59 protein-coding genes (2 of these 59 running past the window's edge) are annotated in these 54,972 nt (G+C 63.1%); 32 read left to right on the forward strand and 27 right to left on the reverse strand.

Annotation, left to right across the window (positions count from 1 at the left end; all coding sequences use genetic code 11):
* The 4 genes from NKI96_RS01700 to purC form a co-directional block, all read right to left on the reverse strand.
* Window positions 1-14, reverse strand: partial view of a hypothetical protein gene (locus NKI96_RS01700; protein ID WP_023669094.1) — the 5' portion only. Its footprint begins 397 nt before the window's first position; 14 of the gene's 411 nt are visible here — the first part of the coding sequence; the start codon lies at window positions 12-14; its stop codon lies off the left edge, out of view.
* Window positions 15-55: 41 nt separating this feature from the next.
* A complete protein-coding gene (purQ, locus tag NKI96_RS01705) occupies window positions 56-724 on the reverse strand; it encodes a phosphoribosylformylglycinamidine synthase subunit PurQ (RefSeq protein WP_023684888.1) in 669 nt (222 codons plus the stop codon).
* A gap of 1 nt (window position 725) precedes the next feature.
* Entirely contained in the window at window positions 726-968 is a 243-nt protein-coding gene (gene purS / locus NKI96_RS01710) for a phosphoribosylformylglycinamidine synthase subunit PurS (RefSeq protein WP_023669092.1), read from the reverse strand.
* Window positions 969-1,056: 88 nt separating this feature from the next.
* Window positions 1,057-1,851, reverse strand: a complete 795-nt coding sequence (gene purC, locus NKI96_RS01715; protein WP_013532127.1) for a phosphoribosylaminoimidazolesuccinocarboxamide synthase — start codon at window positions 1,849-1,851, stop codon at window positions 1,057-1,059.
* Between the two features lie 275 nt (window positions 1,852-2,126).
* On the opposite strand from purC, the gene NKI96_RS01720 reads away from it, so the two are divergent.
* Together NKI96_RS01720 and NKI96_RS01725 are read left to right on the forward strand one after the other, a co-directional pair.
* A complete protein-coding gene (locus tag NKI96_RS01720) occupies window positions 2,127-2,447 on the forward strand; it encodes a DUF1476 domain-containing protein (RefSeq protein ID WP_023669091.1) in 321 nt (106 codons plus the stop codon).
* Window positions 2,448-2,574: 127 nt separating this feature from the next.
* On the forward strand, window positions 2,575-3,348 hold the full coding sequence (locus NKI96_RS01725) for an HpcH/HpaI aldolase family protein (RefSeq protein WP_023669090.1): 774 nt from the start codon (window positions 2,575-2,577) through the stop codon (window positions 3,346-3,348).
* Window positions 3,349-3,367: 19 nt separating this feature from the next.
* On the opposite strand, the gene NKI96_RS01730 is transcribed toward NKI96_RS01725, so the two are convergent.
* Window positions 3,368-3,922 carry an RBBP9/YdeN family alpha/beta hydrolase gene (locus NKI96_RS01730; protein ID WP_023708637.1) on the reverse strand — a complete coding sequence of 185 codons (555 nt, stop codon included), beginning with the start codon at window positions 3,920-3,922 and terminating at the stop codon, window positions 3,368-3,370.
* Between the two features lie 194 nt (window positions 3,923-4,116).
* On the opposite strand from NKI96_RS01730, the gene NKI96_RS01735 reads away from it, so the two are divergent.
* The gene (locus tag NKI96_RS01735) at window positions 4,117-4,932 is read left to right on the forward strand and encodes a VOC family protein (RefSeq protein WP_352802665.1); all 816 of its coding nucleotides are present in this window, start codon (window positions 4,117-4,119) and stop codon (window positions 4,930-4,932) included.
* Window positions 4,933-4,947: 15 nt separating this feature from the next.
* Here the strand turns inward: NKI96_RS01735 and NKI96_RS01740 are convergent, their stop codons facing one another.
* The 4 genes from NKI96_RS01740 to NKI96_RS01755 are packed head-to-tail and all read right to left on the reverse strand — an operon-like array spanning window position 4,948 to window position 8,292.
* On the reverse strand, window positions 4,948-5,676 hold the full coding sequence (locus tag NKI96_RS01740; protein ID WP_352802667.1) for a metallophosphoesterase family protein: 729 nt from the start codon (window positions 5,674-5,676) through the stop codon (window positions 4,948-4,950).
* 8 nt (window positions 5,677-5,684) lie between these two features.
* Window positions 5,685-6,986 carry an adenylosuccinate lyase gene (purB, locus tag NKI96_RS01745; RefSeq protein WP_023734535.1) on the reverse strand — a complete coding sequence of 434 codons (1,302 nt, stop codon included), beginning with the start codon at window positions 6,984-6,986 and terminating at the stop codon, window positions 5,685-5,687.
* A 59-nt stretch (window positions 6,987-7,045) separates the two neighbouring features.
* Window positions 7,046-7,510: a hypothetical protein gene (locus tag NKI96_RS01750; protein ID WP_023726917.1), complete on the reverse strand. Its 465-nt coding sequence runs from the start codon at window positions 7,508-7,510 to the stop codon at window positions 7,046-7,048.
* Between the two features lie 56 nt (window positions 7,511-7,566).
* Entirely contained in the window at window positions 7,567-8,292 is a 726-nt protein-coding gene (locus tag NKI96_RS01755) for a DUF2259 domain-containing protein (RefSeq protein ID WP_023734536.1), read from the reverse strand.
* 137 nt (window positions 8,293-8,429) lie between these two features.
* Between NKI96_RS01755 and NKI96_RS01760 the strand changes: the two genes are divergently transcribed.
* Entirely contained in the window at window positions 8,430-8,684 is a 255-nt protein-coding gene (locus NKI96_RS01760; RefSeq protein ID WP_023684896.1) for a DUF2171 domain-containing protein, read from the forward strand.
* A gap of 7 nt (window positions 8,685-8,691) precedes the next feature.
* On the opposite strand, the gene NKI96_RS01765 is transcribed toward NKI96_RS01760, so the two are convergent.
* Window positions 8,692-9,711 carry a P1 family peptidase gene (locus tag NKI96_RS01765; RefSeq protein WP_352802668.1) on the reverse strand — a complete coding sequence of 340 codons (1,020 nt, stop codon included), beginning with the start codon at window positions 9,709-9,711 and terminating at the stop codon, window positions 8,692-8,694.
* On the reverse strand, window positions 9,711-10,781 hold the full coding sequence (locus NKI96_RS01770) for a branched-chain amino acid ABC transporter substrate-binding protein (protein ID WP_023743126.1): 1,071 nt from the start codon (window positions 10,779-10,781) through the stop codon (window positions 9,711-9,713). Before NKI96_RS01770 ends, NKI96_RS01765 begins: the two co-directional genes overlap by 1 nt.
* A 180-nt stretch (window positions 10,782-10,961) precedes the next feature.
* Here NKI96_RS01770 and NKI96_RS01775 point away from each other — a divergent pair, with 180 nt between their 5' ends.
* The 8 genes from NKI96_RS01775 (at window position 10,962) to NKI96_RS01810 (ending at window position 18,753) form a co-directional block, all read left to right on the forward strand.
* On the forward strand, window positions 10,962-11,489 hold the full coding sequence (locus NKI96_RS01775) for a flavin reductase (RefSeq protein ID WP_023711481.1): 528 nt from the start codon (window positions 10,962-10,964) through the stop codon (window positions 11,487-11,489).
* The gene (locus tag NKI96_RS01780; RefSeq protein ID WP_352545828.1) at window positions 11,486-12,415 is read left to right on the forward strand and encodes an AAA family ATPase; all 930 of its coding nucleotides are present in this window, start codon (window positions 11,486-11,488) and stop codon (window positions 12,413-12,415) included. The genes NKI96_RS01775 and NKI96_RS01780 overlap by 4 nt, the downstream gene beginning before the upstream one ends.
* Window positions 12,416-12,420: 5 nt before the next feature.
* Window positions 12,421-13,665, forward strand: a complete 1,245-nt coding sequence (locus NKI96_RS01785; protein WP_352802670.1) for a vWA domain-containing protein — start codon at window positions 12,421-12,423, stop codon at window positions 13,663-13,665.
* 58 nt (window positions 13,666-13,723) lie between these two features.
* Window positions 13,724-14,062, forward strand: a complete 339-nt coding sequence (locus NKI96_RS01790; protein WP_023669077.1) for an XdhC family protein — start codon at window positions 13,724-13,726, stop codon at window positions 14,060-14,062.
* A 2-nt stretch (window positions 14,063-14,064) separates the two neighbouring features.
* Complete coding sequence (locus NKI96_RS01795) at window positions 14,065-14,769, forward strand: XdhC family protein (protein WP_023748573.1); 705 nt, start codon at window positions 14,065-14,067, stop codon at window positions 14,767-14,769.
* Window positions 14,766-16,376, forward strand: coding sequence for an NTP transferase domain-containing protein (locus tag NKI96_RS01800; RefSeq protein ID WP_023700843.1), 1,611 nt, complete (start codon window positions 14,766-14,768; stop codon window positions 16,374-16,376). Before NKI96_RS01795 ends, NKI96_RS01800 begins: the two co-directional genes overlap by 4 nt.
* 185 nt (window positions 16,377-16,561) lie before the next feature.
* On the forward strand, window positions 16,562-17,473 hold the full coding sequence (locus NKI96_RS01805) for an alpha/beta hydrolase family protein (RefSeq protein ID WP_245271384.1): 912 nt from the start codon (window positions 16,562-16,564) through the stop codon (window positions 17,471-17,473).
* 74 nt (window positions 17,474-17,547) lie between these two features.
* Window positions 17,548-18,753, forward strand: a complete 1,206-nt coding sequence (locus NKI96_RS01810) for an epoxide hydrolase family protein (protein ID WP_352802674.1) — start codon at window positions 17,548-17,550, stop codon at window positions 18,751-18,753.
* Between the two features lie 36 nt (window positions 18,754-18,789).
* Here the strand turns inward: NKI96_RS01810 and NKI96_RS01815 are convergent, their stop codons facing one another.
* Window positions 18,790-19,848: a DUF1176 domain-containing protein gene (locus NKI96_RS01815; protein ID WP_352802676.1), complete on the reverse strand. Its 1,059-nt coding sequence runs from the start codon at window positions 19,846-19,848 to the stop codon at window positions 18,790-18,792.
* A 124-nt stretch (window positions 19,849-19,972) separates the two neighbouring features.
* On the opposite strand from NKI96_RS01815, the gene NKI96_RS01820 reads away from it, so the two are divergent.
* On the forward strand, window positions 19,973-20,479 hold the full coding sequence (locus NKI96_RS01820) for a DUF1993 domain-containing protein (RefSeq protein ID WP_023669071.1): 507 nt from the start codon (window positions 19,973-19,975) through the stop codon (window positions 20,477-20,479).
* Window positions 20,480-20,554: 75 nt separating this feature from the next.
* On the opposite strand, the gene NKI96_RS01825 is transcribed toward NKI96_RS01820, so the two are convergent.
* The gene (locus tag NKI96_RS01825; protein ID WP_023690170.1) at window positions 20,555-20,719 is read right to left on the reverse strand and encodes a hypothetical protein; all 165 of its coding nucleotides are present in this window, start codon (window positions 20,717-20,719) and stop codon (window positions 20,555-20,557) included.
* Between the two features lie 330 nt (window positions 20,720-21,049).
* Here NKI96_RS01825 and NKI96_RS01830 point away from each other — a divergent pair, with 330 nt between their 5' ends.
* The 3 genes from NKI96_RS01830 (at window position 21,050) to NKI96_RS01840 (ending at window position 24,094) form a co-directional block, all read left to right on the forward strand.
* On the forward strand, window positions 21,050-21,592 hold the full coding sequence (locus NKI96_RS01830; RefSeq protein ID WP_023706484.1) for a hypothetical protein: 543 nt from the start codon (window positions 21,050-21,052) through the stop codon (window positions 21,590-21,592).
* A 119-nt stretch (window positions 21,593-21,711) separates the two neighbouring features.
* On the forward strand, window positions 21,712-22,779 hold the full coding sequence (locus tag NKI96_RS01835; RefSeq protein WP_023745986.1) for an aldo/keto reductase: 1,068 nt from the start codon (window positions 21,712-21,714) through the stop codon (window positions 22,777-22,779).
* 52 nt (window positions 22,780-22,831) lie between these two features.
* Window positions 22,832-24,094 (forward strand): cysteine desulfurase-like protein, encoded by a 1,263-nt coding sequence (locus NKI96_RS01840; RefSeq protein WP_352759319.1) that lies wholly within the window; start codon window positions 22,832-22,834, stop codon window positions 24,092-24,094.
* Window positions 24,095-24,098: 4 nt separating this feature from the next.
* Here the strand turns inward: NKI96_RS01840 and NKI96_RS01845 are convergent, their stop codons facing one another.
* The 5 genes from NKI96_RS01845 to NKI96_RS01865 form a co-directional block, all read right to left on the reverse strand.
* The gene (locus tag NKI96_RS01845; RefSeq protein ID WP_352802679.1) at window positions 24,099-25,127 is read right to left on the reverse strand and encodes a histone deacetylase family protein; all 1,029 of its coding nucleotides are present in this window, start codon (window positions 25,125-25,127) and stop codon (window positions 24,099-24,101) included.
* Complete coding sequence (locus NKI96_RS01850; RefSeq protein ID WP_352802682.1) at window positions 25,124-25,627, reverse strand: GNAT family N-acetyltransferase; 504 nt, start codon at window positions 25,625-25,627, stop codon at window positions 25,124-25,126. Before NKI96_RS01850 ends, NKI96_RS01845 begins: the two co-directional genes overlap by 4 nt.
* A 209-nt stretch (window positions 25,628-25,836) precedes the next feature.
* The gene (gene kce / locus NKI96_RS01855; RefSeq protein ID WP_352802685.1) at window positions 25,837-26,766 is read right to left on the reverse strand and encodes a 3,5-dioxohexanoate:acetyl-CoA acetone transferase; all 930 of its coding nucleotides are present in this window, start codon (window positions 26,764-26,766) and stop codon (window positions 25,837-25,839) included.
* A 10-nt stretch (window positions 26,767-26,776) separates the two neighbouring features.
* Window positions 26,777-28,150: an aminotransferase family protein gene (locus tag NKI96_RS01860; protein WP_352802688.1), complete on the reverse strand. Its 1,374-nt coding sequence runs from the start codon at window positions 28,148-28,150 to the stop codon at window positions 26,777-26,779.
* 1 nt (window position 28,151) lies between these two features.
* The gene (locus tag NKI96_RS01865) at window positions 28,152-29,795 is read right to left on the reverse strand and encodes a N,N-dimethylformamidase beta subunit family domain-containing protein (RefSeq protein ID WP_352802691.1); all 1,644 of its coding nucleotides are present in this window, start codon (window positions 29,793-29,795) and stop codon (window positions 28,152-28,154) included.
* Window positions 29,796-29,964: 169 nt separating this feature from the next.
* On the opposite strand from NKI96_RS01865, the gene NKI96_RS01870 reads away from it, so the two are divergent.
* The 6 genes from NKI96_RS01870 to NKI96_RS01895 all read left to right on the forward strand — a co-directional run bounded on the left by NKI96_RS01870 (window position 29,965) and on the right by NKI96_RS01895 (window position 34,263).
* Window positions 29,965-30,213 (forward strand): ParB N-terminal domain-containing protein, encoded by a 249-nt coding sequence (locus tag NKI96_RS01870; protein WP_352802693.1) that lies wholly within the window; start codon window positions 29,965-29,967, stop codon window positions 30,211-30,213.
* 114 nt (window positions 30,214-30,327) lie between these two features.
* Window positions 30,328-31,284, forward strand: a complete 957-nt coding sequence (locus tag NKI96_RS01875; protein WP_023756447.1) for an alpha/beta fold hydrolase — start codon at window positions 30,328-30,330, stop codon at window positions 31,282-31,284.
* A 187-nt stretch (window positions 31,285-31,471) separates the two neighbouring features.
* Window positions 31,472-31,870, forward strand: coding sequence for a GFA family protein (locus NKI96_RS01880; RefSeq protein WP_023754395.1), 399 nt, complete (start codon window positions 31,472-31,474; stop codon window positions 31,868-31,870).
* 116 nt (window positions 31,871-31,986) lie between these two features.
* Window positions 31,987-32,184, forward strand: a complete 198-nt coding sequence (locus tag NKI96_RS01885) for a hypothetical protein (RefSeq protein ID WP_023711466.1) — start codon at window positions 31,987-31,989, stop codon at window positions 32,182-32,184.
* A gap of 355 nt (window positions 32,185-32,539) precedes the next feature.
* On the forward strand, window positions 32,540-33,604 hold the full coding sequence (locus NKI96_RS01890) for a glycoside hydrolase family 25 protein (RefSeq protein WP_023669057.1): 1,065 nt from the start codon (window positions 32,540-32,542) through the stop codon (window positions 33,602-33,604).
* Between the two features lie 152 nt (window positions 33,605-33,756).
* Window positions 33,757-34,263 carry a DUF2314 domain-containing protein gene (locus NKI96_RS01895; RefSeq protein ID WP_023669056.1) on the forward strand — a complete coding sequence of 169 codons (507 nt, stop codon included), beginning with the start codon at window positions 33,757-33,759 and terminating at the stop codon, window positions 34,261-34,263.
* On the opposite strand, the gene NKI96_RS01900 is transcribed toward NKI96_RS01895, so the two are convergent.
* Window positions 34,253-35,212 (reverse strand): LysR family transcriptional regulator, encoded by a 960-nt coding sequence (locus NKI96_RS01900; RefSeq protein ID WP_023669055.1) that lies wholly within the window; start codon window positions 35,210-35,212, stop codon window positions 34,253-34,255. The two genes, NKI96_RS01895 and NKI96_RS01900, sit on opposite strands and share 11 nt — an antisense overlap.
* Window positions 35,213-35,316: 104 nt before the next feature.
* Between NKI96_RS01900 and NKI96_RS01905 the strand changes: the two genes are divergently transcribed.
* From NKI96_RS01905 to NKI96_RS01915, 3 genes are read left to right on the forward strand one after another with little or no spacing between them, the layout of a single operon-like run.
* Entirely contained in the window at window positions 35,317-35,490 is a 174-nt protein-coding gene (locus NKI96_RS01905) for a hypothetical protein (RefSeq protein ID WP_196813891.1), read from the forward strand.
* 28 nt (window positions 35,491-35,518) lie between these two features.
* Window positions 35,519-36,127, forward strand: coding sequence for a class I SAM-dependent DNA methyltransferase (locus tag NKI96_RS01910; protein WP_352802697.1), 609 nt, complete (start codon window positions 35,519-35,521; stop codon window positions 36,125-36,127).
* The gene (locus NKI96_RS01915; protein WP_023697600.1) at window positions 36,124-37,008 is read left to right on the forward strand and encodes a DMT family transporter; all 885 of its coding nucleotides are present in this window, start codon (window positions 36,124-36,126) and stop codon (window positions 37,006-37,008) included. Before NKI96_RS01910 ends, NKI96_RS01915 begins: the two co-directional genes overlap by 4 nt.
* 20 nt (window positions 37,009-37,028) lie before the next feature.
* Here the strand turns inward: NKI96_RS01915 and NKI96_RS01920 are convergent, their stop codons facing one another.
* Window positions 37,029-37,970 (reverse strand): phosphoribosylaminoimidazolesuccinocarboxamide synthase, encoded by a 942-nt coding sequence (locus NKI96_RS01920; protein WP_023739359.1) that lies wholly within the window; start codon window positions 37,968-37,970, stop codon window positions 37,029-37,031.
* Between the two features lie 163 nt (window positions 37,971-38,133).
* Here NKI96_RS01920 and NKI96_RS01925 point away from each other — a divergent pair, with 163 nt between their 5' ends.
* The 3 genes from NKI96_RS01925 to NKI96_RS01935 are packed head-to-tail and all read left to right on the forward strand — an operon-like array spanning window position 38,134 to window position 40,265.
* Window positions 38,134-39,105, forward strand: coding sequence for a DUF3592 domain-containing protein (locus tag NKI96_RS01925; protein WP_352802700.1), 972 nt, complete (start codon window positions 38,134-38,136; stop codon window positions 39,103-39,105).
* A gap of 13 nt (window positions 39,106-39,118) precedes the next feature.
* Window positions 39,119-39,655, forward strand: coding sequence for a hypothetical protein (locus tag NKI96_RS01930; RefSeq protein ID WP_352802702.1), 537 nt, complete (start codon window positions 39,119-39,121; stop codon window positions 39,653-39,655).
* A gap of 4 nt (window positions 39,656-39,659) precedes the next feature.
* Entirely contained in the window at window positions 39,660-40,265 is a 606-nt protein-coding gene (locus tag NKI96_RS01935) for a hypothetical protein (protein ID WP_352802705.1), read from the forward strand.
* Between the two features lie 23 nt (window positions 40,266-40,288).
* Here NKI96_RS01935 and NKI96_RS01940 read toward each other — a convergent pair whose 3' ends face one another.
* Genes NKI96_RS01940 through NKI96_RS01950 form a run of 3 tightly spaced genes read right to left on the reverse strand, consistent with a single transcriptional unit; the run spans window position 40,289 to window position 44,471 of the window.
* Entirely contained in the window at window positions 40,289-40,495 is a 207-nt protein-coding gene (locus tag NKI96_RS01940) for a type II toxin-antitoxin system HicB family antitoxin (protein WP_023669048.1), read from the reverse strand.
* A gap of 4 nt (window positions 40,496-40,499) precedes the next feature.
* The gene (locus NKI96_RS01945; RefSeq protein ID WP_023669047.1) at window positions 40,500-40,700 is read right to left on the reverse strand and encodes a type II toxin-antitoxin system HicA family toxin; all 201 of its coding nucleotides are present in this window, start codon (window positions 40,698-40,700) and stop codon (window positions 40,500-40,502) included.
* 6 nt (window positions 40,701-40,706) lie between these two features.
* Window positions 40,707-44,471 (reverse strand): vitamin B12-dependent ribonucleotide reductase, encoded by a 3,765-nt coding sequence (locus NKI96_RS01950; RefSeq protein WP_352802708.1) that lies wholly within the window; start codon window positions 44,469-44,471, stop codon window positions 40,707-40,709.
* Window positions 44,472-45,201: 730 nt separating this feature from the next.
* Here NKI96_RS01950 and gltX point away from each other — a divergent pair.
* Entirely contained in the window at window positions 45,202-46,575 is a 1,374-nt protein-coding gene (gltX, locus tag NKI96_RS01955) for a glutamate--tRNA ligase (RefSeq protein WP_352802711.1), read from the forward strand.
* On the opposite strand, the gene NKI96_RS01960 is transcribed toward gltX, so the two are convergent.
* Window positions 46,493-47,689: a DUF2865 domain-containing protein gene (locus NKI96_RS01960; RefSeq protein WP_352802714.1), complete on the reverse strand. Its 1,197-nt coding sequence runs from the start codon at window positions 47,687-47,689 to the stop codon at window positions 46,493-46,495. The genes gltX and NKI96_RS01960 overlap by 83 nt on opposite strands.
* Window positions 47,690-47,891: 202 nt before the next feature.
* Here NKI96_RS01960 and NKI96_RS01965 point away from each other — a divergent pair, with 202 nt between their 5' ends.
* Complete coding sequence (locus NKI96_RS01965) at window positions 47,892-48,512, forward strand: DUF1287 domain-containing protein (RefSeq protein WP_352802717.1); 621 nt, start codon at window positions 47,892-47,894, stop codon at window positions 48,510-48,512.
* Window positions 48,513-48,517: 5 nt separating this feature from the next.
* Here the strand turns inward: NKI96_RS01965 and NKI96_RS01970 are convergent, their stop codons facing one another.
* Complete coding sequence (locus NKI96_RS01970) at window positions 48,518-50,842, reverse strand: NADP-dependent malic enzyme (protein WP_023694169.1); 2,325 nt, start codon at window positions 50,840-50,842, stop codon at window positions 48,518-48,520.
* 159 nt (window positions 50,843-51,001) lie between these two features.
* A complete protein-coding gene (locus NKI96_RS01975; protein ID WP_023699356.1) occupies window positions 51,002-51,781 on the reverse strand; it encodes an SDR family oxidoreductase in 780 nt (259 codons plus the stop codon).
* Between the two features lie 120 nt (window positions 51,782-51,901).
* Between NKI96_RS01975 and NKI96_RS01980 the strand changes: the two genes are divergently transcribed.
* Together NKI96_RS01980 and NKI96_RS01985 are read left to right on the forward strand one after the other, a co-directional pair.
* Complete coding sequence (locus tag NKI96_RS01980) at window positions 51,902-52,717, forward strand: UDP-2,3-diacylglucosamine diphosphatase (RefSeq protein WP_352802719.1); 816 nt, start codon at window positions 51,902-51,904, stop codon at window positions 52,715-52,717.
* Window positions 52,718-52,820: 103 nt separating this feature from the next.
* Window positions 52,821-54,035, forward strand: a complete 1,215-nt coding sequence (locus tag NKI96_RS01985; RefSeq protein ID WP_023726894.1) for an MFS transporter — start codon at window positions 52,821-52,823, stop codon at window positions 54,033-54,035.
* Here the strand turns inward: NKI96_RS01985 and dgcA are convergent.
* A protein-coding gene (gene dgcA, locus NKI96_RS01990) for an N-acetyl-D-Glu racemase DgcA (protein WP_023690143.1) crosses the window boundary here: on the reverse strand, window positions 54,006-54,972 show its 3' portion. Its footprint extends 17 nt past the window's final position; only the last 967 of its 984 coding nucleotides appear in the window; its start codon lies off the right edge, out of view; the stop codon is at window positions 54,006-54,008. The two genes, NKI96_RS01985 and dgcA, sit on opposite strands and share 30 nt — an antisense overlap.

The raw sequence follows: 54,972 nt of genomic DNA on the forward strand, positions 1-54,972 counted from the left end.
ATCGTCAGTCTCATGGTCAACCGCCCCCGTGTTTTGAAAGGAATTCGAAGAGATATCAGGCGGCGATGCCGAGTGCGCCTTCGAACAGCGCCCGGCCGTCACTGCCGCCATGCGCGGCCTCGATCAGGTTTTCCGGATGCGGCATCAGGCCGAGCACATTGCCCTTCTCGCTGATGATGCCGGCAATGTCGTTGATCGAGCCATTGGGATTGGTGCCTTCGGCATAGCGGAACACAACCTGTCCTTCGCCCTCGAGGCGCGCAAGCGTGTCGGCATCGGCGAAATAATTGCCGTCATGATGCGCAACCGGCGTGCGGATGATTTGGCCCGGCTGATAGCGGCGGGTGAACATGGTGTTGGCGTTGGCGATCTGCAGCTTCACCTCACGGCAAACGAATTTCAGCGAAGCATTGCGCATCAGCGCGCCGGGCAGCAGGCCGGCCTCGACCAGAATCTGGAACCCGTTGCAGACGCCAATGACCATGACGCCCTTGGCGGCCTTTTCAGCGACTGCCCGCATCACCGGCATCCGCGCGGCAATCGCGCCGCAGCGCAGATAATCGCCGAAGGAGAAGCCGCCGGGAATGGCGATCAGGTCGACATCGGGGATTTCGGTGTCGGTCTGCCAGACGGTCGCCGGCGCCTGCCCGGAGATCTTGGTCAGCGCCGCAATCATGTCGCGGTCGCGGTTGAGGCCGGGGAGAAGAACGACAGCTGATTTCATATCAAGCGATCTCCACCGCGTAATTCTCGATCACCGTGTTCGCCAGCAGCTTGTCGCACATGGCTTTCAGATCGGCTTCAGCCTTGGCCTTGTCGGTCTCCGAGAGCTCGAGGTCGAAGACCTTGCCCTGCCGCACCTGGCCGACGCCGCCGAACCCCAGTCCGGACAGAGCGTGCTCTATGGCTTTTCCCTGCGGGTCGAGCACGCCGTTCTTGAGGGTGACGGTGATGCGGGCCTTGATCATGCTGGACAGGTTCCTGTTCGAAGACTTAGCAATTCCAGGAAAAGTCTGAAGCGGTTTTCCGTCCGGAATTGCGTCAAGAAATGAAGACTTAGTGCGGCTTGCCTTTGAGGCCGTCGGTCGAGGCGACGAGCACCGGGCCGGTCGGGCGCGGCGGCTCGTTCTCGTTCATGATGCCAAGGCGGCGGGCAACTTCCTGATAGGCTTCGACGAGGCCGCCCATATCGCGGCGGAAACGGTCCTTGTCGAGCTTGTCCTGCGTTGCCACGTCCCACAGCCGGCACGAATCCGGCGAGATCTCGTCGGCAACGACGATGCGCATCATGTCGCCCTCGAACAGGCGGCCGCATTCGATCTTGAAATCCACGAGTTGGATGCCGACACCCATGAACAGGCCGGAGAGGAAGTCGTTGACGCGGATGGCCAGCGCCATGACGTCGTCGATCTCCTGCGGGCTTGCCCAGCCGAAAGCGGTGATGTGCTCTTCCGACACCATCGGATCGTCGAGCGCATCGGCCTTATAATAGAATTCGATGATCGAGCGCGGCAGAACGGTGCCTTCCTCGATGCCGAGGCGCTTGGACAGCGAGCCGGCGGCGACATTGCGCACCACCACTTCGAGCGGAATGATCTCGACTTCCTTGATCAACTGCTCGCGCATGTTGAGCCGGCGGATGAAGTGGGTCGGAATGCCCATGCGGTTCAGATGGTTGAAAATATATTCGGAGATGCGGTTGTTGAGCACCCCCTTGCCGTCGATGACCTCGTGCTTCTTCTTGTTGAATGCGGTCGCATCATCCTTGAAGAACTGGATAAGTGTGCCCGGTTCCGGTCCCTCATAGAGGATCTTGGCCTTGCCTTCATAAATGCGGCGGCGATTTTTCATCTGATTTTTCTCTGGATTTGCGGGCAGGCGGCAAGCGACCAGTTCCTGTCCGTCTGCCTAAATTGGTGCGGCGACGGGTGGGGTTCAATGCCGGGTCTATCCCAATCACAGCGTTTGCTCAATCGGCAAATCCTTTCCATCGACCGCTTTCAGGAATGAAATGCCGCAGCGCAGCAAGCGATGTAGCATATTGACCGGCCCGCGCCCTTTTGGTTTGTGCTGCGGCAGCACACATATCCATCGCCAACGCGAATCGATTTCATCGGAGGGAAGCCATGAGCAGCATGAAAGACCGCGAAGAGGGTTTTGAGCGCAAATTCGCCTTCGACGAAGAACTTCGCTTCAAGGCTTCGGCACGCCGCAACAAGGCGCTTGGCCTGTGGGCAGCCGAAAAGCTGGGCAAGTCCGGCACTGACGCCGACGCCTATGCCAAGGAAGTTGTGGTTTCCGACATCGAGGAAGCTGGCGATCACGACGTATTCCGCAAGATCCGCAAGGATTTCGACGCCGCCGGCGTCGACCAGTCGGATCACCAGATCCGCCGCACCATGGACGAACTGATGGCGCAGGCGATCGAGCAGATCAAGAACACCTAGAGCGAGTAGCGCTGGACCAATCGACCGCCCGGTCCAGCCGGGCGGTTTTTCTTTGCCTTTTCAGCCTTTTCCGGCTGAAACTGTGCGTAGGCCTGTTACAAGGCTCTACCCAACGAGGAAAGCACCCATGTCCCTGAAGTCACGCCTGGCGGCGGATGAAACGCTGTTCACCGCCTGGTCCGGCGTTCCGGACGCTTTGACGGTCGAAATCATCGCCAAGCAGGGTTTTGACGCCGTCACCCTCGATATGCAGCATGGCGGACACCACGAAGACTCGGTCTTGCGCGGCCTGGTGCCGGTGCTGGCCGCCAACAAGCCGGCGCTGGTGCGCATTCCGGTCGGCCGCTTCGACATGGCCAGCCGCGCCCTCGATTTCGGTGCCGAGGCGGTGATTGCACCGATGGTGAATTCGGTGGCCGATGCAAAACTCTTTGCCGCGGCGATGAAATATCCGCCGATGGGCGAGCGCTCCTGGGGCCCGACCTATGCTTTTCCGCGCCATGGCAAAGGCGACCACGCCGAATGGCTGCGCGACACCAATCAACGCACCATGGCCTTTGCCATGGTCGAAACGCGCGCCGCACTCGATGCGCTGGACGGCATCCTCGACACGCCGGGCATTGACGGCATCTTCCTCGGCCCATCGGATTTCTCCATCGCCTGGTCGAATGGCGCCACCGTCAATTCGACGCTGGAAAGCATGATGGAAACCGTCGCCTCCATCGCCGAGCGGACGCGCAAGGCGGGCAAGCATGCGGCGATCTACGTCGTTGAGCCGGCGATTGCCGGCCGCGTCGTGGCGATGGGCTACCGGCTGCTGGCGATGGGCTCGGACCATGCGCTGATTTCGCTCGGCGCAAAGATACTCATCAAAAGCATGAACGATTCGATAAAGGGCTGAGGCGTGGTGCCTTGCCCGGTCAGGCCTTGAGGTCGGTCAGGAACTTGGCGAAGGTCATCGACCCTTCCGGCCACGGGCCGAAGCCGGCATCCTCATTGAGGTGACCGGTTTCGCCGGCATCGATGAACAGCGAACCCCAGGCAGCGGCAATGTCCTCGGCAACCTCGAAGGCGCAGAACGGATCGTTGCGGCTGGCGATAACGATGGACGGGAAGGGCAGCGGTTCGCGCGCATAGGGGCCAAAGGTCATCAGGTGACGCGGCCTTATCTCCGGGTTGGCGACGTCGGGCGGCGCGACAAAAAACGCGCCGGCGACCGGCTTCCTGAACTGCGGAATGGCCTGCACCGCGGCCGCCACGCCCAGGGAATGGGCAACGATCACCACCGGCCGCTCGGCCTCGTTGACAGCGTTCGCCACGCTCGCCGTCCAGTCTTCGCGCACCGGCTTCGACCACTCCGCCTGTTCGACCCGGCGCGCGGTCGACAGTTTCGATTGCCAGCGTGTCTGCCAGTGTTCAGGGCCGGAATTGGTGTAGCCCGGCACGATCAGAATATCTGCGTCTTTGACTTTCATGGCGCTGAGATAGCGAGCGGCCGTGTCTCGTGCAACCCGCGCTGACGCATGCGGTGCATCACAGTTGTGAACAACCTGTTCGATTCTTTCCATCTTGTGTGAACGATCAGGATCGACGATTTGAGGCAGGAAGAGATGGACGACAGAATAGACTGGTGGCGCGGCCTGGGATAATGCGCTGAACGGAGAGTTTTATGAGCGAACTGCCTTTTGCCGCGACGACCGCCGTCAGCGTGTCACGCGTGGGCCTGAAGGCGCGCGACGCCGAAGGACTTGCCGATTACTACCGGGCTGTTGTCGGCCTGCAGGAATTGAGCCGCGCCGATGGCGCCATCACGCTGGGCGCTGCCGAGCGCCCGCTGCTGGTGATCGAGCCTGATGCAGCGGCCAAGCCCGACGATCCGCGCAGCGCCGGCCTGTTCCACACCGCTTTCCTGCTGCCCAGCCGCGCCGATCTCGGCCGCTGGATAAACCACGCCGCCGCCAACAAGATCCGCATCGAGGGCGCCTCCGACCATCTGGTCAGCGAGGCTCTCTACCTGACCGACCCCGAAGGCAACGGCATTGAAATCTATAGGGACCGTCTGCCGCAGGAGTGGAAGTGGAACGGCGACAAGATCGCCATGGCGACCGAGCGGCTGAACCTGGCTGCCGTGGTTGGCAGCGTGCCGGCCGGTGACGCCGGCTGGCAGGGCGCGCCGCAAAACAGCATTGTCGGCCATGTCCATCTGCGCGTCGGCCGGCCGGAAGATGCCGAGGCCTGGTGGCACGACGAATTTGGCTTCGACACGGTCGCTAAGTATGGAGGGCAGGCGGTGTTCCTGTCGTCGGGAGGCTACCACCATCATATCGGTGGCAATTCGTGGCACAGCGCCGGCGCCGGGCGCCGCGATCCGTCCCGCTCAGGGCTGGCCTGGGTCGAGATGCGCTCGGACAGGACAACCGCTGAAACCACGCGGGAAGATCCGTGGGGCACGGTGATCCGCACCGTGCCGGGCGCCGCCGGCTGAGCGCCCGCTCGGTTCTTACAAGGAATTGGCGGCGTAGCCCGTCAGCAGCCCATGCGCCCAGCTGTCGAAGCCGGTGGCTGTCGCGCGGCTGGACGCCTCGGTCCAGTCATAATTGACCACGTGATGGCTGAAAAACCATTGTCCGTCCTTGCGCGTAGCGAGGGCGTAGCGGGCATGCGGACTGCCGGTCACGGTCAGGCCGGGGAATGCCTGGACGCCGACGCTGCCCGGATTGAGGATTGTCCGGTTGTCCGACAAACGCACAACGCGCGGCGTATGTGTATGGCCGCACAAGGTCAGCCCGGCGCCGGCGCTGCCGAGCTTGTGCCTGATCTGCTTTTCATTGGAGGGGTGGAAGTGGCTGCCTCCGTCTTCCTCAAGCAGGAACACGTTGTCGTCACTCGGGCTGCCATGGCACAGCAGGATGTCCGGGGCAGGCGACAGGGTGACCGGCAAGGCCGAGAGCCAGGTCAGGGATGTCTCAGAGAGGCGTTGGTGGGTGAAAGCATCGACGTCTTCCAACCCGGAAGCAGGCGGCTCGATCAGCACACGGTCGTGATTGCCGCGCACGGTCGGCCAGTTCTGCGCCATCAGATATTGCGCGGTTTCTTCAGGCCATAGCGGCCCGGAAAGACAATCGCCCAGATTGACGATGATGTCGGGAGAAGCGTCTTTGATCTGCGCATGAACCGCCTCAAGCGCGCGCAGATTCCCATGGATGTCGGAAAGGACGGCCAGCCGCATCGAAAAACCTATCCGAAAACCCGCTTGAAGATCGTGTCGACATGCTTGGTGTGATAGCCCAGGTCGAACTTCTCGCGGATCTCGGCTTCGGGCAGCGCTGCCGTGACTTCCTTGTCGGCCAACAATTCCTCAAGGAAATCAGCGCCATGTTCCCATACCTTCATGGCGTTGCGCTGCACCAGGCGGTAGGCGTCCTCGCGGCTGACGCCGGCTTGCGTCAGCGCCAAAAGCACGCGCTGCGAATGCACAAGGCCACGGAACTTGTTCATGTTCTTCAGCATGTTGTCGGGATAGACCAGCAATTTGTCGATGACGCCGGTCAACCGCGACAGCGCGAAATCGAGTGTTATCGTGGCGTCCGGGCCGATCATGCGCTCGACCGAGGAATGCGAAATGTCGCGCTCGTGCCAGAGCGCGACATTCTCCATCGCCGGCAAGGCCATGGAGCGCACCATGCGGGCAAGGCCGGTGAGGTTTTCGGTCAGCACCGGGTTGCGCTTGTGCGGCATTGCCGACGAGCCCTTCTGGCCCGGCGAAAAATACTCTTCCGCTTCCAGCACCTCGGTGCGCTGCAGATGGCGGATCTCGGTCGCCAGCCGCTCGACCGACGAGGCGATGACGCCGAGCGTGGCAAAGAACATGGCATGGCGGTCGCGAGGGATGACCTGCGTCGACACCGGCTCCGGCTTCAGCCCAAGCTTTTTCGCCACATGTTCTTCGACATAGGGATCGATGTTGGCGAAGGTGCCGATCGCGCCCGATATGGCGCAGGTGGCAATATCCTCTCGCGCGTGCACCAGCCGCTCGCGGCAGCGTGAGAACTCGGCATAGGCCTGCGCCAGCTTGACGCCGAACGTGGTCGGCTCGGCATGAATGCCGTGGCTGCGGCCGATGGTGACGGTGTCCTTGTGCTCGAAGGCCCGGCGCTTCAGCGCGGCGAGCAGGCCGTCGAGGTCGGCCAGCAGGATATCGCTGGCGCGGCCGAGCTGCACCGCAAGGCAGGTGTCGAGAACATCCGATGAGGTCATGCCCTGGTGGATGAAACGCGCATCCGGCCCGACGAATTCGGCGAGATGGGTGAGGAAGGCGATGACGTCGTGCTTGGTGACGGCCTCGATCTCGTCGATCTTGCCGACGTCGAATTTTGCCGCATTGCCCTTTTCCCAGATGGTCTTGGCGGCTTCCCTGGGGATGACGCCGAGCTCAGCCAGCGCATCACAGGCATGGGCCTCGATTTCGAACCAGATGCGGAAGCGGGTTTCCGGCGACCAGATGGCGACCATTTCCGGCCGGGAATAGCGAGGGATCATCCGTCAGTCCTGATGTGTCCGTGGTTAAGTGCGCGTCCTAACAGAGGCGGACCGAATGCTCAACGCTGCTGGCGCGCAAACCACACGCTGGCGGCGGCAAGCGCGATGAATCCGAGCGGAAAATAGAGCCTGATACCCAGCACCACGAATTGGTAGAGCGCCGTCAGCGAGGTGAAGACCAGTTCGAACGCCCACCGGGCGGTGAAGGCCTCCGCGTGCCATTCGGCATAGTAGGAGCGGTATTGCAGCGCAAACAACCCGCCGGTGAAGGCGAGCGTCGTGGCAAGCAGGCAGACGAAGGCGGCGGCGAACGCCACTTCCCAGTGCCGGTCGAGCGAGACCAGCCGCGCCGCGAACAACCCGACGGGAAAGGCCAATGCCGCGCCGGTCGCAAACAGCAGGGCGACGAAGCGGATCTTTTCCGGGGTCTCCCAATTGTCGAGCCAAAGACCGGTCAGCGCGCTGGCGCCCATGGCCATCGCCCACAGCAAGGCGCCGACAAGCGCCGCGCCCGTCGATGGTATGGCGCGGCTGACGCGATTTCCGGCGCGCTTGCGCCAGCTGGATTGATCGAGCGCAGTCACAGGCGTCCGGTCACGGCGATCCAGCGAAAATCCGGCCCTTCGAAGCCGTATTGGCGCACCGCGATCAGCACCGCATAGGCGCTGATGCTGTCCATCGAGAACGTCTGCACCGCGCCGATCCTGTAGCCGTTCGGGCAGCCACGGCTTTTCGGGATCGATTTATCCTCATGCAGCAGATGGGTCCGGCCGCCATCCCTGGCCTCGATCCGCAGCAAGCGAAAACCGTTGACCTCGCCCTGGCTCTGGCAGCTTTCGGTGTCATTCATGCCGATCTCGTCCAGCCGGAATTCCAGCGGCGGGTCGACCGGCGAAAAGATCGGCCGTGGGTTCACCACCATGCGGAACGGGTCGACCGACAATTCGGTCACCGGGTTGAAGCCGGCGGTGATGCCGCGGTTTGCGGTGAGTTCGGCCTGCACAACGACGGCTTCGCCCTTCTGCCTGGCCTGCTGACGGGCCGTATCGAGCGAGGCGGTCTCATCCTCCAGCCGGACCCGGATTGGCGTGCCCTTCAGGAACGTGTCGTCGGCGGTGTTGATGTAGTAGCGATTGGCATAGGGAAAGCCCGAAGCGTCTGCCACACCGTATTCCTCGAAGGCGAAGACGCCGCCATCCTTGCTGAAGCCGAGGATTTCAAGCTCGGCGACATCGCCCGCTCGGGCGGCCATGGCGGATGCCAGATGGACCAGCAGGCAAACGCCAATCAGGACGAGATTTCGCATCGGGGTTCCGCTCCGCCTGCCTTGGTTCGATCGTTCCCTATCACGAGACAGTCAAAACATCGTGCTATTCAAAAGGCGATGCATCCAATTTCGCCTCTGTTTGTTATCGTCGATCGTTTTCAAAAGGAGAACACCCCATGACTGAGGCCAGCAAGATTCGCGAGCATATGGAAGTGGTCGGCGCCGACGGCGTTCACATCGGCACCGTCGACAGGGTCGATGGCGAGCGGATCAAGTTGACCAAGGCCGACAGCGGCGAGGGCGCCCATCAGGGGCATCACCACTACATTCCCTTGAGCCTGCTTGCCGAGGTCGAGGGCCAGAAAGTCTGGCTGTCGGCGAATTCGGATGTCGCGGTCAGCTTCGAGGAAGAGGAGTCCGACGCGACCTGACTGAAAGTCAGCGCGACGACCACACCGCAAACAGATCGCCATCGGCCGGCGTCGCGGCGTGGATGCCGCGGCTGATGGCGCGCGCCATGGTGGCGCCGGCGGCGGCAAAGAAATCGACGGCATCGTCGGCGCTGAGTTCTATGCCGCTCTTGCCCGTCGCCAGCGCGAACACCAGATCGCCGTCAGCCGGCGTGTGCACGGGCCAGATGGCGCGCACGAAGCCGTCATGCGCTGAAATGGCCAGCCGCTTGGCTGCCGCCTTGGTCAGCACGGCATCGGTGGCGATGACGGCGATGGTGGTGTTACCACCGGCCTCGACTTGTCCACCGACACGCTTGTCGCGGTATTTCAACAGGATCCGCCTGGCGTCGTCCGGCATCGGCGAGGGATAGCCGAGGCCTCCGAACTCATCGCCGATCTCGAAGGGTGCCGCCCAGAAATAGCGTGTACGCGCAATCGTCACCGAGCCGGTCGGGTTGGCGGCGGCGAGCGCGCCGATGGTGATGCCGCTGTCGAGCGCGGTCGAGGCCGAGCCGAGGCCGCCCTTCAGCCCGGAGCTTAGCGCGCCGGTGCCGGCGCCGATTGTGCCGAGCGGAAAGTCGACTGTTGCCGCCTGGGCGGCTTCGTAGCCGAGGTCGCGGTAGGGAGGATAACGGCCCCAATCCTTGTCGCCGCCATTGCGCAGGTCAAACAGGATCGCCGCCGGCACGATCGGCACCCGAAAGCCGCCGACATCGACGCCAATGCCTTTTTCACGCAACGCCGCCTGCACGCCCGACGCGGCGTCGAGGCCGAAGGCCGAACCGCCCGAAAGCACGACGGCATGAACCGCCTCGATGGAATTGTGCGGTTCGAGCAAATCGGTCTCGCGCGTGCCCGGCGCGCCGCCGAGGATCTGCACGCCACCGACCGCCGGTTCGTCGCACAATACGGTGGTGACGCCCGATTTCAGCGTGGCATCCGACGCGTTGCCGACGCGCAAGCCGGCGACATCGGTGATCAGATTGCGCGGCCCGGTGCGAAACATCAGTTCGTCTCCGCCGGCACGAAACGCGTCCCGTCGAAGCGGAAGGCGCGATAGAGGTTTTGGCTCAGATCGCCTTTGTCGTCGAACCGCAGCGGCCCGATCGCGGTGGTGAAATCATGCCCGGTTAGCGCGTCGGCCAGCCCCTTGCCCGAGGTCTGGGGCGCGGCCGAGGCCGCCTTGGCAATCTCCACCGCCGCGTAGGCCGGCAAGGCATAGCCATCCGGCGCGATGTTCTTGGCCGTAAACGCCGCCAGCACCTTGGGATCGGCGACATCGGCCCATTCCGGCGGCGCGATCATCAGCGTGCCGGCGGCGTAAGGCTCATCGCCGGGTGGCGTGCGCAAATTCTCGCCGCCGGCAAAGACAATGCCGGCCTCGAGCTGGCCGGCGTCGCGGCCCATAATGGCGATGTCGTCGCCGTCGCCACCGGCAAAGACATGCGTCGCGCCCGCCTTCTTCAGCCGGCCGATCAGCCCGATCTGGTTGTCGAGCTGCGGCCGGAACGTGTCTGTGAAGACCGGCTTCAGCGCCGCCTGTTCGGCCGCTGCGCGCAGCGTCTCGGCGATTTCGCGGCCATAGATGGTCCCGTCATCGACGATGGCGAACAATTCGCTCTGCCACAGCCGGGTCAGGATGCCGGCCACCGCATTGCGCTCGTCGTCGCCGCGTGGCCCCAGCCGGTAGACCGGCCAGCCGGTTTTGGCGCGGCGATCGGTCAGGCTTTCGGTGCGCACGCCAACGGTGATGACCGGTATGTCAGCGTCCTTGAGGATCGGCAGCGCCGCCTGGATCGCCTCGGTGCAGAGGAAGCCGACGACGATATCGACCTTCGCAGCGGCGAATTCCCTGGCGGCGGCAGCCCCGCCATCGGCGGTGCAGGCATCGTCGACCGTCTTGATCTCGGCGCCGTTGGCTTCTGCTGCCAGGGCAGCACCCGCCTCGATCTGCTTGCCCAGGATCGCCGACGGACCGGACAGGGGTGCGGCGACGCCGACAAGCAGCGTCTGCGCGCCGGCGCTTGCCGGCAGCAGCCAGAGCAGTGCCGCTATTACAGCTGTTGGGGGTCGCATTCTGACGACGAATTCCTCCGTGCCGGTCGCATGCTTCCAGCGTCTCTTCCGCCAAGACCTAAAGGCTGCCCGCCCCAGGCGCAACACGGGAATTTGCGGATTGGCGTCAACCACTTCGCTTGTGGCCTATTGTGTGCCGCCATATATAACGCTTGGATTCCCGCTTATGGAAAATCATCGGTGTTGAAGTTGAACGACATAGGGCCTCAGGCCTATCGCGACGCGATGGCGCATTTTGCCGGCCACGTCCATGTGGTGACCACCGACGGGCCCGCCGGCAAACGCGGCACGACGGTGATTGCGGCCTGTTCGGTGTCGGACACGCCGCCGACGGTTCTCGTCTGTCTCAACCGCGAGAATGCCAAGAACGAGCTCTTCGTGCAAAACCGCCGGTTTGCGCTGAACACGCTGGCTTCGCACCAGCAGCCCCTATCGGTGGCGTTTTCAGGCCTGACCGGGCTGTCTGCCGATGAGCGTTTCGCGCTTGGCGAGTGGGACGTCATATCGACCGGCGCGCCTACCCTGAAGGGCGCTCTTGCGGTTTTTGACTGCGAATTGATGGACACCAAGGATCTCGCCACCCATCGTGTGCTTTTTGGCAAGGTGACAGGCCTGCGCATGGGCGATAATTTGCGGCCGCTGATCTACCACGCCCGCGACTACCACGTGCTGCAGAGCGGAGCAGAGGCGGCAACGGAGAAAGAATGACCGAGCTGAAACCGCGCCCCGCGCCGCGGACGATCGACGAAACGCTCGATCTCCTGACCGGCGCGGACTACGTCGCGGACCGCTCGCTGGCAACGGTGCTGTTCCTGTCCCTGCGCATGCAGCGGCCGCTGTTCCTTGAAGGGGAGGCCGGCGTCGGCAAGACCGAGATCGCCAAGGTGCTGGCGCAGGCACTCGGCCGCCGGCTGATCCGCCTGCAATGCTATGAAGGGCTCGACGTCTCGTCCGCTGTCTATGAGTGGAATTACGCCGCGCAGATGATAGAAATCCGCATGGAGGAGGCGGCAGGCTCGGTCGACCGCTCCGACATGGAGCGGAATGTCTTTTCCGAAAAATACCTGATCCGCCGCCCGGTGCTCGATGCGCTGACCGGCAAGGCGGGTGCGGCCCCGGTGTTCCTGATCGATGAGCTCGACCGCACCGACGAGGCTTTCGAAGCATTCCTGCTCGAAATCCTGTCCGATTTCCAGGTGACGGTGCCTGAGCTTGGCACCATCAAGGCAGAGGAGCGGCCGATCGTCATCATCACCACCAACCGCACCCGCGAAATCCACGACGCGCTGAAGCGGCGCTGCCTCTATCACTGGGTCGACTATCCCAATGCCGAGCGCGAGTTGGAGATCGTGCGCCGCAAGGTGCCGCAGGCCAACAGCCGACTTTCCGCGGAAGTCGTGTCGTTCATCCAGAAGCTGCGCCGGGTCGAGCTGTTCAAGGCGCCGGGTGTCGCCGAAACCATCGACTGGGCCGGCGCGCTGACCGAACTCGACAAGGTGGCGCTTGATCCCGAAACCGTCTCCGACACGATCGGCGTTTTGTTGAAATACCAGGACGACATTGCCCGCATCGGCGCGGGCGAGGGCCGGCGTATCCTCGACGAGGTCAAGGCCGAGCTGGCGGCGGCGGAGTAGGGCAAGTGAAGGCGCCCGAACCCAGAGAGGCGACGGAAGACGGGCGCATCGCCGACAACATCGTCTATTTCGCCCGCACCTTGCGCAAATCCGGCATGCGGGTCGGGCCGGCTTCGGTCAAGGATGGGATCGAGGCGGTGCTGGCAGCCGGCATCGGTTCGCGCGACGATTTCTACTGGACGCTGCATGCCGTGCTGGTGTCGCGGCACGAGGATCACCCTGTTTTCGACGAAGCCTTCCGGCTGTTCTGGAAATCGCGCGAGCTGATCGAGAAACTTCTGGCGATGTTCTCGCCTGTGGCGCCCGACACCAGGGAGAAGCAAAAGCCGCGCGCGGCAGAAAACCGCGTCAGCCAGGCCATGTTCGAAGGCCACGAGAAGAATCGGCCGGTCAGGGAAATCCCGGAGATCGAAGTCGACGCCCGGCTAACCTTCTCCGGGAATGAAGTGCTGCGCGGCAAGGACTTTGCCCAGATGAATGCCGACGAGATGGCAGACGCCAAGAAGGCGATTGCCCGGCTGCGGCTGCCGTTCGACATGGTCCGTACCCGACGCTTCAAGGCAGACCTGCATGGCCGCCGTATCGATCCACGCGCCATGATGCGCTCGGCCGCGCGCACCGGCGGCGAACTGATCCTGCCGAAATTCCGCTCAGCCCGCGAAGTGCATCCGCCGCTGGTGGTTCTCGCCGATATCTCCGGTTCGATGAGCCAGTACACGCGCATCTTCCTGCACTTTCTGCATGCGCTGACCGAAAAACGGCGGCGCGTGCACACCTTCGTCTTCGGCACGCGGCTGACCAATCTCACGCGGCAGATGCGCCATCGCGACCCCGATGCCGCCCTTGCCGACTGCTCGGCGGCGGTCAAGGACTGGTCGGGCGGCACCCGCATCGGCGATACGCTGGCGGAGTTCAACAAGCACTGGTCACGCCGCGTGCTCGGGCAGGGCGCGGTGGTGCTTTTGATCACCGACGGTTTGGAGCGCGACGATGTTTCCGGCCTGTCGCAAGAAATGGATCGCCTGCACAAATCCTGCCGGCGGCTGATCTGGCTCAACCCGCTTCTGCGCTTTGGCGGCTTCGAGGCGCGGGCCCGCGGCGTCAGAGCGATGCTGCCTCATGTCGACGAGTTCCGCTCGGTACACAATCTCGATGCGCTGGCCGACCTCTGCGCCTCGCTGGACAAGAAATCCGCCGCTTCGGTCGATCCGCGTCGCTGGCTGGACGCTGGTGTCAGGCGCGCCGCATAGCCATATTGGATTCCGAAAACAGGCTCCCAGAGAAAAACAGACTTTGAGGCAAGCGATCATGGACAACAGCATCTATCTCGATGAAGCCCGCGATCCGCTGATCATCGCGGAGGGCTGGATGAAGGACGGCAAGGATGTCGCCATCGCCACTGTGGTCGAGACCTGGGGTTCGGCGCCGAGGCCGGCCGGCAGTCATCTGGTCATTGACGCCGAAGGCAATTTTCACGGCTCGGTCTCGGGCGGCTGCGTTGAGGGTACCGTGGTGAGCGAGGCGATGGACGTCATCGACTCGGGGAAAGCGAAGATGCTGGAGTTCGGCGTTGCCGACGAAACCGCCTGGCAGGTCGGCCTGTCCTGCGGCGGCCGCATCAAGGTCTATGTGGAGCGGCTTGGTTAGGCATGGATCCTTACGCTCTTAAAACCCTGAATGCCGAACGTCGCGCGCGCCGCGCCGCGATCCTGGTCACCGACCTCGGCGATGGCCGCGACCGCATCGTGCGCGAAGGCGACCAGGTTGCCGGGGAACTCGGGCAAGCGATCGCCAAGGCATTTCGCACCGGCAATTCCGGTTCGGTCGAGGCTGAAGGGCGCACCTTCTTCCTCAACGCGCATTTGCCGCAGCCGCGCCTGGTGGTAGTCGGCGCCGTCCATATCAGTCAGGCGCTGGCGCCGATGGCCAGGATCGCCGGCTATCCCTTGGAGATCGTCGATCCGCGCACCGCCTTCGCCACCCCGGACCGTTTTCCCGATGTAGCCCTGCATGCCGAATGGCCGGAGGATGTGGTGAAGCGCCAGCCGCTCGACAGCTATACGGCGCTCGCCGCCGTCACCCATGATCCGAAGATCGACGATTTCGCACTGAAGGCCGCGCTCGACGCCAACTGTTTCTATGTCGGCGCACTCGGCAGCCGCAAAACACACGCCAGGCGCGTCGAGCGCCTGCTGGCGCTCGGCGCCAGCGCCGACCAGATCGCCCGCATCCACGCACCGATCGGTATCGACATTGGCGCGGCGAGCCCGGCCGAGATCGCCGTCGCCATCCTGGCGCAGACGATCCACGCCTTTCGCTCGCGCGGTCTCGAAGCCAAAGGCGCGGCGGCGTGAAGTTCGGGCCGATCCCGATCGATCAGGCGCAAGGCGCGGTGCTGGCGCATGCCACGACGGCGGGCGAGCGGCGTTTCCGCAAGGCGCACAGGCTGAGCACGCAGGACGTGGCGGTGCTGAAGGCGGCCGGCATTACCGAGATCGTCGTGGCGGTGCTTGCCGCCGATGACCTCAGCGAGGATGCGGCGGCCGAAAAGATTGCTGCCAGCATGGCCCACCGCAACATCGAGGCAAAACCGGCCGCGACCGGCCGCGTCAACCTCCATGCCAAGGCCGCCGGTCTCTTCACCGTCGATGCCGCCATGATCGACGCCATCAATGCGGTCGACCCGACCATCACCATCGCCACGCTGGCGCAGCACGCACCTGTCGAGACGGGGCAAATGGTGGCGACGGTCAAGATCATCCCGTTCGCTGTTGCCACGGCTCTGGTCGACAAGGTGACGAAGATCTGCGCCGGCGGCGAGATCTTCGCCGTCAACGCCTACCATCCGGTGCGCATCGGCGTCATTCAGACGATGCTGCCCGGCATCAAGCCCAGCGTGCTCGACAAAACGCTGCGCGTCACCGAAGCGCGGCTGGCACGCTCCGGCGCCCGGCTGACGACGGAGCGCCGCACGCCGCACGAGATTGCGCCCGTCGCCGATGCAGCGGCCGCGCTGGCGCGCGACAACGACATGGTGGTGATCTTCGGCGCCTCGGCGATGAGCGATTTCAACGATGTCGTTCCGGCGGCGATCGAGGCAGCAGGTGGCACGGTGATCCGCGCGGGCATGCCCGTCGATCCCGGCAATCTGCTGGTGCTGGGCACGCTCGACGGCAAGCGCGTCATCGGCGCGCCCGGTTGCGCCCGCAGCCCCAAGGAGAACGGTTTCGATTGGGTGCTCGACAGGCTGATCGCAGGTCTCGACGTCACCGCCAAGGACATCGCCGGCATGGGCGTTGGCGGCCTGTTGATGGAAATCCCGACCAGGCCGCAGCCGCGCGAGCCGCTGCCGGCGAGAGCCGGGCTGAAGGTCGAGATCGTGCTTCTGGCCGCCGGTCGCTCCAGCCGCATGGGCGGGCCGAACAAGCTTCTGGCGCTGTTCGACGGCAAGCCGCTGGTGCGCCGCACCGCTGAACGGGCGCTCGATTCCAAGGCTTCTGCCACCGTTGTCGTCACCGGCCATCAGCGCGAGCGGGTGCACGCCGCTCTCTCGGGCCTCGACGTGATCTTTGCCGACAACCCGGATTTTGCCGACGGCCTGTCCTCGTCTCTAAAAGCCGGCATTGCCCGCGTTGGAGCCGAGGCGGCCGGCGCCATGATCGTCCTCGGCGACATGCCGGGCATTTCCTCGACCGATCTCGACAGGCTGATCGAGGCCTTCCGTAGGGACGGCGGCCGCTCAGTGGTGCGTGCCGCCCATGACGGCCGCCGCGGCAATCCGGTGCTGCTGCCACGCGCGCTGTTTGGAGGCATCGCCCACCTCGAGGGCGACACCGGCGCCCGCCATCTGGTCGAGGCCGAGGGACTGGATGTCATCGACGTCGAGATCGGCGACGGCGCGTCGATCGATGTCGACACCCGCGAGGCGCTCGAAGACGCCGGCGGCGTGCTGCAGGATTGACAAAGCGAAGCCGAAAAACGCATGCCTTTAGCATGGCTCTCTCTTTACTTGCCTCAGCGCTTCTACCCCCCTCTGGCCTGCCGGCCATCTCCCCCTCAAGGGGAGAGATCAGCAGCCTCGATGGCGGCGTCTATCCTGCAGCTTTGAAGATTGGCGGAAGGCGGCGTGATATCCAATCTCCCCCCTTGAGGGGGAGATGGCCGGCAGGCCAGAGGGGGGCGGCCGCGCTCCATAGCCTTCTGATTTCGCTCTTTTTCCTGTTCTCTGCCGCCCACGCCGACGCGCTCGAACTAAAACCCTACAAGGATGACCTCTTCGCCTATCCGGCGACGCTCTCGTCCACGGACAAAGGCGCCTACACCGTCATCGACTATCGCGAGATGCGCGACATCAACGACCGCGACGAAGTGCCGGAAAAGCGCGTGCAGGCTAAGTATACCGACACCGGCGTGCGCAAGGTGCAGCGGGATTTGATGCTGAAAACCGATGCCGGCGATGTCAGGCATGTCGCCGTAGGCAAGACCGAAGGCGCCGGTATCATCGTGCTTTACCTGCACGGGCAGGGCGGCAGCCGCAAGCAGGGCGTCGACGACTTCACCTTCGGCGGCAACTTCAACCGCATCAAGAACCTGATGGCCGGCAATGGCGGCCTCTATCTCTCACCCGATTTCACCGATTTCGGCGACAAGGGCGCGGCCCAGGTCGCAGCGCTGATCGGCCACTATGCCGAGGCCTCGCCGGACGCGAAAATCTTCGTCGCCTGTGGCTCGATGGGCGGCGCGCTGTGCTGGAAGCTGGCCGGCCGCAGCGATACGGGACGGCGCATCAACGGGCTGCTGCTGCTCGGCTCGCTGTGGGATGACAGTTTCCTGTCGAGCCCGGCCTACAGGCGCCATGTGCCGGTGTTCTTCGGCCAAGGCAGCAAGGATCCGGTCTTTCCCGTGGAGAAGCAGGAAGCCTTCTTCCGCTCCATCACTGCGAACTCGAAAGCCTATCCGACCCGATTCGTCCGGTTCGAGACCGGCACCCATGGCACGCCGATCCGCATGGTCGACTGGCGCCAAACGCTGAACTGGATGCTGTCGAAGGCGCCCTAAGGCATATCGCCCAGGGGTGCCCCTTGGTTTTGGCAATCATGGTTCGGCCGATATCCTCTTAGGTGTAGGCTGATATGATCCAACAGATCGGAAGCACAGCGATGGACGCCCACCCCTTCAAGATCCAAATTCCGAACGAACAACTTGAAGATCTCCAGCGCCGGCTTAGCGCAACACGATGGCCAATTTCGCTAAGCGAAGCGGGCTGGAACGATGGGGCCGACCTGCCATTCATCAAGCGCCTTGCGGATTACTGGCGAGACCGCTTCGACTGGAGAGTGCAAGAGGCGCGGCTGAACCGGCTGCCGCAATATCTGACGAGGCTGAACAACCTAGATGTCCACTTTGTCCACCAGCCAGGCAACGGACCGGCGCCGCTGCCGCTGATCATGACGCATGGCTGGCCCGGCTCGTTCGTCGAAATGGAACACGTCATTCCATTGCTGGCAGACCCAGCTGCCCATGGTGGTGACCCGGCCGACGCTTTCCACGTGGTAGTTCCCTCCTTGCCCGGATACGGCTTTTCCCAGGCGCCGACGGAACCAGGCTTCCATTCCGGCCGTATCGCGGAGTTATGGGTACAGTTGATGCGGGGGCTCGGCTACGACCGCTTCGCTTCCCAAGGAGGCGACATCGGCGCGGGCGTTTCCGCCTGGATGGCACGGCTCCATTCCGAAAGCGTGCTTGGCGTCCACGTCAATTACATTCCCGGGAGCTATCGGCCACCCTTGGGTGCAGGTCTGCCACCTGTCACCGTTGAGGAGCAGGCCTTTCTGGACAAGGCCGCGGCCTGGACGGCAACGGAGGGCGCCTATGCCCATCTGCAGGGCACGAAGCCTCAGACGCTTGCTTATGCTCTGACAGACTCGCCGATCGGTCTCGCAGCCTGGATGATCGAGAAGTTCCGTAGCTGGAGCGATTGCGACGGTGACGTGGAGCGCACCTTCGGCATGGACACGCTCCTTACGGATGTTTCGCTCTATTGGTTCAGCAACGCGCTCACCTCGTCCTTGCGGCTCTACAAGGAGAATCGACTGTTCCCTCTTTCGTTCGAGACGCTGGAACGCGTTTCGCCGCCATTTGGGGTAGCGCTTTTCCCTCGCGAGTTGCCGATGCCGCCTCGATCCTGGGTGGCGCGGGTCTTTGACGTTCAGCGATGGACATCGATGCCGCGAGGCGGCCATTTCGCTGCGCTGGAGGAACCGAGTCTTCTGGTCCAGGACATTCGCGCCTTCTTCCGGCCGATGCGTTCGCGGCCTGAAACGAGAAGGCGAATGTGAAGGACTGCTTTAGCGCGGCGGTTCCTGATAAGATCCCTACGGCGCGGTGTTGTAGTCGACCACCGTCCGCGGGTTCTCCTCGCCATCGTAAGACGCGTCCACATCATATTGGACGAGGGAAAAATCGCCGTTACGGAACAGGTATATCCCCTTGTCCGAGGCGTCGCCGATGCCGCGCCATTTGTTGAACGTGGTCAGCGTCTTGGCGTCTTCGTCATATTCGGAGTTGGCCGCCCAGCCGGTCGTGCGGAAGCCGATGATATCCATGCCCAGCAGTTTGCCGTCGCTGTCATTGTTCTCGTAACGGATATCCATTTCGGGCTCGGTGAACTGCAACTGCCGCACGCCCGATACTTCGTCGGTCATGTAGTAGACCGAACTTGCGTTATAGGCTGCCGCTTGGCAGTAGAACTCGAAAAGCCGCGTTTCCTTGTCGGGATCGCTGGCAGCCGCGTCCTTTGCCTTGTATTTGATCGAAAAGATGTTCGGCTCCTCGCCGAGAAACTGCTTGTCACACTGATCGCCATAATCGGCGGCGAACAGTTTCTTCACGTGCTCGAGTGCGGTGTCCTTCTTCGGCGGCGGCGGCCCGTCACCACAGCTTGGCGGCAGCGCCTCCTCGAAATCGGCCTTGGACGGCTTCAGCGCGCCCTTGTCGATAAAGATCGGTCGGAACGGCGGGGCCTGGATCTGAGCGCTGACCTGGCGCAGCGTGTAGCAGCCGGCGAAGACCGCTTCATTGCCGTCCTTGTCGGTGGCGCGGATGGCGACAGGAACGCTGTAATAGATGCTGCCGGCCGCACCTTCATCGGAAATGGCGCCGGTTTCGACGTCGACCTTGTCGGTGCCGTCATAGCCCTTGACGAAGGTATCAAAATCCTTTGCCGGCTTGGTATCGCCGTAGTAAGCCCAGGCGCGGGCGAATTCGTGCCGGTTGATGGCGCTGTAGAGCGAGCGGATGACGGCTGCGGCGTCCGACCTGTCATCGACGTAAGGGGCTTGGCCATCGGCTGCCGGTTCATCGTCGGCGAACACAGCCTGGCCGGATGCGGCAAGGGAGCAAAAGGCGGCCGCTGCCAGAAAGACGCGTCTCATCGGAGAATCTCCACCACGAAGGAGTCTATCATAGAGATTGCGGCGACGTGGTGACGCTTGAAAAATCCTCCGGGAAGGCGCTACGTCCCGCCGTCGGCGCTTCAGCCGCAATGGAGATTTGAACGTGACACTATCGATGTATGAAGCCTCGGTGCCGGTGTTTTCGGCCAGGCTGAAGGCGCTGTCCGGCGTGCTGTCGGCGGCCGAACAGAATGCAACCGAGCGCAAGATCGACCCGCAGGTGTTTTTGACCGCGAGGTTGGCGCCCGACATGTACGCGCTGGTCAGGCAGGTGCAGGTCGCCACCGACCACGCCAAGGGCGCGCCATCACGGCTGGCCCGTCGCGAGGTGCCGAAATACGAAGACAATGAAGCGACCTTCGCCGAGCTTCAGGCGCGCCTGACCAAGACGCTCGATCTGCTGGCGTCATTCTCGGCCGCCGAATTCGATGGTTCGGATGAAAGGGTGGTCGAATTGAAGTTTGGCCAGCGCGAGGCTTCGATGCCCGGCATGCAGTATCTGCTGCATGTCGCCATGCCCAACTTCTATTTCCACGTGACCACCGCCTACGACATCCTGCGCCACAATGGCGTGCCGCTGACCAAGGGCGCCTATCTCGGTAATCGTTGACGAATTGCGCGTTGCGAGGTTTCCCGGCCGCTGCCGGGAAACCTCGTATGACGCTGGTTCAGCGCCAAGGCTTACTCAACGCAGTGACATTTCGCGCGCGATGCGTGGGAAATCGGCCGGCTTGACGCCGATGTCGGCGCGGTCGGCATTGCTCATCGAGTGCAGCAGTGCCAGGGCGGAACGATAACGCTGATGCTCCTGCGGACGCGGACGGGCAAACATTTCAGTGAAGAACCCCATGATTCGGCCCCTTGTTGATCCTCCACGGCGCCGAGTATAGGAAAATTGTGAAGATTGTGCAGTGCAGCATTTGCATGGCAGCCATGCCAAGCGATTTTTTTTCGGCACAATTGCCGCGTGCGCTGAAACTTGTGGCGCATCCCCACCGTATGCATAGACGCTGGCACATGGCCGGCTTTTCCTCGCCACTCCTGGCGAATTTCCGGACTGCATGCAAATGCAGTCCGGCTTTTTGTCGGGTCTTGCGCATCGCCAACCGGGCCCGCCCAAACCTCGCAAACGCCTAAACTGGTTAAGATCAGCGGCATTCATTTTTAACGAGCCGGTTCTATGCTGCGACCGGCTCTGTTCGCACGCTTAAACGAGGGGGAGGCTGACATCGGCGCCAAGCGGGATTTCGCTTCCTTGCTCGACGATCTGTTCGTTGCCTCCGACAAGGATGAGGCGGCGGAAGAGACGAGCGCCCGGCCGTCGATCCCGTTCGACTATCTCTCCGTGGCCGACGAGCTTCATTCCGGCCGCATCAAGGTCTCGGGCGAAACATTCGCCGCCGAATACCGCGAGGCGGGAGCCGATCTGGCCGCAGAATTCGCGGCCCTTCTCGATCATGCCAAGCTGGCGCTGGCCGGCGAGGAGGCAAAGCCCGAGGAAAAGCTGCCGCCGATCGACCCTGACGCGATCGCCGTCGAGCTCGGCCTCGATCATCCCGTCAAGAACGCCGATCTCGGCCGCATGCGCCGCAGCTTCGCCTTCGCCAACCACCCCGACCGCGTCGCGCCGCATCTGCGCCAGCGCGCCATGATCCGCATGCAGGTGGCCAATATGCTGATCGATGAGGCCAAGCGGCGCGCGCTGGCCGGCGTCCGGCGCTGACTTTTCCAGGGTTCACGCAAAAGTCGGGTTCCCTGAGGGTTGGAGAGCGGCGCCGCTTTCCCTATACATGCGGCTTCCTTCCCGCGCTGTCCGCGCAAACCTCCCGCCGGAGAAACCCCATGCACAAACGCCGTCTCGGTCGGACCGATCTTCTTGTTACCCAGATCTGCCTGGGGTCGATGACCTGGGGCGAGCAGAACACCGAGGCCGAAGGCCATGCGCAGATGGATCTGGCCTTTGAGCGCGGTGTGAATTTCATCGACACCGCCGAGCTCTACCCGATCCCGCCCAAAGAGGAGACTCAAGGACGGACGGAGAAGTTCATCGGCAGCTGGATGAAGGCCAACGGCAACCGCGACAAGGTCATCCTGGCCTCGAAAGTGGTCGGCCGCACCGCCAACAGCTGGTTCCGCGGCGGCCGTCCGTCGAAGCTGGTGCGCGCCGACATCTTTGACGCCATCGACAAATCGCTGGCCAAGCTCGGCACCGACTATCTTGATCTCTATCAGATCCATTGGCCGGAACGTGACATTCCCTGGGGCGCCAATCCGACCCGCGTGGGTGCTGTGCCGCGCCGTGCCGACGCCGTTGGCGCGCCGGCCGGCGAGACGCCGATCGCCGAGACACTCGCCGTCTTCGAGGAGCTGGTGAAGGCGGGAAAGATCCGCCATCTCGGCCTGTCGAACGAGAACTCCTGGGGCGTCATGCGCTTCATTGCCGAGGCCGACAAGGGCGTCGGCCCGCGCATCGTTTCGCTGCAGAACGCCTACAATCTGGTCAACCGCACCTTTGAGGTGAACCTCGCCGAAGTCTGCGACCGCGAAGAGGTTGGCTTTCTCGCCTATTCGCCGCTGGCGCAAGGCTATCTCACCGGCAAATACGACCATGGCGCGCGACCGCAAGGCTCGCGCTCGCAGCTGTTCAACCGCGGCCAGCGCTACGAGACGCCGAATGCCGCGGAAGCGCAGCTCGCATACAACGAACTGGCGCGCTCCTTCGGCCTTGAACCTGCGCTGTTTGCCAACGCCTATGTCGCCAGCCGGCCGTTCGTCACCTCCAGCATCATCGGCGCGACGACGATTGCCCAGCTTGAGATGGCGCTGTCGTCAGCCGACGTGACCTGGACCGACGAGATGCAGAAGGGCGTGGATGCGATCCACCAGCGCGTCGGCAATCCGTGCCCATAAGCAGACCGTTTGGCCGGGATTGCCGAGCAAAGACAAGGGGAAGGGGACAGCCATGGATTTTCCGATCGAGACCGTCAGGGGAAAATTTCCGGCGCTGGACCTGACCGACAAGGGCCGCCGGCGCATCTATCTCGACAATCCGGCCGGCACCCAGGTGCCGCAAGCGGTTGCCGACGCGGTGGCGCGCTGCCTCCTCACCACCAACGCCAATCTCGGCGGCTATTTCGAAACCACGCGTGCCGCGCAAAAGGTGTTCGACGACGCCCATGCGGCGATGACCGATTTCCTGGGTGCAGCGAGCGCGGAGGAAATAATCATCGGCGCCAACATGACGACGCTGACCTATCACATGTCGCGCACGCTCGGCCGCGGCTTCAAGCCCGGCGACGAGATCATCGTCACCCGCATGGATCATGAGGGCAACGTCTCGCCCTGGCTGCAGCTGGCCGAAGATCTTGGCCTCGTCGTGCGCTTCCTGCCCTTCGACGAAAAGAGCTGGCAGGTCGAGGAGGCGGCGCTCAGCGCCCTGCTCACCGACAAGACTCGGCTCGTGGCGCTGAACTATGCCTCGAACCTCACCGGCTCGATCAATCGGGTGAAAGCGCTGACGGCCATCGCCAAACAGGCCGGCGCGGTGGTCTATGTCGACGCCGTGCAGTTCGCGCCGCATGGGCTGGTCGACGTGCAGGACCTCGGCTGCGACTTCCTGGTTTGCTCTGCCTACAAGTTCTTCGGCCCGCACATGGGCATTCTTTGGGGCCGCCGCGACATCATCGATGCGCTGCAACCCTACAAATGCCGTTGCTCGTCCAATGGCCTGCCGGAGCGCTTCGAACTCGGTACGCCGCAGATCGAACTGATGGCCGGACTTACCGCAGCGGTCGATTACTTCGCCGAACTCGGTGCTGCGGCCGGCGAGGGCGGTTCGCGAAGGCAAAAGATCGCAAAGGCATACGAAGTGTCGATCGCCTACGAAAACCCGCTGGCGCTGAGGCTGATCGATGGGCTGTCCGCCATTGAGGGCCTGACCATCCGCGGCATCACAGATCAGAAGCGTGTCATTGAGCGCGTGCCGACCGTGTCCTTCACCGTCGACGGCATCGTGCCAGAGACGATCGTGCGGCAGATGAATGCCGAGAACATTTTTCTATGGTCGGGTCACAACTACGCCTGGGAGATCGTCCACCATCTCGGCATTCCGGCCGAGCAGGGAGTCGTGCGCATCGGTATTGCGCACTACAACACGGCGGCAGAGATCGACGAGACGTTGGAAAGCGTGCACCGGGTGATCGCCATGCTGAGGCAGCAGCGCTAGTCAGCTATCGCTGTTTGCCGCCGAAACCGGTGAGGAACGCCGTGAGATTGTCGCCGAGCGCGTCGCAAAGATAGCCGCCTTCCTGGACGATAACCGTCGGCAGGCCGAGCTTGGCAATTGCCTCGCCGATCCGCGAGAAACCGGGCGTGGTCACCGAAAGCCCGCCGAACGGATCGCCCTCGAACGCATCGAGACCGAGCGCCACGACCAGCGCGTCCGGCGAAAAGGCGCGGATACGCTGGAACGCCACTTCGAGGGCCTCCAGAAACGCCGCGTCGGCTGATTTGCGCGGCAATGGCAGGTTGAAATTATAGCCGAGGCCCGGACCTTCGCCGCGCTCATCGGCATGGCCCCAGAAGAACGGATAGAAGCGCACCGGATCGGCGTGCAGCGACACCGTCAGGACGTCGGAACGCGTATAAAAGATGCCTTGCGTGCCATTGCCGTGATGCAGGTCGACATCGAGGATCACCACCCGCGCTGCCTGCTTGCGCAACACCTGGGCCGCGACCGCTGAATTGTTGATGAAGCAGAAGCCGCCGGCGACATCGGCAAAGGCATGGTGCCCGGATGGCCGGCAGAGCGCATAGGCGGCGGGCGCGCCAGCCATGACGGTTTCAGCCGCCTCGACCGCGCTCCAGGCGCTCCACAGCGCGCTCTGCCAGGTCTCGGCCGAAATCGGGCAAGCGGTGTCGGCCATGTGGTAGCCGGCCTGGCCGACCGCCGAGGCCGGATAGGACCCTGTGCGGGCCAGTGGATGGATGTTGGGGATGACTTCCGCGGATGCGCTCTCGATGCGCTGCCAGCGCGCAAAAATGTGTTCGAGGAAGGCGAGATACTCCGGCGTATGCACGGCCGCCACCGGGCCTAGGCCATGTTCCCTGGGCCGCTCGATCATCAATCCGGCGGATTTTGCGCCGGCTAACAATCGCTCTACCCGCTCCGGCTGTTCGGGATTGGGCTGCGGCGTACCGCTGGACAGAAAGGCCTTCGGGTCGTGGCGTTTCTGCTCCTCGGCAAAGAAGGCTTTCATTCCGCGTCCCCATCCTGCGCTGCATCGGCAAAGGCGAAAAAGGCATCGCCAACAATCTTCTGCGTCTGCTCGTAGCTCGACCAGGCGATGCCCAGCCGCTCATAAAAAGCCTTGGCGCCGTCATTGTCGGTGTCGACGGACAGCCTGAGATAGGCGCCGCCATCCCGGCGGCATTCGAGCGCGACCCGGCGCAGCAGTCTTTCGCCGATCTTGCGGCCGCGAAACCGGTCCTCGACATAGAGGTCCTGGATATAGACGCCGGGCCGCCCCATCCATGTCGAGAAGATCGGGAAATGCAGGCAGAGCCCCGCAAAATCGCCGCCGATCTCGGCGATCAGGGTGGAGAAGGCGGGTTTGTCGCCAAAGCCGTAGCGGCGGAGATCGTCGGCAGTGGACGTGATCTCCTGATGCGCGCCGATATGGGTGCCGAGCTTGAGCAGCGCGGCATGGATGGTGTCGACGTCGTCGATGGTGCCGGGGCGGAGGGTGACTGTACTCACGATAGGCAAGGCGCCCAGGCACCCCCCTCTGTCCTGCCGGACATCTCACCCTCAAGGGGGGAGATTGGCAGCTTTGGCGCTGCCATCCATTTTGCAACGATTGAGATTGGCGAAGGCCGCAGTGACATCCGATCTCCCCCCTTGAGGGGGAGATGGCCGGCAGGCCAGAGGGGGGTGTGCCAGAACGCCATCATCGCAGATCAATCATCTCAAAACGCCACCCTATCGCCACCCTTCAGCGCCAGCATCTCGCGCGCCTCGGTCGGCGTTGCGACTTCCAGCGACAACCCGTCGAGAATGGCGCGTATCCTGCGCACCTGATCGGCATTGGATTTCGCCAATTGCCGTCCATCGTAGAGACTGTCCTCCAGCCCGACGCGGACATTGCCGCCCATCGCCGCCGCGATCGAGATCAGGGGCATCTGATGGCGGCCGGCGGCGAGCACCGAGAACTGGTAGCTGTCGCCGAACAGCTTGTCGGCGATGCGCTTCATATGGATGAGATTGTCGGGATCGGCGCCGATGCCGCCGAGAATACCGAGCACGAACTGGATGAACAGCGGCCCCGACACCAGCCCGCGGTCGCGAAAATGCGCCAGCGAATAGAGATGGCCGACATCGTAGCATTCGAACTCAAAGCGCGTGCCGCAGCCGTTGCCGAGCCTTTCGAGCACGCCTTCCATATCGGCAAAGGTGTTCTTGAAGACGGTGTCGCGCGTGGCTTCGAGCAGCTTTGGTTCCCACTCGTGCTGCCACTCCCTTGGCTTGTCGAGCATCGGGAACAGCGCGAAATTCATCGAGCCCATGTTGAGCGAGCACATTTCCGGCTCGGCCCGCAGTGGTGCCGCCAGCCGCTGGTCGAGCGTCATCAGCGACGAACCGCCGGTGGTGATGTTGATCACCGCATCGGTCGCTTGCTTGATGCGCGGCAGGAACTGCATGAACACCTCAGGATCGGCGGTCGGCCGGCCGTCTTTGGGATCGCGGGCGTGGAGATGCAGGATTGAGGCGCCAGCCTCGGCCGCCGCGATGGCGTCGGTCGCGATCTGGTCCGGCGTCACCGGCAGATAGGGCGACATGGACGGGGTGTGCACCGAGCCAGTGACCGCGCAGGTGATGATGACTTTCCTCGGCGCCATTCTTTAGCCCTCAGCCTTCGACCGGCAGGTCGAGTTCGGCGGCCAGAACTTCCAGCGAATCGCCGATGATGGAAATGATCTCCCCGACCTCTTCAGCCGTGACGATCATCGGCGGCGCCACCATGAAATTGTCGCTGTCGACACCGCCCTTGACCCTGCGGCCGTAGATGATCAGCCCGCGCTCGTAGGCGAGGTCGAGCAGGCGCTGCGTGGCTTTCTTGCCCTGTTCGATCGGCCGTAGAGTTTCGGGATCGGCAACCATCTCGGCGCCGGTGAGCAGGCCTTTGCCTCGGACATCGGCGATGAACGGAAAACGCTTCGCCAGCCCTTTCAGCCCGTCCATCAGCACGTCGCCCATCGCGGCGGCATTGGCGATCAGGTCGAGGCGGTCCATCTCGCCGAGCACGGCGAGCCCGGCCGCGCAGGCGAGCGGATTGCCAGCATAGGTGTGGCCATGCTGGAAGCCGCCCGACGCCAGCAGCGGCTCGACCAGCCGCATCGGGGCGGCCAGCGCGCCGAGCGGCGCATAGCCGGAGCCAAGCCCCTTCGACAGCGCGACGATGTCGGGCTTGCAGTTCCAATGGTCGCCGCCAAGGAATTTTCCGGTGCGGCCGGCGCCGCTCATCACTTCATCATGGATGAGCAGGATGCCGTAGCGGTCGCAGATCTCGCGTATACGCGGATAATAGCTGTCCGGTGCGACGAGGGCCGAAGTCGCCGCACCGCCGATCGGCTCCATGATGAAGGCGAGCACGCTGTCCGGGCCCTCGGCCTGGATCTTCTCCTCCAGCATGTCGGCATAACGGACGCCGCGCTGCTCCATCGAAAGATTGTCGCGGTCGCGCCATGCCGTCGGCGCCGGCACGGTCGGCATCACCCGCATCATCGGTGTGAACGTTTCGGCCAGCGCATCGTCGCCGGTTATCGAAAGCGAACCCAGCGTGCCGCCATGATAGGAGGGAAAACGCGTGATAACCTTCCAGCGCTTCGGCTGGCCGGTCGCGACCGCCCATTGCCGCGCCAGCTTGATGCAGGATTCCGTCGCCTCCGAACCGCCGGAGACGAAGAAGATTCGGTCCATGCCCTCCGGCAGTTTGCCGGCGAGCTCCCGCGCCAGTTCTTCCGCCGGCTCGTTTTCGAAATGCAGGCGGTAGGCGAAGGTGGCGCGGTCCATCTGCCGCTTCATGGCGTCCAGCACGTTGCGGTTGGAATGGCCGATATTGGCGACCATCGGTCCGCTCGATCCGTCGATGAAGCGGCGGCCGTCCTGCGTCCACATATAAATGCCTTCGGCGCGGTCGATCAGCGGCCGGCGCAGGCTGGAGAGGTAGAACAGGTGCGAGGGCGCGCGCGCTTCTGAACCGGCGGAGGAGGGCTTCTGCATGTCAGGTCTTTCCGAGGTAGCGATCGATTACATTCCTGGTCACGCGCTCGACCATCGGGTCCTGCCTGAGCAGGCCGGCGACCCATTCGCAGCTTCCGGCGTGAAAAACCTCGCCCTTGCCGCGCGGGAAATTGACGATCATGCCGTTGCCGCGTTTGACCTTTTCCAGATTGGCGTCGGTCGCCTCGCCAAACAGCGTTTCGGCCGTAAAGCGGCCATCCTCGTCGGTGAGAAACTGGTCCTCGATCGGGATGTCGGCGCTTTCCTCGACCTGGCTCGCCATGCCGACGGCCAGCACCTGCAGCCCGTCAGGCGCACCGCTGTCCGGTGTCGGATAGGGCAGGCCGCCGCGGATCTCGAAATCGAGCCCGTCGACCTCATAGCCATAGACATGGCTGTCGGCGCCGAGCAGGTCGCCATAATACATGCCGGTGCCGGCAAAGGCCCAGTGCTCGGGCCGATAGACCGGAAAGCCCCGCACGCCGCGCGGTGCGCATCCGCCCCAGCCGGCATAGACGCCGCGCGTCGCGTTGAGGCCGAACGTCATTGCGCCGGGACGACCGATCTCAGGCGCTTCCCAGGAGTTGGTGGCGCGGGTGACGTCGCCGCCTCGGAAGTAGGCTGGGTCTTCGGCGCGCGCCCGGTATTTGTAGCAGACCTGCCGCCGGCCTTCGTCCTCGAGCCTTGTCTGCCACATGAAATTGCCGGCAAAGCGCGCCGCATGGCCGCCGCGCTCGACGTAGCTGTCGACGGCGTCCCGCATCTCCCAGGTCCAGTACTCGTCATGGCCGACGAAGACCACACAGTCATAGCCATCGAGGATTTCGGGCGAGAAGTGCAAATCGTGCTGGCTGGCGAGATCGACGCCATAGCCGGCGCGCTCGGCAAAGCGGAAGAAGTGGCTGTCATAGCTCGCCCAGCCCGAGGAGGTGTATTTCTTCGAATGTCCCGTGGCGTACGCCCATTCCATGTGCGGATAGCGCGGCACTGTTTTCGGCGGCACGGCAACCTCCAGCGGCACGCGCGGCGCGTCCTTGGGCAACACCACGAAGCCACGGCACCAAGGCCGCTGCGTCGACACCATGCGCGCATACTGGTCGCGGCCCGGGCCGGTGATGCCCTGATAGGCGTTGGAGCCGCCCCATGTGTTGTAGGACAGCCAGGTGCCGGTCGCCGCCACCTGCAGCACGCGACCGGGTTTGCTGCCGGGCAGGAGCGCGACGATGATGAGGTGGTGGCAAAGGATAGCTTTGCCGTCGCGCCCGTCCGCCGTCAGCGTCAGCCGATAGGCGCCGGATGGCCAATCGTTGCCGATGCGAAATTCGAAAGACGCCTCCCAGCCGCAGCCTTCGACCGAGCACTGGTCGGGCGTATCCTGCCAGCGCGCCGAAAGCCCCGTTTGCTCGAAGACTTTTGTCTCGCTGCCGCCGTCGCGGACAATGACAATGCTGAAGCGCGGCACTGTCGAACTGACATGCAGCGTCACGGTCTCGCCGGCGCGGTAGGAAAAGCGGTTGGAATAACACCAGATCTCGCCGCGCTCGCCGTCCATTCCCGGCCATTCATAGTAATGGCCGCGCACTGCCTCGCGGCGCTGCTCGGGCGTCAGTCCGAAATCGGGAAATTCGGTCGGCAGTTGGGTCATGAACACCGGAAAAGTGACAGGCCGCCATTTCGGCCATCTGCCGGCCAAGCGTCAAATGGAAACGATCGGGCCAGCAATTGCATACGACACAATTGCTTGGCCGCTCTTGGCCGCACCCGGCAAACCGACTATCTCAGGCGAGGCGGCATTTTCCGCCTCGGGAGCCGGTATGCTGAGAATGCAGAAGGTCAAGGTCGACGAAATCTACGTGCCGACGGCGCGCAAGAAGACGCTGCATCCCGAAACGGTCCGGCATCTGGCCGAAGACATACTGGAAAACGGCATGAAGACGCCGATCCAGGTTCGCCATGACGGCAAGCGCCACATCCTGGTCGAGGGCCTGCACCGGCTGGAAGCCGCCAAATGGCTCGGCGAGACCGAGATCGACGCCTATCTGGTGCAGGCCAAGCGCCACTGAGGCGCGCGACCGATCGACAACAGCCAAACCGGTCATTCTTCCGCGGATTTTTCGCAGGGCATGTCGGCACGCGGCGTGCTCGCTCGTCCTTGGGGGGAACCTGAGGAGACCGACATGTCCAGACGAATCTATTTCGCCATTCTTGCCTCGGTCGCTGCCTTGTTTGCAGCGCCCGGCCCAGCCAATGCAGAGGAGACCAAGCCCGCCATGACCACCGAGGCAACAGCCATGCCGAAGCCGGAAAAGTCCGGCTTGCTGCCGATCGACGGCCTGAATTACTACTATGCCGTCTATGGCAAGGGCGAACCGCTGCTTCTGCTGCATGGCGGCCTTGGCACGTCGGACATGTTCGCGCCGCTGCTGCCGAAGCTGGCGGAAAACCGCACCATCATTGCCGTCGACCTGCAGGGCCATGGCCGCACCGCGCTCGGCGAGCGACCCTTCAGCCTGGAGGGGATGGGCGACGACATGGCTGGTATCGTCAAGGCGCTCGGCTATGACAAGGTCGACGTGCTTGGCTATTCGCTGGGCGGCGGCGTCGCCTTCCGCATGGCCGTTCAGCATCCCGAGACGGTGCGCCGGCTGGTCCTGGTCTCGACCGGCTTCGCCGCCAATGGCTTCTATGACGAGATGCGCGGCCAGCAGGCGCAGGTGAGCGCGGCCGCCGCCGATTTCATGAAGGACACGCCGATGTACAAATCCTACGTCGCCGTCGCCCCACGTCCCGACGATTTCCCTAAACTGCTCGATGCGCTGGGCAATTTCATGCGCAAGGATTACGACTATTCCGCCGATGTGGCGAAGCTGAAGATGCCAGTCATGCTGGCCTATGGCGACAGCGACATGTACAAGCCCGAGCACGAGATCAGGTTCTACCAGATGATCGGCGGCGGGCTGAAGGATGCCGGCTGGATGCGTGAGAACCTGTCGCAGAACCGGCTGGCCATCATTCCCAATCGCACCCACTACGACGTCTTCTTCGCACCGGAGCTGACGGCCGCGGCACTGCCCTTCCTCAATGGCGAAACCAAGGTGAAGACCTGGGACGAAGTCCTCAGCGAAACGAAATAGCTTGCCTGAAAATACATGCCGGCCGTCTCGAAGAGGCGGTCGGCTTTTTTGTGCCTGCGAAGCTACGGAGCCTTGGCGCAGCCATTGGTCCTATCGGCGCAATCGATGGCGCCATCAGGGCTTTTCAATTGACCGAAAGGTACCTGTCGATATCATCAAGAGACCTTCAGTGTGATGAGTTCGAATGATGACGAAATACCAGGGCGGATGCCATTGCGGGGCAGTGCGCTACGGCACTGAGGCGGCGCCGCTCAACCAGCGCGTCTGCCACTGCCGGTGCTGCCAGAAGGTCATAGGCGCGGCGTTCAACGCCCGCCTTTTGTTTCGCATCGACGATGTCACGGTCGAGGGAGAGGTGGCGACGGTCAACACCTCTCCGGACCTCAAGCGCGGCTTTTGCGCCGCTTGCGGCACCACGCTGTTTTCCCGACGCGACTCCGCCGGCATCGTCGGCATCACCACCGGCTCGCTCGACGATCCCTCGCTGTTCAAGCCGGAAATGCATATGTGGACCGCCTCGAAGCAGCCCTGGCTGCAGCTCGATGACGGCCTGCCGCACCATGAAGGCGCGCCGCCTCCGAATTGACGCCGGCCTTACCGGAAATTAATCCCGAAACCACGACATAGCCGGCAAAGCGTCATTGGCGGGCCATGATTGCCTGCCTATCTATCGTCTGCGGGCCGGTATCGAGGAGACGACCGATGAGCGACAGAATCAGCACCCTGGACGAGCTTTTGAGCGATCCGATGGTCCTCCTCGTGATGGAGCGTGACCGCGTGCGCCCCGAACAGGTTCGCCTGCTGCTCGAACGTGCCCGCCGCCCGGCCGCCGACGAACCATCGGTGCCGCCGGCGCATGTGGTGGCCAAGACTTGTTTGCAGCAATGGCTGGGAAGGTAAGGCTATGATCCTTCGTCGTCCTCGGGCTTGACCCGAGGATCCACGCCGTGACGTCGGCCGAAGTATGTCGCGGTCGAGAATGGCTTCCTTGCTCGACCCATTTCGCCCAAACTCAATCTTGAACCGTCTTCATGCCATGGATGCAACGGCATGGATTCCAGGGTCTGCCCGACGTCGCTTCGCGACTGCTTCGCCCTAGAATGACGAAGGTAGGTTATGGCCGCCGAACATACCCCGGCCAATTCCTAACAACTTGATTCAAACTTTGTTGGTAATTTCTCGTTAGTAATCGAGGCCGGTTTGTCCGGCGGCGTCTGTTTGCCTTCGGTCTGTTGTGTTTTGCGTACAGGTCCAGATGCGGATTTCAGGCGTCGTCAGTTTCATGTTGGCATCGCTGTGGCTTGCCGGCTGTTCGTCCACAGCGGGCGTCGATGGCTTGCAGCCGTCGAACGAGACGACCAGTTCGGTCGTGCGTCCGAGCGCGCCGGTCACAGCGGCTCCGGCGGAGACCGCCGACCTCGCGCCGATGCGGTCCGACATGGTGGCCGACAACGCTGTGGCCGACAATGCGCCGCCCTTTTCCATGGTCGAGGAAGAAGAGGCCATCGTCGCGGGCACGCCGCAGGGGAGCACCAGACCACAGCTCGAGCCCGCCGCTCTGATGTCTGCGCCGAAGCGGTTGACGCGCGCGGCGCCGGCCATGCTGGCCTCGCCGGTCACCCGCTACGGTTTCCGCGACGCCAAGCCGATCAATTTCGGCAAGGCTTCGCCACGCTACCTTGCCGTCCACGGCGTCGACGTCTCGCGCTGGCAGGGCAATGTCAACTGGGGCAAGCTGCGTGCCCAGGGCGCCAACTTCGCCTATATCAAGGCGACCGATGGCGGCGACCATCTCGACCCGATGTTCATGAAGAACTGGCGCAATGCCGATGCCGCCGGGCTGAAGCGCGGCGCCTATCACTTCTTCTACTGGTGCCGCACCGCCGGCGAGCAGGCGGACTGGTTCATCCGCAATGTGCCAAGGGTCGAAGGCGCGCTGCCGCCGGTGATCGATGTCGAATGGAACGGCGAATCCTCCTGCAAGCGGCAGCCTTCGCGGGCCACCGTGCTGGAAAAGATGAAGGTGTTCATGGACAAGCTGGAGCGCCATTACGGCCAGCGGCCCATCATCTACACCGCACCGGATTTCTATCGCGACAATCTCAAGGGTGCGTTTCTCGATTATCCGTTCTGGCTGCGCGCCGTGGCGCGGCATCCCTCAAAAGTCTATCCCGGCCGCAAATGGCTGTTCTGGCAGTACTCCGGCTCCGGCCTGTCGCACGGCGTGACCGGCCGCATCGACCTCAACGTCTTCCATGGCGACGAGCGCGCCTGGTGGGCATGGGCAGGCGGGCAGACGACCGTCGCCGACGCCGACTGAACGTCAGGCCGGTGCCGGTGCGCCTGCGCTGCCTGCCGCTGCGGCTTGGGTTGAATTTTCAGCGTCTCGCTAACGATCCGCTCACTGTGTCCTTTAGCGGTATCGCAACAGCCTTCCGGTAACGTGCCCGTGATCGGGTTTCGGAGGGGTCCATGCGCAATCCAGTTGTGGCTGTCGCTCTTGCCGCCGCTGTCGGCTACGGGTTTTTCAGCTCGCTCGGCCACATGCCGGGCGGAAGTGGCACTTCGCTGGCCGAGTCGAAGCAGAACGTCGTGTCCTATTCCACCGAGGACAAGGCGATGCAGGCCGCCAAGGACAGCGGCCGCTCGACCCTCAAGCGCTTCCACGAATTGATGGACGCCGGCACACCCGGCACCTACACGGTAAAATTCCCGCTGACCCAGAACGGCGCCACCGAGCATATCTGGCTGCAGCTGGTCGGCTACAGCGACGGCTCCTATATCGGCCTGCTCGCCGACGTCCCGGTCAATGGCAACAAGTACAAGATGGGCGACAGGATGACGGTGACCGAGGCCGACGTCGAGGACTGGATGATCAAGAACGGCAAGGTGATCTATGGCGGCTACACCACGCGCCAGGCGCTTGCGGATATGCCGAAGGAACAGGTTGCAAGATACGGGTTGACCTTCAAGGACTGAGGGTTGAGGCGGGGGCGAGTTTTATCGCGGTGCCTAGAGGGCTGTCGCGCTTTTCGCGTTCGCGTATCTCTGCCGTCTGCGCCAGCACCCAGTCGCGAAACACCTTGATTTTGGGCGCGTTGCGGCGGCTCTCCAGATGCACCAGCCAATAGCCGTCGCCGTCCGATCCAAGCACGCCGAATGGCTGTATCAACTGGCCCTTTTCCAACAGGGCGCTGTAAAGGTTTCTGGTGAGGATCGCGGCGCCCTTGTCGGTCAGCGCCGCCATCGCATCATAGGCCTGCGTACCCAGCTTCGGGCCAGCGATGACGCGATCGGGCTCGAACGGCACGCCGGCAGCCTTGAACCAGATTTCCCACCAGGGATCGTCGGCACAGCATAGCGGCACTTGGTAGAGATCCTCGGGGCGGTGGATGCCGCCGACGCTTTCGGCGAGTCTCGGGCTGAGCATCGGCGTATAGTCCGCCTTGAACAGATAGTGAGCCGTCAGGCCCGGCCATTTTCCACTGCCGGTGCGAATGCCGACATCCATGTCGCCGCGCGTGAAATCGACCAGCCCGTGCGATGTATTCACCTTCACGGCAAGATCGGGATGCATCAGCTGGAATGTTCCAAGCCATACGGCCAGCCAGTTCGATGCGAAGGTTTCCATGGTCGTCACCGACAGCACGCCGGTCGCTCCACCCTTGGTGGCGACCCATGCGTCGGCCAGGGTCGAGAACGCGCCTGTTGCGTGCGGCGCCAGCTGCTGTCCGGCCTCGGTCAGCGCGATCTGCCTTGTTTTTCTTATGAAAAGCGGCGTTCCGGCACGTTCTTCCAGCACCTTTATCTGATAGCTGGCAGCTGATTGGGTCATGCCGAGTTCTTCGGCTGCCTTGGTGAAACTGCCCAGCCGGGCCGCGGCTTCAAAGACCCTGATGGCTCCTAATGGTGGCAGTTCCCAGCTCATGGCGCATCAATCCTGCTGATGCATACTACGCGACGTTCGATTGGAAACCAAGCCCGGAAAACGGCATGCTGCATTCATCGGATCAAACCCTGGAGGATACGGCAATGACCACCACCATCGCTCTCTACAACACGCTTCGCCGGCCGATGCTCGACCTCTTCACCGCGCCGTTCAGACCTCGCAAGCACGGCCTGCTCGACCGCCGCTCGCTGTCGGATCATTTCCTCAGGGATATCGGCATGCTTGACGGACGCGTGCCTCCCGGCACCATTGGCTAAGCAAGCTCTTTGACCAGGGGAGGGAAAGATGACTGTGTTATCCGAGGATCTGGCGAAGAGCCGACAAACGATCAACGCCTATGAGGACTATGCCGAACGCTACGACGCTCTGGTGCGGCACGTTCCGAACCAAAGAGAACAGAAATGGCTGAAGCGCCTGGTGAAGATCGCCGGCAAAGGTGGCCGGATTCTTGAAGTCGGTTCGGGACCCGGATACGATGCGGACTTCGTCGAAGGGCTCGGTGTCCAGGTTCGGCGCACCGACGCAACGAAGCGGTTTCTCGAGTTGCAGGCCGCGCGCGGCAAGCATGGTGAGTTTCTCGATCTCATCACCGACGATCTCGGCGGCCCCTACGACGCGGTGCTCGCATTGTGCGTCCTGATCCACGTGCCGCGCGAGCAGGCCGACCAGGTGCTTGCCAAGATTGCCGGGTCGCTGCGGCCGGGCGGCGCCTTCCTCGTCTCGATGCGCATTGGCGATGGCGAGAAGGGCGGCGAATATCATACGGTCTACTGGCGCAGGGACGACTTCGCTGCCCGACTCGAAAATGCCGGGCTGGTCCTTGTCGGAGACGAATTCAACTTCGGCCGCGATCGCGAAGAGTGGACCACCTTCCTCGCTGTGAGGCCGTCATGACGCGCCGCGGACTGTTTTTGTTCGTGCTGCTCAGCCTCCTGTGGGGCATTCCCTATTTGTTGATCAAGCTGGCGGTTGCCGAGGTGTCGGTGCCCTTCCTGGTCTTTGCCCGAACAGCCGTCGGCGCGCTCGCGCTGCTGCCCTTCGTCCTTGTCCAGCGCAGTTTCGGATGGCTGAAGACACATTGGCGGGCGGTCGCCGCATTCTGTCTGGTCGAGATGATCCTGCCATGGGGGCTGATCACCCATGGCGAAGTCAGCATCGACAGTTCCACCGCCGGACTGCTGATTGCCATGACGCCGGCCGTAACCGTCGCGCTCTCAAAGCTGATGGGCTCGGATGAGCGGCTGGGGATACGCCGCTGGACCGGCCTTTTCCTCGGTTTTGCCGGTGTCTTCGTGCTGGCGCTGCCGACCTTGGGTGGCGGATTTCTCGCGGTCGTCGAGATTCTCATGGCCGCGGCCTGCTATGCCTCGGGTTCGATCATCGCGTCGCGCTGGCTGAACGATGTGCCGGCAACCTCGCTGACGGCAGTCTGTCTGGCAGGGGCCGCGCTGATCTACGCGGTGCCGGCGGCGTTGGCCTGGCCGGCGGCCATGCCGTCGACAACGGTGGTTGGCGCAATCCTCGGTCTTGGCGTGTTTTGCACGGCGATTGCCTTCGCCACCTATTTCCTGCTGGTGCGGGAGATCGGCCCCGAACGGGCGGTCGTCATCACCTATGTGGCGCCCGCCGTCTCCGTGGCAGCCGGCGTGCTCGTCCTTTCGGAGCCGCTCGATATCGGCATTGTCGCGGCTTTCGCGCTCATCCTGTGCGGATCATATCTCGGCACGTGGCGCGCTCCGCCAGAACCGTCCGTGTCCGCGACCTCGGCAAGTTGACCGGCGGCCGCCAGCCGCCGTCAGAAATAAGGTCGCAGGTTCTCGCGAATGCGGTCCAGCACCGTCTTTCCCGAGATATCGGCGGTGAAGGTCTTGCCGGTGATGGTCTCAAAGGCCTGCGTGTAAACCCGCGATGTCTGCTCGATGAGCTCGGCGGGGATTTTCGGAATACGATCCTTGTAGGGATCGCAGCGCGCGGTCACCCAGGCGCGAATAAAATCCTTGTCGAAGCTTTGCGGCCGCTCGCCTGCCTTGAAACGCTCTTCATAGCTTGCCGCAAGCCAGTAGCGGCTTGAGTCGGGCGTATGGATTTCATCGGCAAGGATGATGGCGCCATCCTTGTCCGTGCCGAACTCGTACTTGGTGTCGACCAGGATCAGGCCGCGTTTGGCGGCCAGCGCCTTGCCGCGCGCAAACAGCGCCAGCGCATAGCGCGAGACGGTGTCCCATTGCTCTTCCGACAACAGGCCGCGCGTCAGGATCTCGTCACGCGTCAAGGGCTCGTCATGGCCGCCATCGAGCGCCTTGCTGGTCGGCGTGATGATGGCCTGCGGCAGCTTCTCATTGTCGCGCAATCCGTCCGGCAGGCGGATGCCGTACATATCGCGTTCGCCGTTCTTGTATTTCGTCAGCACCGAAGTGCTGGTGGTGCCGGCGAGATAGTCGCGAACGACGATTTCCACCGGCAGAATGTCGAGCCTGGTGCCGACGACGACATTGGGGTCGGGATAATCGAGCACATGGTTGGGGCAGATATCCGCCGTTTCCTCGAACCAGTAGCGCGCCGTCTGCGTCAGCAGCTCTCCCTTGAGCGGTATTGCGGTCAGGATCACATCGAAGGCGCTCAGCCGGTCGGTGGCGATGATGATGCGGCGGCCATCCGGCAGATCGTAATTCTCGCGGACCTTGCCTTTGTAGTGGTTCGGGAGTTCCGGAATGAAGGCATCCGAGAGAACGCGCAGTGCTGTCATCCTGGTCTCATGGCTCCTAACAGTTTGGGCGACTCTTAACAAAGTTGAGGGGGCTTCGATACCCGAGGAAGGGCGGTTCGTCCTTCGCGAATAATCAAGACATTGCCTTCGCCGTGCTATCTATTCGCAGCTTCCGACACTCCTGGGGGACGCGGTGGACGTAGAGCTCAAATTTCTGATTGTCGGATTTGCCTGCGCGATCGCGGGCGGTCTGTCGTTCATCACTTTCGTCAAATGGCGCGAGGTGCAGGCGATGAGCCACTGGCTGCCGGCGCCGGGCAAGATCATCTCGTCGCGCGTCGAGGCGCGTGACGTCAGAAGGTCGGGCGTCGGCTCGGACAGCAGCGACACCACCGAGATGCGCAATTTTCCGGCGATCACCTTCGAATACAAGGTCGGTAAAAAGAAATTTCAAAGCTCGCGCTACAGCGTGAAGGAGAATCTGGGGAATTTCGAAGTCACCGAAACCCTGGCGCAGTTTCCCACCGGCGCTGAAGTGACCGTCTTCTACAATCCGGCCGATCCTGGCAAGGCCGTGATCGAACGCACCCTGCCGGACGGCGCCTTCAAGTTCATGGTCAAGCTCTCGGCCGGGCTGGTGATCGGCACGGTGGTGCTGGTGTTTTCGCTCGGTGGCGTGCTGGAGGCGATCCGGCCGCACCTGCCCAAGCCGCAGAACCTCGGCGCCGGAGCGCTGCTGCTGTTCATGGGCCTGATGATCCTGCGCGTGGCCTTCGTCCAGAAGTCGCTTGCCGAGCAGGCGGCAAAATGGCCGGTCGCCGCCGGCCGCATTGACTCCTCCGGCCTGCAGGCGCTGCGAAACTACAGCGGCCATCGACGCTGGAGCACCGTCTTCAAATCCCGCATCGTTTACAGCTACGGCGTCGCCGGCCAGCGCTACACCTCCGATCGCGTAACCTTCGGCGCCACGGTCACCGCTTCAATGCCCGGCTTAATCAGCGGCCAGGCGCGCAGCTATGCCGAGGGCGGCAAGGTCGACGTGCATTACGACCCAGCCAACCCCGCCTCGGCAGTGCTCGAATGCAGGGTGCGCGGGCTTTGGCTGCTGTGGGTCTGTTCGGCCGCGTTTCTGGGCGGCGCGGCTTGGCTGGTCGGTTTTATCTGAGGCGCCCACTTTCATGACAAGACATCCAATGATCGTCCGCAGGCTGGCCGTCGTTTGCCTGGCTCTGCTCGACGCCGTGCAGGCAGCGAGCGCAAAGGAATGTCTGCTCAGCCATGCCACCTACCGCGAGGCGCGTTCGGGCGCGGTGATGCAATTCCGGCCGCTGAACAATGAGCCGGCGGCACTGACGGCCGAAGCGTTTTCGGTGACCGTGCCCAACACCGACACGCGCTTGCCGGCCGACATCACCTGGACCAATGGCAAAAATTCGTTTCCGCTCGGCACCATCCGCCACGCCTGCACCGACGACGACCGCGAAGCGGGGCTGGAGGACGGCAGCGGCATGTGCCGGATATGGATGGGCCAGGTCTATGCCTTGACCGGAGGCGGCGCCGAGCAGCTGAATTCGCGCGAAGCGACACCGGCGCCGAAAGGGCTGTTGCTGCCCGATTTCGGCGCGGCCTTCACCGAATTTGCCGATTTCGCCAATGCCAATCCGGACGGCTCGGCGTGGGACGCCTTCACATTGACAGGATGCAGCGATGAATAGCGCCATGAGACTGATTGTCTGGATCTGCACGCTGTTTGCCTCGGCGACGATATCAGCCGCAGCGCGGGCGGACGAGCTGGCGCCATCGCGCCCGCCGATCGACAAATGCGTCTGGGAGAAACTGGCCGACAAGACGGTCGGTTTGGCCGCCTGGGTGCAGCGCTGCGATTTCGGTTTTCGCCAGATCCACTTCGAATTCGTCGGCAACGCGCTCGCCATCAAATACAGCGATGGCGGCGCGCCCGATCCGCTGGTCGAGGTGTTCGACATCAAATCAGGCGAAACCGCCGAGGCCGCGGTGTTGCGCCTGTTGCTGGAAAAGACCGACAAATCAGTCAGCGCCCGCTGCGTGCTGACGCCCTACACCGAGGGCACCGTGCCCGCCGGCGTCAAACGCTACACATTCAGCCCCGATGCTGCCTATGCCAAAGAGCTGAAAGCGGTGGTGAGTGATGACGTTCCCGAACCACCCTGCGGCGACTGGGGCGAAATGCCCGACGGCATCCAGTACTTCGAGGTGCCGGCGGGCGAGGGGCACAAGCTGCTGTTTGTGCGTGCGGGGCAGGACGAGCCGTTGTTTGACGAGCAGACGCTGCGGGTGCCGGGATAGGAGGTTGTCCTGAAGGTTACCGCTTATGCCTCTACATATTCAGCGAGACTGATTCCTTTGGGAACCTCCAGCCCATCGGCGCGCAAGCCCTCGATGTGAAAGCGTATAGCGTCGCGAATTTCGATTTCTACTTCTGGCACGGTAGCACCAGTTGCGATGCAGCCGGGTAGGTCCGGCACATAGGCAGAGAAATTGTTGCCTGCTTTTTCAATCACCACCGCGTAACGCATACAATCACTCCTTCAAACCGGACTGCTTGAGGATGCTGTTCAGTGTTCCTGGCGCAACCTCTTCAGACGGTTTGCCGGCCACGGTGACGCGGCCGGCTTTGGTTTTGTGCTTATATTGGCGATGGCTGCCCTTGGTTGCAACCAGATACCAACCGTCGGTCTCCAGCAGGCGAATGACTTCGCGGACTGTAAGCCGAGGCGGCATGAGTTCTCAGCTGCACCCGCTCGTCGAACCACAAGTATCGCACTTCTCGCAGGTGCCGTTCCGTACCATGGTGAAGTTGTGGCATTCCGAGCATTCGTTGCCGGTGTAGCCTTGCATCAAGGATTGCTGCCGCCGTGTGGAGGCAAGCGCCTTTGCCTCGGCCGCTTCTTTCGCTGCTTCGTCGGTGAACAACCCGGTGGGGTCGGCAGCCTCCTCGGAAACAATATCTTCGACCAGTTCCTTGGCTCGCTCCTCATAGTCGCGCTTGTAGGCGATGGCTTCGTCGCTTGCTGGTTTAAGCGCCAACACGTTGGAGCCTGAGAACGCAGTTGGAGTGACCCGGGCAGGGGCCGCGGCAGGCGATCCGGCAAAACCCTTGGGTTCGCCACCTAAGCCCGACACCAACTTCACTGGTGACGCGCCGCGGGTAAGGCCCTTCGAGAACGGCGTAGCCTTGCCTTCGTTGATCCCGCGCCCGAGTGCCGTCTTGTCGAAATCCGACTGGTCGACATGGGCGAGGTCGTGACGGCCGAGATAGGATACGGCGAGCTCGCGGAACACATAGTCAAGGATCGACGTCGCATTCTTGATCGCGTCGTTGCCCTGCACCATGCCGGCCGGCTCGAATTTGGTGAAGGTGAAGGCCTCGACAAATTCCTCGAGCGGCACGCCATATTGCAGGCCAAGCGAGATGGCGATGGCGAAGTTGTTCATCATCGCCCGGAAAGCGGCGCCTTCCTTATGCATGTCGATGAAGATCTCGCCGATGCGGCCGTCATCGAATTCGCCCGTGCGCAGGTAGACCTTATGGCCGCCGACGACTGCCTTCTGGGTGTAGCCCTTGCGGCGGTTCGGCAATTTTTCGCGGTCGCGGTAGAGGCGTTCGATGACGCGCTCGACGATCTTCTCGGTGACCTGCACGGCACGCTGTGAAGCGGGCGCCGCGATCAACTGCTCGACCGCATCGTCCTCGTCATCCTCGCTGTCAGCGAGCAGCGACGAATTCAGCGGCTGCGACAGCTTCGAGCCGTCGCGGTAGAGCGCGTTGGCCTTCAGCGCCAGCTTCCACGACAGCATGTAGGCGCCCTTGGCGTCTTCCACCGTCGCATCGTTGGGCATGTTGATGGTCTTGGAGATGGCGCCGGAGATGAAGGGCTGTGCCGCCGCCATCATCTGGATATGGCTGTTGATGGACAGCGAGCGCTTGCCGATCTTGCCGCACGGGCTGGCGCAGTCGAACACCGCCAGATGCTCGGCCTTGAGGAAGGGCGCGCCTTCCAGCGTCATCGCACCGCAGACATGGATGTTGGCGGCCTCGATGTCCTTCCTGGAGAAGCCCAGCGCCGGCAGCATCTCGAACGAGAAGTCGTTGAGCTGCTCATCGGTGAAGCCGAACGTCTCCTTCACCCAGTCGGCGCCCAGCGTCCACTGGTTGAAGACGAACTTGATGTCGAAGGCCGACTTCAGTGCTGCGTTAAGCGCCGCGATCTTGTCATCGGTAAAGCCCTTCGCCTTGAGCGAGCCGGGGTTGACCGCCGGCGCCTGGTTCATGTTGCCGTGGCCGACAGCGTAAGCCTCGATCTCGGCGAGCTGGCTCTCGGAATAGCCCAGCGTGCGCAGCGCTTCCGGCACGGCGCGGTTGATGATCTTGAAGTAGCCGCCGCCGGCAAGCTTCTTGAACTTCACCAGCGCGAAGTCGGGCTCGATGCCGGTGGTATCGCAATCCATGACCAGGCCGATCGTGCCGGTCGGCGCAATCACGGTCGCCTGCGCGTTGCGGTAGCCATGCTCCTCGCCGAGTTCGATGGCGCGGTCCCAGGCAGCCTTGGCGTGCGCGGCCAGTTCCTGCTGCTTCAGGTCGGACGCGACCAGCGGCACCGGATTGACGGCGAGCTTCTCGTAGCCCTGCTTTTCGCCATAGGCGGCACGGCGATGGTTGCGCATGACGCGCAGCATGTTCTGCGCATTGCGGTCGTAGTCGGCGAAGGCGCCGAGCTCGCCGGCCATCTCGGCCGAGGTGGCATAGGCAGTGCCGGTCATGATGGCGGTGAGCGCTGCGCAGATGGCGCGGCCCTCGTCGGAATCATAGGGAATGCCGGACGTCATCAGCAGGCCGCCAATGTTGGCATAGCCGAGGCCGAGCGTGCGGTATTCATAGGACTGCTTGGCGATCTCCTTCGACGGGAACTGCGCCATCATCACCGAGATTTCCAGAACGACGGTCCACAGCCGCACCGTGTGCTCATAAGCGGCGATGTCGATCGTGCCGTCGGCATTGCGGTAGGGCAGGAGATTGATCGAGGCGAGGTTGCAGGCCGTGTCGTCGAGGAACATGTATTCCGAGCACGGGTTCGAGGCCCGGATCGCACCGGCGGAGGCGCAGGTGTGCCAGTCGTTCATCGTCGTGTTGAAATGCAGTCCCGGGTCAGCGGACGCCCAGGCGGCGTAACCGATCTTTTCCCAGAGGTCGCGTGCCTTCAGCGTCTTCAGCACCTTGCCGTCCTTGCGGGCGGTCAGGTGCCAGTCGGCATCGTTCTCGACGGCGCGCAGGAAATTGTCCTTCAGCGACACCGAATTGTTGGAGTTCTGGCCGGAAACGGTGAGGTAGGCATCGGAATCCCAGTCGGTGTCGTAGGTCTTGAACGACATCGAGGTGTAGCCCTGCTTGGCGAACTGGATGACGCGGTAGATGTAGTTCTCCGGCACGGCCGACTTCTTGGCCGCCTTGATCTCGCGCTTCAGCGCGGTGTTGATCGACGGGTCGAAGCAGTCGTCATCATGGCCTTCGCAGTTGATGCAGGCCTTCATGATCGCTTCGAGATGTTTTTTCACGATCTTGGAGCCGGTGACCAGCGACGCCACCTTCTGCTCTTCATTGACCTTCCAGTCGATGAATTCCTCGATATCGGGATGGTCGGCGTCGACAATGACCATCTTGGCCGCACGACGCGTGGTGCCGCCCGACTTGATGGCGCCCGCCGCGCGGTCGCCGATCTTGAGGAAGCTCATCAGGCCGGACGAACGGCCGCCGCCCGACAGCTTTTCGCCTTCGCCGCGCAGCATCGAGAAATTGGAGCCGGTGCCCGAGCCGTATTTGAACAGGCGCGCTTCGCGCACCCACAGGTCCATGATGCCGCCTTCGTTGACGAGATCGTCCTGCACGCCCTGGATGAAACAGGCATGTGGCTGCGGATGCTCGTAGGAGGACTTCGACTTGGTCAGCTTGCCGGTAAACGGGTCGACATAATAGTGGCCCTGGCTCGGACCATCGATGCCGTAGGCCCAGTGCAGGCCGGTGTTGAACCATTGCGGCGAGTTCGGCGCAACGCGCTGGGTGGCGAGCATATAGGCGAGTTCGTCGCGGAAGGCGCTCGCGTCTTCTTCCGACTTGAAGTAGCCGCCCTTGTAGCCCCAATAGGTCCAGGTGCCGGCCAGCCGGTCGAAGACCTGGCGGGCGTCGATTTCGGAACCGTAGCGCTCGGCTTCCGGCAGCTTGGCAAGCTCGGCCTCGTCGGCGACGGAGCGCCACAGGAAGGAGGGGACGTCGTTCTCCTCGACCTTCTTCAGGCGCGCGGGCACGCCGGCCTTGCGGAAATACTTCTGCGCCAGGATGTCGGCGGCAACCTGCGAGAACTGCGCCGGCACATCGATATTGTCCAAGCGGAACACCACCGAGCCGTCCGGATTCTTGATCTCCGAAAGCGCCTTGCGGAATTCGATCTCCGCGTAAGCTGATTGGCCTGGCTTGGTGAAACGACGCTCGATGCGCATTGGTCCGGTCCCTTTGTCTATATATAGCGCTTTTCCCCGGGGATTTCTGCCCCCAATGCGAAACGCGCATGTCCGCCGTCTGCCGGCGTTCGAAAACACCGGCTCTCCTTGTGGCAGTCTTCGTCGCCTTGCTGGTCGAACTTCTTGCGAAGCAGCTGTTCCAACTCTGCGCCGAACCCTGCGGGTCCCTCAAAACTGAATTTTTCCTCGATTCCCTCGACGGAGGGAAATTCACACTATCTAGCGTCGAACCTGCCTGCAAACACTAAATATAGTGTTAACAGACAATTTATTCCAGTCCGACAAATCTCCCTTTTCGCTCCCGAAGCCCCCACGATCCAACGCTTCCGCCAGCCTCGTAAACAGGCGGAAATCATGGCCAAAACGCACAAAATCCGGGGAAATGACCGGGCTCGAAACTCTCCGGTCGCGCCCTCAACAAGAGCACATGGCACATAAAAGGCGACTCGGTTTGCGTCGTCAAGGATTCGTTTGCGTAGCTTTTGTGACCCCAACATCTTGTGTGTCACATATGTGGATAACGGGGACAAAAAGCGGCGGAGGAAAGCCCGATTCTGCCGGCGTGGACCGTTGGTGAGCGGTTCACCCGAGACTGGCCCGGCCGGATTCTGGCTCACAGCCTTTTCATTTTAGCTGGCGTGCATTATGTCTTTGGCGTCGCGCGGGGGCGCGTCTTGTCAATTCCAAGAGCATCCGTTACGCCCCGCCCATGACAGTTACCGTCCGTTTTGCCCCCTCACCAACCGGCCGCATTCATATCGGCAATGCCCGCACCGCCTTGTTCAACTGGCTGTTTGCCATGAACAACAAGGGCCGTTTCATCCAGCGCTTCGACGACACAGACATTGCCCGCTCGAGGCAGGAATTTTCCGACGCCATCCTCTACGACCTGCACTGGCTGGGAATTTTCCCCGATGCCACCGAATACCAGTCGCGGCGCTTCGAAACTTACGACGCGGCAGTGGAGCGGCTGCAAAGGGCCGGCGTTGTTTATCCCTGCTACGAGACCCCCGAAGAACTCGACCTGCGCCGCAAGGTGCGCCGCACGCGCGGCCTGCCGCCGGTCTATGGCCGCGAGGCGCTGGCGCTTTCGCAGCAGCAGATCGCCGAATACCGCTCCGATGGCCGCCGGCCGCACTGGCGCTTCCTGCTGCCGAACTTCACCAGCGATCCGCTGCAGCCCGAGCGCACCGAAATCCACTGGAACGATCTGGTGCGCGGCGAGGAAACCGTCGATCTGGCCTCACTGTCCGATCCGGTGCTGCAGCGCGAGGACGGCACTTATCTCTACACGCTGCCTTCGGTCGTCGACGACATCGAGATGGGGGTCACTCATGTCATTCGCGGCGACGACCACGTCACCAACACCGGCGTGCAGATCGCGTTGTTCAAGGCGCTAGGCGCCGAGCCGCCTGTCTTCGGCCACCACAATCTCTTGACCACGGCCTCGGGCGAGGGCCTGTCGAAGCGCAGCGGTGCGCTGTCGATCGAAAGCCTGCGCGAGGAGGGCATCGAACCGATGGCTGTGGCTTCGCTGGCCGTCCTTGTCGGCACCTCGGAAAATGTCGCAGCGGTGCATGACATGCCGGCACTGGCCGCGCGCTTCGATCCCGCCGCCACGTCGAAATCGGCGGCCAAATTCGACCCGGACGAGCTGTTCGTGCTCAATCGTGCGCTCATGCACCACATGCCGTTTTCCGAGGCGCGGGATCGGCTGATCGTGCTCGGCATCTCCGGCGACAAGGCCGAGCCGTTCTGGCTGGCGGTGCGCGGCAATCTCGACCGGCTGAGCGACGCGGTCGGCTGGTGGCGCATCCTTGCCGACGGCCCGCAGCCGGCGCCGGAATTTTCCGACGAGGATCGCGACTTCCTGCAGCAGGCCTTCGACCTGTTGCCGGAAGAGCCGTGGACCGGAACGGTGTGGAAGGACTGGACGGCCAGGATCAGGGAAGCCAGCGGCCGCAAGGGCAAGGCGCTGTTCATGCCGCTCAGGCTGGCGCTTACCGGACTTGCTTCCGGGCCGGAGCTTGCAGATCTATTGCCGCTGCTGGGTCGGGAAGGAACGCTGGCCCGACGACCCTGACCTTGCGCTGGTCCGGCGGGATCAGCGACACCGGCGACACCACCGGCTTGACGGCAAGGCGCTTGATGGCGGCGCGGTCGAGCCCGCCCTGCATATTGGCCAGCGTCTCCGGATCCGCGCCCGGATCGGGTTTGGCCGCCGGCACCGGAATGAATGGCGTTGTCTCGGTATCAGGCTGCGATTGGTCGGGCGGTGGCGGGTTGCCGCCGATGATCTCGAAATTTCCGGCCTGCGCATTGCAGCCACAAGCCAGCGGCCGCGACATGTTGGGCTGTTTGTAGAGATAGGCGGTCGGCAACTCGCTGTAGGGCCTGCCGGTCACCGACGACGTCATGTTGGCCGAATCGTCTTCCATGCCGCGCGAATAGAACACCTGCATTTCGGTGCCGGGGCAGCTCGATTCGCAATTCTTCTGGTCGCGCTCGAAATCGCCGAGCGAAGCCGAGTTCGACATCGGGAAGAAATAGCCGTCGCAGGTGCGCACGCAGCTCGTATGGAACTCGCCGCCAACCGTCGGGAAATCCGGCACGCCGGGCTGATTGAGCACCCGGCGCACATTGCGCTCCTCGCCGGGATCATCGGGCTGATCGAGCGTGTCGATCTGCCGGTTGCCGCCGAAAAGCTGGTCGAACAGATTGCCCTCGTCGGGTTCGCGGCTGGCTTCCTGCAGCGGCTCCCGGCGCGGCGCGGGCTCGTCGCGGCAGCCATTGGCGTCGAGCGCGGCCAGGATGCGGCCGCGGTCGCGCCGCGAGCCGCCGCCGGCAAGCTGCGCGCGCTTGGCTTGCAACGCATCGAGATTGGCGTTCATGCGATCGATGCTGCTGTTCAGCGCAGCACATTGGCTGACATCGCGCGAAAACAGCGAAAACCCGCAATTCGCATCGCTCGCACGACCGCGCACCTTTGATAGCTGTTCGAACTGGCGGGAGATGGCCTTGTCATACTTCCGCACCATGCTGGAATTGCCGCCGCCATTCGATGAAGAAGCAAGCTCGGCTTCCAGTTGACGGCAAACGCGGGAGGCGGCCTGCGGTTCAGTGGTGGCGACGGCCAAAAGCACAAGCGCGCCGAGCAGCGCAGCCAGATGCTTCAGCCTCCATCGTCCGCCCGTCATTGCCCGAACCCCGCTTGCCTGCCTGTCTACCGGATTCGCGGTTAACCGTTCCCTCAATCTACAACCAAAGATGGTCTTAGCCCATAGACGCGTTGCAGGAGGCGTTTGGATAGAGCGGCAACTGTGCGATCTCACCGCTGCATGAAAAAGGCGCAATCGCCCCGGAATTATCCCACGATCCAGCAAAACCCGGGGACCGGGCATGACCACGCTTACCCGTCGAACCGCGCTGCAGTTCGGTCTGTTGTGCCTGGCGGCGCCCGCCGCCCGGGCGCAGGAAAATCCAGCCGCTCCGGACTGGCGCAGCAAATTGGTCGAAGCCGCGCGTGAGCAGATCGGCGTCACCACCTTCTACGACCCGGCCTATGTCCGCCTCGGCGATCCCGGCGGCGACGTCGCGCCGGATCGTGGCGTGTGCACGGATGTCATCGTGCGCGCCTATCGCCGCGCCTTCAATCTCGACCTGCAGAAGCTGGTGCATGAGGATATGGCCGCCAATTTCGCCGCCTATCCCAAGACCTGGGGCCTGAAAGCGACCGACCGCAACATCGATCACCGACGGGTCGGCAACCTTGCCGCCTTTTTCGGGCGCAAGGGTGCTTCCTTGGCCGTAAGCGAGGATCCTGCCGACTTTCAGCCGGGCGATCTTGTCACCCAGATGCTGCCCGGCAACCTGCCGCACATCGTCATCGTCTCATCCGAACGCTCGGCGGACGTGCCGGAACGAGCGCTGGTCATCCACAATATCGGGGCGGGCGCCCGCGAGGAGGACACGCTGTTTGCCTTCACGCAGACCGGGCATTACCGTTTCGTGCCTGCCTGACGGCGTCAGTTGAAATGAACCACCGCCTGTGCCTTGTGCGCCGCCTCGACCACCGCAAGCGCCGTCATGTTGACGACGCCGCGCGAGGTCACCGACGGCGTCAAAATATGCGCCGGCTTGTCGGTGCCAAGCAGGATCGGCCCGACATGCAGCGCGTCCATCATCGTGCGCAGCGCGGTCAGCGTGATGTTGGCGGAGTCGAGGTTGGGGAACACCAGGAGATTGGCTTCGCCCTTCAGCCGCGAATGCGGATAGACGCGCTGGCGCAGATGCTCCGACAGGGCTGAATCGGCATGCATCTCGCCGTCGCATTGCAGGTCGGGCGCAACGCGCGCCAGGATCGCCGCTGCCTGCCGCATCTTCAGCGCGCTGGGAGAATCACGCGAGCCGAAATCCGAATGCGACAGCAGCGCTGCCTTCGGCTCGATGCCGAAGCGCTGGATTTCCTCCGCCGCCAATATGGTCATTTCGGCGATTTCCTCGGCCGTCGGGTCGACCGAGACATGGGTGTCGGTGAGGAAGATGATGCCGCGCTGCGAGATCAGCATCGACAGCGTCGACAGGTCGCGGTCCTTGACGCCCGCGCGTGGTCCGATGACCAGCGTCACATTGCGCAGATGCCGCTCGAAACGGCCCTCGAGGCCGCAGATCATGGCGTCGGCATCGCCGCGCTTCAGCGCCAGTGCCGCAATCACCGTATTGTCGGTGCGCACCATGGTGCGCGCGGCCTCCGTCGTCACGCCGCGCCGGCCGGCAAGCTCGATCAACAGGTCGACATAATGGCGGTAGCGCGGATCGTCTTCCGGGTTGATCAGGCCGAAATCGACGCCCGGCTTGATACGCAGGCCGTAGCGCTTCAGCCTGACCTCGATGACATGCGGGCGGCCGATCAGGATCGGCTCGGCAATGCCTTCCTCCAGCACCACCTGGGCTGCGCGCAGCACGCGCTCGTCCTCGCCGTCGGCATAGATGACGCGCTTGGCGGTCGACGCCTTGGCCGAGGAAAACACCGGCTTCATCACTAGGCCGGAGCGGAAGACGAAGCGGTTGAGCTGGTCGATATAGGCGGCGAAGTCGGTGATCGGCCGGGTCGCGACGCCGGTGTCGCAGGCAGCCTTGGCCACCGCCGGCGCGATGCGCAGGATCAGGCGGGGATCGAAGGGCGAGGGGATAAGGAAGTCGGGTCCGAAGATCGGCGTCTCGCCGGAATAGGCGCGGGCGGCGACGTCGGATGGTTCCTCGCGGGCAAGCGCGGCGATCGCCCGGACCGCGGCCATCTTCATCTCCTCGTTGATGGCGCTGGCGCCGCAATCCAGAGCACCGCGGAAAATGTAAGGAAAACAAAGCACGTTGTTGACCTGATTGGGGAAATCGGAACGGCCGGTGCAGATCATCGCGTCGGGACGAGCGGCGCGCGCGACCTCCGGCATGATCTCGGGATTGGGATTGGCCAGCGCCAGGATCAACGGCTTAGGCGCCATATGATCAAGCAATTCCGGCTTCAGCACGCCGGCGGCCGACAGGCCGAGAAAAACGTCGGCGCCAGGGATCACATCGGCCAGCGTGCGCGCCTCGGTGTCCTTCACATAGGGGTCTTTCCAGCGATCCATCTCGTCGGTGCGGCCCTTGTAGGCGACGCCGAAGCGGTCGGTGACCCAAATATTCTCTACCTTGGCGCCAAGCGAGACCAACAGGTTGAGGCAGGCGAGCGCTGCCGCACCGGCGCCTGAGGTGACGATCTTGATGTCGGAAATGGTCTTGCCGGCGAATTCCAGCCCGTTGAGCACGGCGGCGGCGACGATGATGGCGGTGCCATGCTGGTCGTCATGGAAGACGGGAATGCCCATGCGGGCCTTCAACTGCGCCTCGACCTCGAAGCATTCGGGCGCCTTGATGTCCTCGAGATTGATGCCGCCGAAAGTCGGCTCCAGCGCCGAGATCGTCTCGACCATGCGCTCTATGCCCGGCGCGTCGATCTCGATGTCGAAGACGTCGATGCCGGCGAATTTCTTGAACAGCACCGCCTTGCCTTCCATCACCGGCTTGGAGGCGAGCGGGCCGATATTGCCGAGCCCGAGCACGGCCGAGCCGTTGGAGACGACGCCGACCAGATTGGCGCGCGCTGTATAATCGGCCGCGGTTGCCGGATTGTCGCGGATTTCGAGGCAGGGCGCGGCAACACCCGGCGAATAGGCCAGCGCCAGATCGCGCTGGTTGCCGAGCGGCTTGGTTGCCTGAATCTCGAGCTTTCCCGGCCTTGGATGCTTGTGGAAGTAGAGGGCGGCTTCGTCGAGGTCCGAACGTGCCGTTTTCTTGTTCTCGCCTTCCATGCGGCCGCTCCCTCAAACCTGCTTTGCAGCCTTTTAGCACGCAACAATGGTTTTTCGCGACGCCAAATAACGCAAGGGCGGCTAAAACAACCGAGGCCGAAAAGACCGAATTATTTCAAACGGTTGCGCGGAAATCCTGCTGAGGATGCACTGAGCCCTTCAGAACGCGCTGACATAGAGGCCGCCATCGACCGGGATGTTCTGGCCGGTGAGATAACCGGCATGGACCGAGCACAGAAAGGCGCAGATCTGGCCGAACTCTTCCGGCGTGCCGAGCCGCTTGGCCGGAACGTCGGCGCTGATGCGGGTCTTGCGCGCTGCGGCCGCTGCCGGGTCTTCCATCGTGCCGGCCTCATGCGGGCCGCGCAGCCGGTCGGTGTCGAGCTTGCCCGGCAGCAGGCTGTTGATGGTGACGTTGCGGTCGATCACCGTGCGCGCCACGCCGGCCAGGAACGAGGTCAGGCCGGCGCGCGCGCCGGACGACAGATCGAGGCCGGGAATCGGGACGTAGACCGACAGCGAGGTGATGTTGACGATGCGGCCGAAGCCGCGCTTGGCCATGCCGTCGATGACGGCCTGCACCAGTTCGATCGGCGTCACCATGTTCTGCGTCACGCCTTCGAGGATCTTTGCGCGGTCGAGTTCGCGGAAATCGCGCAAGGGCGGGCCGCCATTGTTGTTGACCAGGATATCCGGGTCGGGGCAGGCGGCAAGGAGCGCGTTCTGCACGTCGGGTTTCGAGACGTCGCCGACGATCTCGGTCACCTTCACGCCGTAGCGTTCGCGCAGTTCGGCTGCGGTTTTTGCCAGCAGCTCGGCATTGCGGCCGTTGACGACGAGATCGCAGCCGGCCTCGGCCAGCGCCATGGCGCAGCCGCGGCCCAGCCCTTTGCTCGATGCGCAGACGATGGCTTTCTTGCCCTTGATGCCAAGATCCATGACGATTTTCTCCTGTGAATGGCGCGGCACGCTAGCCCTTTGGCTGGCCCAATCGCAACCGTCATACGGTTGTTGCATGAATCGGGGCATAGCCTGCGCGAAAGCAACGGTGACGATCTGATGTCCGGTACAGAAACCCGCACTTTCCGCAGCATGTTCATATCCGACCTGCATCTCGGATCGAAGGCGGCCAAGGCCGAGTTCCTGATCGATTTCCTGCGGTATCACGACGCCGATATCATCTATCTCGTCGGAGACATCGTCGACGGCTGGCGTCTGCGGCGCAGCTGGCATTGGCCGCAGAGCCACAATGACGTCGTCCAGAAACTGCTTCGCAAGGCGCGCAAGGGCACCTCGATCACCTATATCGCCGGCAATCACGACGAATTCGCGCGCCAGTTCCAAGGCGTGCATTTCGGCGGCATCGTCGTTGCCGACCGCGCCATCCACGAAACCGCCGATGGCAGGCGCCTGCTGGTCATCCACGGCGACCAGTTCGACACCGTCGTCCACAATGCACGCTGGCTGGCCTATCTCGGCGACTACGCCTATGACGCGGCGATGCTGGTCAACCGCGCGGTGACGAGGCTGCGCCACCTGCTTGGGCTTCCCTACTGGTCGTTCTCGTCCTGGGCCAAGGTCAAGGTCAAGAAGGCGGTCAACTTCATCGGCTCGTTCCAGACCGTGCTGACCGAGGAGGCCCGCCGCTCGCATGTCGACGGCGTCATCTGCGGCCACATCCATCACGCCGCGATCGAGACTTATGAGGATGTGCAGTACATCAACACTGGCGACTGGGTGGAGAGCTGCACGGCGGTGGTCGAACATTTCGACGGCAAGATGGAGATCATCCACTGGGCGCTGGTGCTGCCCGAAGCACCGGACGAGCCGCTCATCCCCTTGCTGATCGAAGACAGGGTCGTCGAAGCGGCATAACCCTCCTGTTAATCGACTGGCCCAGGCAGTTTCGGACCGCTTTCGCGCATGTTAAGGGATCGATCTGCGTTGCAGCCCTTGTGCAGCGTAATTGGATCGATTCATGTCGCTGCCGCCGCTCTCGCCCGAACAACTCGTCAAACCGCGCCATTTCGAACTGCGCATGAGTCTGATCTTCGCGACATTATTCGTGTCGCTGGGAACGCATGTGCCTTATTTCCCGCTGTGGCTGCATGCCCAGGGTTTCCACGCCGAGCAGATCGCCATCATCCTGGCGGCGCCGATGTTCCTGCGCGTGGTGACGACGCCGCTGCTGACCGCGCTGGCGGACCGGGCGAAGGACAGGGCCGATGTCTATATTGCGCTGGTGGCCGCGACGATGGTGCTTTCCGCCGGCTATTTCCTCACTCCCACCTATGCGGCGGTGCTTGCCGTATCGCTGGCGCTGACGGTGGTGTGGACGCCGCATTCGCCGATCGCCGATTCGCTCGCGCTGTCGGGCGTGCGCCGCTTCGGCTCGAACTACACCGCGATGCGCAAATGGGGCTCGATCTCCTATCTCTGCGCCAACGTCGCAGGCGGCTTTATCCTGGCCTGGACGAGCCCGCAGGCCGTGCCGGTAATCATCTTTGCGGCATTGTCTGCCGCGCTCGTCGCCGGATTGCTGGCGCCGCGGCTTGGCCGCCCGCGCCGGGCTTCGCCGCTTTCGGCCGCCGACATCCAGCATCAGGCGCCGAGCCTTCTCAATCCGTATTTCCTGTATTTCACCCTCGGCGTCGGCATCATCACCGCCAGCCATGCCTTCCTCTACGGCTTTGTCTCAATCTACTGGAAATCGGTCGGCATCAGCGATTCCGTCGTTGGCCTGCTGTGGGCCTGGGGCGTGGTGGCCGAGGTCTGCATGTTCGTGTTTTTCAACCGTATTTTTGCCTCCGTCTCAGTCGTCAAGGTGATGCTGATCGCCGGCGTCGGCTCCATCGTGCGCTGGATCGCCTTTCCGTTGATCTGGCCACTCGGGCTTGGCGTTGCCGGTTTCTTCGGCGTCCAGACCCTGCATTCGGTGTCGGTGGCGATGGTGTTGATCGGCCTGCAGAAGATGATCGGCGAAACGGTTTCGGAAGAACGCACGGGTGCGGCGCAAGGCATTGCCTATTTCTTCAACGGCTTCTTCATGGCGGCGGTGACGCTGGCGTCCGGCCCGCTTTACGAGCGCTACGGCGTCGACGGCTTCCTGGCGATGATCCCGATCGCCATCGTCGGCCTGGCGCTGATCGGGCTCGCCGCGCGTTCAGCCCCACAGCATCCTGTCAGGCGGTGACACCAGCGACCCCTGGTACACGAGGCCGGGCTGGCGGTCGCGGGCAAGCAGCAGCGGACCGTCGAGGTCGACGAAGTCGGCGCCTTGCGCCAAAAGCACTGCCGGCGCCATCGCCAGCGACGTGCCGACCATGCAGCCGACCATCACGCCGAATCCCAGCTCCCGGGCGCGGTTGCGAAGGGTAAGGGCGGCGGTCAGGCCGCCGGATTTGTCGAGCTTGATGTTGACGGCGTCATAGAGGCCGACAAGCGTTTCGAGGTCCTTCGCCTCGTGGACGCTTTCGTCTGCGCAGATCGGCACCGGATGCGCGATGTGGCGCAGGATGGCATCATGGCCGGCGGGAAGCGGCTGTTCGATCAGGGCTATGCCATGTTCGGCGGCGAAAGCGAGATTCTCGATGATGTTGGCATCGATCCAGCCTTCATTGGCGTCGAGGATGATGCGGCTGTCGGGCGCCGCTTCGGTCACGGCGCGGATGCGGGCCATGTCGTTGTCGCCGCCAATCTTGACCTTGAGCAGCGGCCGCCCGGCATTGGCGCGGGCTTGCGCCGCCATTGCCTCCGGCTCGCCCAGCGACAGCGTGTAGGCCGTCTCCAGCGCCGACAAGGGCACAACGTGGATGGCGTCCGCGACCGCAACGCCGCTGATCTTGGCCTCCAGGTCCCACAAGGCGCAATCGATGGCGTTGCGGGCAGCACCCGCCGGCATCGCATCGAGCAGTTCCTTGCGGCTGATGCCGCCTTCTATCTGCCGGCGCATGGCCTCGATGGCGTCGCGCACCCCCTCCATGGTCTCGCCATAGCGCTTGTAGGGGACGCATTCGCCCCATCCGCGATTGTCCCCATCACTGATCGTGCAGGTAATGACTTCGGCTTCGGTCTTCGACCCGCGCGAGATGGTGAAGGTGCCGGCAATGGGAAAACGCTCGGCCTCAACC

Origin of the sequence: Mesorhizobium sp. M0292 (assembly GCF_040321695.1) — a bacterium.
GTDB lineage: Bacteria > Pseudomonadota > Alphaproteobacteria > Rhizobiales > Rhizobiaceae > Mesorhizobium.

Bases quoted from the DNA above. Each gene is read 5' to 3' on its own strand.
- NKI96_RS01880 (WP_023754395.1), top strand. From the start codon at position 31,472: ATGACGAAATACCAGGGCGGATGCCATTGCGGGGCAGTGCGCTACGGC.
- purC (WP_013532127.1), bottom strand. From the start codon at position 1,851: ATGAAAAATCGCCGCCGCATTTATGAAGGCAAGGCCAAGATCCTCTAT.
- gltX (WP_352802711.1), top strand. From the start codon at position 45,202: ATGACAGTTACCGTCCGTTTTGCCCCCTCACCAACCGGCCGCATTCAT.
- NKI96_RS01760 (WP_023684896.1), top strand. From the start codon at position 8,430: ATGACTGAGGCCAGCAAGATTCGCGAGCATATGGAAGTGGTCGGCGCC.
- NKI96_RS01910 (WP_352802697.1), top strand. From the start codon at position 35,519: ATGACTGTGTTATCCGAGGATCTGGCGAAGAGCCGACAAACGATCAAC.
- NKI96_RS01965 (WP_352802717.1), top strand. From the start codon at position 47,892: ATGACCACGCTTACCCGTCGAACCGCGCTGCAGTTCGGTCTGTTGTGC.
- NKI96_RS01900 (WP_023669055.1), bottom strand. From the start codon at position 35,212: ATGAGCTGGGAACTGCCACCATTAGGAGCCATCAGGGTCTTTGAAGCC.
- NKI96_RS01890 (WP_023669057.1), top strand. From the start codon at position 32,540: ATGCGGATTTCAGGCGTCGTCAGTTTCATGTTGGCATCGCTGTGGCTT.
- NKI96_RS01885 (WP_023711466.1), top strand. From the start codon at position 31,987: ATGAGCGACAGAATCAGCACCCTGGACGAGCTTTTGAGCGATCCGATG.
- NKI96_RS01845 (WP_352802679.1), bottom strand. From the start codon at position 25,127: ATGAAAGCCTTCTTTGCCGAGGAGCAGAAACGCCACGACCCGAAGGCC.
- NKI96_RS01945 (WP_023669047.1), bottom strand. From the start codon at position 40,700: ATGCCGCCTCGGCTTACAGTCCGCGAAGTCATTCGCCTGCTGGAGACC.
- NKI96_RS01930 (WP_352802702.1), top strand. From the start codon at position 39,119: ATGACAAGACATCCAATGATCGTCCGCAGGCTGGCCGTCGTTTGCCTG.
- NKI96_RS01875 (WP_023756447.1), top strand. From the start codon at position 30,328: ATGTCCAGACGAATCTATTTCGCCATTCTTGCCTCGGTCGCTGCCTTG.
- NKI96_RS01980 (WP_352802719.1), top strand. From the start codon at position 51,902: ATGTCCGGTACAGAAACCCGCACTTTCCGCAGCATGTTCATATCCGAC.
- NKI96_RS01960 (WP_352802714.1), bottom strand. From the start codon at position 47,689: ATGACGGGCGGACGATGGAGGCTGAAGCATCTGGCTGCGCTGCTCGGC.
- NKI96_RS01780 (WP_352545828.1), top strand. From the start codon at position 11,486: ATGACCGAGCTGAAACCGCGCCCCGCGCCGCGGACGATCGACGAAACG.
- NKI96_RS01725 (WP_023669090.1), top strand. From the start codon at position 2,575: ATGTCCCTGAAGTCACGCCTGGCGGCGGATGAAACGCTGTTCACCGCC.
- NKI96_RS01740 (WP_352802667.1), bottom strand. From the start codon at position 5,676: ATGCGGCTGGCCGTCCTTTCCGACATCCATGGGAATCTGCGCGCGCTT.
- NKI96_RS01795 (WP_023748573.1), top strand. From the start codon at position 14,065: ATGGATCCTTACGCTCTTAAAACCCTGAATGCCGAACGTCGCGCGCGC.
- purB (WP_023734535.1), bottom strand. From the start codon at position 6,986: ATGATCCCTCGCTATTCCCGGCCGGAAATGGTCGCCATCTGGTCGCCG.
- kce (WP_352802685.1), bottom strand. From the start codon at position 26,766: ATGGCGCCGAGGAAAGTCATCATCACCTGCGCGGTCACTGGCTCGGTG.
- NKI96_RS01860 (WP_352802688.1), bottom strand. From the start codon at position 28,150: ATGCAGAAGCCCTCCTCCGCCGGTTCAGAAGCGCGCGCGCCCTCGCAC.
- NKI96_RS01765 (WP_352802668.1), bottom strand. From the start codon at position 9,711: ATGTTTCGCACCGGGCCGCGCAATCTGATCACCGATGTCGCCGGCTTG.
- purS (WP_023669092.1), bottom strand. From the start codon at position 968: ATGATCAAGGCCCGCATCACCGTCACCCTCAAGAACGGCGTGCTCGAC.
- NKI96_RS01935 (WP_352802705.1), top strand. From the start codon at position 39,660: ATGAGACTGATTGTCTGGATCTGCACGCTGTTTGCCTCGGCGACGATA.
- NKI96_RS01915 (WP_023697600.1), top strand. From the start codon at position 36,124: ATGACGCGCCGCGGACTGTTTTTGTTCGTGCTGCTCAGCCTCCTGTGG.
- NKI96_RS01815 (WP_352802676.1), bottom strand. From the start codon at position 19,848: ATGAGACGCGTCTTTCTGGCAGCGGCCGCCTTTTGCTCCCTTGCCGCA.
- NKI96_RS01730 (WP_023708637.1), bottom strand. From the start codon at position 3,922: ATGAAAGTCAAAGACGCAGATATTCTGATCGTGCCGGGCTACACCAAT.
- NKI96_RS01950 (WP_352802708.1), bottom strand. From the start codon at position 44,471: ATGCGCATCGAGCGTCGTTTCACCAAGCCAGGCCAATCAGCTTACGCG.
- NKI96_RS01905 (WP_196813891.1), top strand. From the start codon at position 35,317: ATGACCACCACCATCGCTCTCTACAACACGCTTCGCCGGCCGATGCTC.
- purQ (WP_023684888.1), bottom strand. From the start codon at position 724: ATGAAATCAGCTGTCGTTCTTCTCCCCGGCCTCAACCGCGACCGCGAC.
- NKI96_RS01755 (WP_023734536.1), bottom strand. From the start codon at position 8,292: ATGCGAAATCTCGTCCTGATTGGCGTTTGCCTGCTGGTCCATCTGGCA.
- NKI96_RS01810 (WP_352802674.1), top strand. From the start codon at position 17,548: ATGATCCAACAGATCGGAAGCACAGCGATGGACGCCCACCCCTTCAAG.
- NKI96_RS01825 (WP_023690170.1), bottom strand. From the start codon at position 20,719: ATGGGGTTCTTCACTGAAATGTTTGCCCGTCCGCGTCCGCAGGAGCAT.
- NKI96_RS01940 (WP_023669048.1), bottom strand. From the start codon at position 40,495: ATGCGTTACGCGGTGGTGATTGAAAAAGCAGGCAACAATTTCTCTGCC.
- NKI96_RS01720 (WP_023669091.1), top strand. From the start codon at position 2,127: ATGAGCAGCATGAAAGACCGCGAAGAGGGTTTTGAGCGCAAATTCGCC.
- NKI96_RS01830 (WP_023706484.1), top strand. From the start codon at position 21,050: ATGCTGCGACCGGCTCTGTTCGCACGCTTAAACGAGGGGGAGGCTGAC.
- NKI96_RS01985 (WP_023726894.1), top strand. From the start codon at position 52,821: ATGTCGCTGCCGCCGCTCTCGCCCGAACAACTCGTCAAACCGCGCCAT.
- NKI96_RS01835 (WP_023745986.1), top strand. From the start codon at position 21,712: ATGCACAAACGCCGTCTCGGTCGGACCGATCTTCTTGTTACCCAGATC.
- NKI96_RS01975 (WP_023699356.1), bottom strand. From the start codon at position 51,781: ATGGATCTTGGCATCAAGGGCAAGAAAGCCATCGTCTGCGCATCGAGC.
- NKI96_RS01970 (WP_023694169.1), bottom strand. From the start codon at position 50,842: ATGGAAGGCGAGAACAAGAAAACGGCACGTTCGGACCTCGACGAAGCC.
- NKI96_RS01770 (WP_023743126.1), bottom strand. From the start codon at position 10,781: ATGCGACCCCCAACAGCTGTAATAGCGGCACTGCTCTGGCTGCTGCCG.
- NKI96_RS01870 (WP_352802693.1), top strand. From the start codon at position 29,965: ATGCTGAGAATGCAGAAGGTCAAGGTCGACGAAATCTACGTGCCGACG.
- NKI96_RS01865 (WP_352802691.1), bottom strand. From the start codon at position 29,795: ATGACCCAACTGCCGACCGAATTTCCCGATTTCGGACTGACGCCCGAG.
- NKI96_RS01895 (WP_023669056.1), top strand. From the start codon at position 33,757: ATGCGCAATCCAGTTGTGGCTGTCGCTCTTGCCGCCGCTGTCGGCTAC.
- NKI96_RS01735 (WP_352802665.1), top strand. From the start codon at position 4,117: ATGAGCGAACTGCCTTTTGCCGCGACGACCGCCGTCAGCGTGTCACGC.
- NKI96_RS01790 (WP_023669077.1), top strand. From the start codon at position 13,724: ATGGACAACAGCATCTATCTCGATGAAGCCCGCGATCCGCTGATCATC.
- NKI96_RS01840 (WP_352759319.1), top strand. From the start codon at position 22,832: ATGGATTTTCCGATCGAGACCGTCAGGGGAAAATTTCCGGCGCTGGAC.